This window comes from Catenibacterium sp. AM22-6LB, assembly GCF_003435615.1.
GTDB lineage: Bacteria > Bacillota_I > Bacilli_A > Erysipelotrichales > Coprobacillaceae > Catenibacterium > Catenibacterium mitsuoka_A.
The window spans coordinates 1-40,806 of record NZ_QTUM01000014.1; the positions used below are offsets into that span (position 1 = coordinate 1).

Sequence of the window (40,806 nt, forward strand, 5' to 3'; positions counted from 1 at the left end):
TAAAATGGACCCTGTAAAAAGGACACGATAAAAAAAGGATATTTATTTCGTGACCCTGTTTTACAGGGTTTTTATTTTGCGTAGTATAATGATTATCGAATGGTGGTGTTATTATGGGAGTAAATTATTTTAGTGATGAACAAGTAAAGGAACTCGAAAAGAATCCATATGTAAAGAAAGTATCTATCAAAAGCATAACCTATTCAGAAGAATTCAAAGAACTCTTCTGGATTGATTTACAGAATGGCATGATGCCTGGAAACATATTTAGAAAGTATGGATTTGATCCTCATATGTTAGGGTCTAGTCGAACTCTCAAGTTCACAAATCGTGTAAGGAAAGAAGCAGCAAGAGAAGAAGGATTCAAGGATACCAGAGGCACAAAATCCGGAAGACCTTCTACAAAAAATCTTACCATTGAGGAACAGCTAGAAAGGCTTAAGCAGAAAAATAAAATTCTCCAACAGGAGAACGATTTTTTAAAAAGAGTGAGATTTATCAACAGAAAGCAAATCTCAAAACTGCAGAAGGACAAACAATAAGAGAAAAATATAAACTGATAGATAGAACTCTTGAATCACCTAGAAATAAACTGAGTGTCACAGCGTTATGCGATATTGCAGGTGTTTCAAGAAGTGGGTTCTATTCATGGAAGAAACGAAAAAGTTCCATAAGCGAAAAAGAAGAACAAGACCGTAAGGATTTTGAACTGATTTTAGAAGCATACAAATTCAAAGGATATGACAAAGGCAGACGTGGTATTCATATGCGTCTTCTTCACATGGGCATTGTGATGAATCATAAAAAGATTTCAAGACTGATGAAGAAATACGGGCTATTCTGTCCGATAAGAAAAGCCAATCCTGCAAGAAGAATGGCTAAGGCAATGAAAACATCAAATTATGCAGATAATATTCTAAACAGACATTTCGAGGAGTATGGCCCTGGATATGTGCTTGAAACAGACATTACTTATCTATTCTACGGTCATAAAAGATCTAAAGCATATCTATCGGTGGTAAAGGATGGCTTCACAAAGCAGATTCTTTCATATGTATTATCACCGTCTTTAGAAGTAGACTTTGTCCTGGAGACATTCAATCAGCTTTACAGTAAACATAAGCGTAATATTCATACTGATGCTCTGATACATAGTGATCAGGGTGTGCATTATACAAGTTTTAAGTTTATTGACTTACTCAAGAGCCTGGAAATCAGACAGTCAATGTCAAGAAGAGGAAACTGCTGGGACAACGCTCCCCAGGAATCCTTCTTCGGACATATGAAAGATGAGATAGGCAGATATACAGAGAATGCCTGCTCATACGAAGAACTAAAGGAAATAATAGATTCCTATATGGTTTATTACAACAATGATCGTTATCAGTACAATCTGGCCAAGCTTTCACCAAATGAATACTTAGAATATTATATAACTGGTGAGTACCCACTCAACCATGTCGCAAAGGAGCCTGATGAGTATAAGGAAAAATTCAGACAGGTAAGAAATAATCTTGATAGAAACTCAACGCTCGAGAAATTAGTAGCTATTCTTCCAAGAATAACTCATTTCAAACAGTCCATCAGATAATCTGCATAGATGACTTCTGATTATATCTATATCATTATTGCTTAATGATGCAAAGCCAAAATCATCCATCTTAGTGAATATAACAGTGCCATTAAAATAACCGTCAGCATCATCTGGAAAAGATCTGTAAACAATAGTATGATCAGTATCATATACACTTAAATCCTTTACAAGAAGATAGACTGATGGATCATCATCAAATATATAATCACGGTAGTCAAATACACCAAGTTCATTTCTTATGACTTCCTTCATTCTATCTGTTTCCAATACACATAAAACTCCATCTTTAATAATTACATATTTATATAGTTTACACATAAAAATATCCTCCTGGTTAATTTACACCTAGAGGATATCTTTATTTCTAATCATTTTTAAGCGCCTTTTTATTTAATGTCCTTGACACGGGGTCCACATTAACTGCATGGTGAATAACCTTTTCATATTTCAGACGCACTTAAAAAGAACCTGCCCATTTCCTAAAAAAATTTTATCAGCAGATAAACAATCTGAGCATCTCCTTGACCTGTTTCATCTGGTTTTCTTCTGTTTCCTTGATTCTCTTCTTCAGTTTCTGGTATTTCCTGATATTATGCCCCATTGAAACAAGGTAGATCTCCATCTGAGCATTGTCATATCCTCTTCTGTAGAGTCTGTCATAACCCATATTCTCCTTAAGATCACCAAAAGTTCCTTCTGCTTCATTATCTCTCTTGAACATGAGTTTCTTGCCTTCTTCGCTTGTGACATTTTTTCTTACTTCCTTATGAAACTCATCAAGTTCCTTGCAGTAGTTTATGCTTCTTCCAATTCTGGATTTAGTGCATCTTGATCTGAATGGACAGCCCTCACAGTGATGATTTGTTAGTTTTATATTATTACGTGCATATACGCCCCTTGTATCAGTAGTTACCTTATCCACCTCAAACTCATGACCAGCAGGACTTCGATCCGCCTTTTACTGTTTCTGAAACTATAATTAGTTATTTACCCGTTACAGCCTCCCATAGGCTAGAAGGATTCACAAGCATAAAGTAAAACGTTTATTTATTATCTTATCTGCATTCAAATCATTTATATTTACAATTTTAACCATTCTTCAATATCAATTATTTTTACACCTTCATACTGATATTCATCATGATGTGTGTTAGCCAATAAGATTTTAGGATATGCATCTTGTATTTCTAATAGTGAAGTAACTTCTCTATCGAAAGTTTTCTGATTCGAAATATCATCACTTACTTGAAAATAAATCTTCTCATTTTGTTTTATAGCCACAAAATCAACTTCTTTTTTATAAAGTTTACCAACATAAACTTCATACCCTCTTCTAAGCAATTCAATCGCAACGATATTTTCATATACTCTGCCATAGTCCATGTTTTTTGTTCCTATAATAGCATATCTGAAAGAATGGTCGGACAAATAATACTTATCATTTGTTGCCAAATATTTTTTCCCTTTTATATCATACCTTCTAACTTTATAAAACAAGTATGAATCTTTCAAATATTGCATATACAATTTTATAGTCTTATCTGTTATTTTAATATTAGCATTTGCTAATGATTTAGATATATTATTAGCTGATGTCAAAGAACTAATGTTATCCATCATAAAGTACGCTAAATCATGAATAACTTCTTTGTTTCTCATCGAATATTTATTAGTTATGTCCCTTATAATAAGCGTCTCAAAAACATCTCGTATGTATTTATACTTATCATCTTTTTCACGATAAAGCAAAGTTCCAGGCATTCCACCTTCTCTCACGTATCTATCAAGTGAATACTGCCCAGCATAATATTTTAGACATTCTTTATAAGAAAAAGGAAATATTTCTATTTCATACGTTCTACCGGTAAATAAAGTAGCCAAATCACTACTTAATAGAAATGCATTCGAACCAGTAATATAAATATCATATTTCATACTACTATGTAGACTATTTATGACTTTCTCAAAGCCACTGCACATTTGAACTTCATCTATACATACATAATTATTCTTGTTAGATTTATATTGACCTTCTATATAATTATTTAATGCATGGTATTCTAAATACGGCTCTGCACTTAAAGAATTGAAATCAACAAAAATAATATTCGCGTCTTTATCAGTTTGATTTATATATTCCATAAATTGTAGTAACAGACATGATTTTCCAGATCTTCTAATACCCGTAATCACTTTAATATCAGGAGTTCCAATTACATTAATAATTTTTGTTAAATAGTTTCTTTCTAAAAGTTTCATTTCATTCACCCATATATATTATACCTTCTTATTCCGAAAAAATGAATTATTTTCATTTTTTCGGAATAAGATTTAACCTTGATTTAACATATATATTCGTAAAGTCTATAACACGCAAAAAAGCCAGACCATTAAGTCTGACTTTACTCATCAAAGAATGCGAATTCTTGATATTTTCTTGCAAGAATAGTAAGAACAATTCCTACTGCATTCATAGAAATGATATGTTCATCCTCAAGAGGAAATTCTGTTGTATTATAGTAAAGCTGATAATCTGAATTTTCTACAAGGAAATTCTTTCCTAGCTCAGTTATAGAAAGAATAGGTATATCCTTCATATTCAGTGCATTTACTGTTGTTCTGATACCTGGTGTATTACCTGACAATGAAATAATAATGACAAAATCATCACTAGTTAGGGAGTGTGAGATGACTTCAAAATTAGTTTCACCAGATACAATATAATTTGAACGCCCTGACATAAATAACTCACTAGAGAACTGTTTTGTATAGTTATTCTGAGTAAACCCTGTTGCATATAAAATGACTTGTCGTGCTTTATGGATTTCGGAGATTAATGACGCAAAGTTTACTTGAGAAGCATATTCAAATGTTTTATCAATTTCTTTCCTGAATTTTTCAACCAGATCTGTAGGAACAACTGCTTTCTTTACTATATCCTTCTTTAAAGAATACTTTAATTCTGAATAACCTGTATAGCCTAGCTTTTGGGCTAAGCGTAATACAGAACTCTTTGACGAAAGCAGAACCTTCGCTAGTTCATTAATAGGCATGTCTACAACATCTGCTTTATGGTTTCTGATATATTGAATCATATCTTTTTCGTTATCACTTAATGTTGAATATATAAGTCCTGCTTGTGTGTCAAAGTCCATATCTTATTACCCCTTTGTTAGATAAACTACTGCTTGATATGGGTTTAGAATAATATTTTTATCATCTGTTTTCAATATATTCTCATAATTTCCAATAAGAATTTCTGCATCCTTATAGTCATCAGGCAATGTATATCTTACCTTCTCTTTTGCGAAAGAACATACTACAAGTAACTTCTTACCTTCATATTCTCTTTCATATGAGAAGATATCTGAATCTTCTTCGTCTAATAGTTTATAAGATCCATAAACAATTATAGGATTTTCTTTTCTTAAACGAATTAATTTCTGATAATAATAGAAGACAGAATTTGGATCTTTTAATTCATCTTCTGCATTGATGAACTTGTTATCAGGTGAATAATCAATCCAAGGCTTTGCATCAGAGAAGCCTGAACCTTCTTCTCCATTCCAAGGGAATGGTGTTCTTGCATTATCTCTTGAACTTAAATAAGCATATTTCTTAATTGTTTCTTCATCTTCGCCTTTATCTTTCATCTTCTGACACATAAAGACTGTTTCAATATCTTTATATTGGTCAAGTGATGTAAAAGGTACATCTTTCATACCTAATTCATCCCCCTGGAAGACATAAGGTGTGCCCTTCATCATATGTAGAAGAGTAGCTAACATTTTAGCTGATTCTACACGATATACTCCATCATCACCAAAACGAGTCACGTTTCTAGGCTGGTCATGGTTATCCCAATAAAGTGAATTCCATCCATCACCTAAATCATTGATCCATGTTGATAAGCTCTTCTTTAAATCACTGAGTTTAAACTTTACATCAGAGAACTTTCCATATTCACCATAATCTAAATGCATATGGTCAAACTGGAATACCATGTTTAATTCATGTCTAGAAGGATCAGTATAAAGCTTACCCTGCTGAACATTGGTATTGGCTGTTTCTCCTACCGTCATCACATCATAGTGTGATAAGACTTCTCTATTCATTTCCTGTAAGAATTCATGAATACGAGGTCCATTAGAAGCTCCTTTATAATATGATTTTGCATAATCATATTCTCCTGGTAAGGCATCTGGGAAGTCCTGTCTCTTACTTAATAAAGAAATAACATCCATTCTATAACCATCAATACCTTTATCTAACCAGAATCTCATTTCATTATAAACAGCTTCTCTCACTTTAGGATTCTCCCAGTTTAAATCAGGTTGTCCAGGCGCAAAACAATGTAGATAATACTGTTTTCTTTCAGGAACATAAGTCCATGCAGCACCGCCAAAAGTAGCACCCCAGTTTGTTGGTTCACTGCCATCTTCCTTAGGATCTTTCCAGATATAGAAATCAGAATATTCATTATCCTTAGAAGACTTAGACTTTAAGAACCATTCATGCTGATCACTTGTATGATTAACAACTAAGTCCATAATAATCTTAATATTCATACTATGTGCTGTTTCTAATAGTTCATCAAAATCTTCCATTGTGCCATACATTGGATTGATCTTTCTATAGTTCGCAATATCATAACCATTATCTACTAATGGTGATTCATAGATAGGATTTAACCAGATAACATCAATACCTAATTTAGATAAATAAGGAAGTTTTTCAGTAATACCTTTTAAATCACCAACCCCATCATTGTTGGTATCATTAAAACTTTGTGGATAAACCTGATAAACAACGCTGCTTTTCCACCAATCTTTATTCATCATCTTCATCAACCCCCATATTTTTCATAACATCGTTGACATAAACAATCTGTGACTTTGCATCATCAATCGCATTTCTAATGACATCCTCATTCACTTTTTCACAGCTTGCTAATGATAAACAGACACTTAATACAATAGGTAAATTCATCCCTGTAATCACATATACATTAGGATACTGTAAATATTTGACTGCTTCCTGATTCACACTACCCCCAAGCATATCAGTGAAGATGATGTATTCATTATCTTCATTGATTTCTCCAAGTGCTTCTTTTAACTGTTTTTCAACAGGTACATTATCCATATAAGCACTCACTGACTGGATATCAGTTAAAGTTGGCATAAGATACTGGATTGTATCTTTTAAACCATCAGCAAGTAAATGATGGCTGGCTAGAACGATTTTTCTCATAGACTTTTCCCCCGAAAACTTTGATTAGAGAGCTAGAATTCCAAAGAATGAGCAAACTAATGCAAGAATGATAATTAAGAAGATGACCTGAATAACAGTAAGTTTCTTAGATGCAAGTAATTTATAAACGATAAATGTAAGTGCAACTGGTAATAAAGCAGGCATGATCTTATCTAAGACACCTGTCTGAATAGCAAGTTTTACTTTACCTGACTTAAAGACAAGACCTAATGACATCTTAACAACTGAAGGGATTAATGCCCCAATAACTGTTAGACCCATGATAGATGCTGCTTCTGTGAAGACTGATAACTTATCACCTAATGTAGTAATAAGCTTTAAACCTGAATCATAGCCTAAATGGAATAACTTAATTCTAAAGAAGAAGAAAATCACGTTAAGTAACATCCAGATAAGTGCACCTGTAGGGTTACCTTCAAGTCCCATATAAGCTGCAATAGAACCCATGATTGTTGGATAGAGTACCCAGATCAAAGTATCACCGATACCTGCAAGAGGACCCATCATACCTGTCTTAAAGTTCTGTACTGTATCTAATGCTTCAACACCATCTTTTTCTTCCATGGCAACACTTGCACCAAGTAAGATGTTAGCCATCCAAGTTGTTGTATTGAAATATTTAAAGTGGTTATTTAATGATGCAACATAGTCATCATCATTATTCTTATGAATCTTTCTTAAAACCTTCTCTAATCCAAATACAACTGCTGGACCCTGATGGTTTTCATAGTTATATGTATTACATGCCATAAACATGTAACGTACTGCGGCTTTTGTAAGATCTTTCTTTGTAACAACTTCTGTTGTCTGTGTTTCTTTATTCATCCCATTCATCTCCTTCATCGATTACTGCACCTTCTGTTGATGCGATTGCTGGTGCTTTATTGACCTGTGTTGTAAAGAAATAGTAAGCAATAGCTAAACCAATAATAGATACACCTAACATTGGTACATTTAAGTAAGCTGAGAAGACAAAACCAATCATCAACATTGATAAGTACTTCTTAGCAGGCATAACCTGTAACAATAATGCGATACCTACAACTGGTAACATATTTCCTGCGATAGATAGACCATTTGTGAACCATACTGGAACTGATTTTAAGATAACATTAACGATTGCATCACCAAATAATACACATAAAGCTGTTGGTAAACCTGTAGATAAAGCAAAGATCATAGGACCAATCCAAAGAATTCTGTTCATCTTACCAAACTTCTTTTCATTACATGCTTTCTGTGCTGCATGTGTTACATAAGTATTTAATAACTTTGCGAATACATCTAACTGAATACCAAGCATACCAACTGGTACACCTACTGCTAAGGCAACTGCTTTTGCCTGAGCCACATCATTTGTAGTTCTACATGCAACATAAATACCAACTACTGTTGCAAGACACCAGTTAGGCACTGATGAACCACCAATGTTGGCAACACCTAAGTTCATTAACTGGAATGTACCACCAATAATCATGGCAGTCTTCATATCCCCCATAATCAATCCTGCAAAAAATGCAACCATGATTGGGAACCATGTTGTAATAACAATACCCTGCTGGTCTAAAACCATCCACATTGATAATAATACGATTAATACTCCTTGAATAACCTGCATACTTCTTATCCCCCTTGATTATTTAATATATGTTTCTAGTGGTTCTTCTGCTTCGCTTGGTACGAAGTGGAATGTCACTGGAATACCCATAGACTGTAATTTCTTTAAATCATTCACTTCTTCTTCATTGACTGAAACCATCTTCTTCACTGTTGTCTTACCTTCCCCATCGAAGATAATACCAATATTTACTTTAGGAATCTTAACACCACCTTCAGCTAACTTAACTAATGTAGATGGTTCTCTTACAATCATGAATACATTATGGCTATCATACTTACCTGCGTTGAAGTTCTTAATAGCTGTTTCTGTATCAATGATTGACATCCCAGTCCCCACTGGCTTACTCATTCTCATAGCTGATTTTTGAACTTCATCCTTACTTACTTCATCATCGACTACCATTAATCTTTTTGCCTGTGTTGCACCTGCCCATTGCGTAACAACAATACCATGAATTAATCTCTGGTCGATTCTTGCTAATACTAAACTCATTTCTGTTTCCTCCTTGAAATTGCTTTCATTTGTTTTGACGAGTCCTAGTTTACCCAACAATGCAAACACTTTCAATATTTCAGGCCCCTTCTGGGACGTGGCACAAACTTTTGGAATAGGTGTCAAAGATAAGGGAAATGTTCCATTATGATGTTTTAGAATAGTAATATTATTTTTATACAATTCATTTTTTATGATATATACAAGGTTATTTTAATCAACTGACACTTCATACTTTATTCACTTTAATTATTAAAATGTGCCATTATATGCAAAAAGAAGATGATCCTTGGACCACCTTCTCGCTATTGACACTCTTTACTTTTCATAATTGCGATGATTTCTTCATCTACTCTTTCCATTCCATTTTTCCCAATGCGCGCCATATTTTGAATACATTGTTCAGCTGTTGCTGCACAAATTCCATCACTTTCTCTTAATACTGCATTATTAACTGCAGTTGTTGCACACATAAGTGCAGCCGTAGAACCTATAGACACCTTTAATGCACATCCTACTTTTCCACCATCACAAATCATACCAGTTACAGTTCCTGTCATATTACGTATACAATACCCTATCTGATCATCTGATGCATCTAAGAGATAAGCGATACCTACAGAAGCAGATGTAGAAGAAGCCATGACACATGTGCACATAGGCGATAATTTCCCAATATGTGCATTAATATATCTATTTACTAGATGCGTAAGCGCAAGTGCTTTGACTTTCTTTTCTAGTGATACGTGTAGTTCTTCTGCCACTTCATTCACCGGGATAGAAACTACGAGTCCTTTTGTACCTGCGCCCGAACTGCTCATTGCAGGAAGTGGACAGCCATCTAGTCTATTTTCAGCAGCTGCAGTAACTTTCCTTATTATTCTAGTTAACAAGTCTTCAGAGAATAATGAATGATTGAACGAATCACTCAAATAGGTTGTTCCTTTATATTGTGATAATTGGTCATTCATTTCTATACCATCTAATAGGAATTCAAGTTCATCCACTGTCATTAAATCCACCAAAGAACGTATGTCTGATATTTTCATTTCTTTGAGTTCATCAATCACAGTGGGTGTATTGTTTGTTTCTTGAGTTGTTTTCTCTTCTAATACAATTCCATTCTTTTCTAGATAAACTATATTTGTATGTGCCTCTTTAATCATACATGTCACTGTATCGTTAGATGTATAAAGAGTACATTTTACATGAATAGATGCTGAATCATTAATTGTGATAGAAACATGGGGCACTAATAATTCAGCTTGTGTAATTGTATCTGACTCTATATCTTCAAATAGAGTCAGCTGTTTTTCTGGGTTCTTTAATAATGCCCCGATAGAAGCAGCATACTCTAGACCTACATGTTCACAATGTGGTATACCTGCAGACATCCCATTTTTATATATTCCTTTATTAACATCTAACTCTATTTTAGTTATTGGATTATTTAACTGTTGAGATGCATAAGCTGCACATAATGCGACACAGACTGGTTCTGTACATCCTAATGCAGGGACTACATCCTTCTTCAATAAGTCTATTAGTTCTTCTTTTCTCATATGATTCTCCTTGTTTACAGTATACAAGGTTTATCACAAATTAAAAAGACTGCTGTGGGGTTGCAGTCTTTCACAAAATATTTAAGGTTATTCAATTTTATGTGTGTGTGAGTTTTATTTCTTGTTTTAATTATTTTGAATTTTCTTCTTCTAACTTTTGTTTTTCTAATAATTTAACGAATGGATAGTAAAGCGCCATATCTAAAATGATTAGCCCTATAACCATGATACCGGCTTTTACATCCATACATCCTAATGCTGCACCAAGAGGTGCTGGTGTTGTCCATGGTGTCTCAATAACACCCTTTCCAACGATATTTAATGCCATACATGTATAGGCAATAATAGAGTTAACAACTGGCACAAAAATAAATGGAATCATCATAATTGGATTTAATACCATTGGTAAACCAAAGATGATTGGTTCATTGATATTGAAGAATGCTGGACCAATTGAAAGCTTACCTAAAGTACGTAATTCAACTGATTTAGATCTAACTAATAGAATACATAATCCTAAAGTAGCACCTCCGCCACCTAATGCGATAATATATGACCAGAATGGCTGAGTAAAGAAGTGTACTAATGGTTTACCAGCACTATATGCTGCGATATTAGTAATTAAATACATCTGCATGAATGGTAATCTGATTGGCTGAGTGATACTTGCGCCATGTAAACCAAAGAACCAGAATGTCTGAGCAATGATAGTAATTAAACAGATACCTACTAATGAATCTAGACCAGATACCGCAGGTGCAAGTACTGTCATAATCATACTTGGTAATAACTGACCACTGATATTCTGTACAAATAATGATAATGCATAGAATATGATAACACAGATAAAAAGTGGTAAGATTGCATCGAATGATGAACTGATTGCAGGTGGAACGCCTTCAGGCATCTTAATACGAACATTCTTCTTAAATAAGAAGTTCATGATTTCTACACATCCGATAGAAACGATAATAGCTGTAAAGATACCCTTTGCATCCAGATAAGTTGTTGGTAGATAACTTCCCGCAAGTGCAAGTAGATCAGTGGCTGATTTGCCGTCAGTAATGAGATTAGCTGGGACAGCAGAAGTAGTTGGTGCAGATACGATTAAGAATACTGCAGTAGAAACAACAGCTGCATTTAAGCTTGGCATTTTGTATTTCTTAGCTAAATGATAAGAAATAGAGAAAGCAATAAATAGTCCCATTAAAGCCATTGTCATATTATATGGTAATAATAATGCAGCTTTATTGGCCTGAGCCCAGTTGTACCATCCTGTAAGCATGGTAGTGATGAAACCCCAGTTTGGTAGAGTTTCAGGTTTGAATGGTGGTGTTGATACAATTAAGCAAGCACCTCCCATGATTGATAGTGGAATAGCAACAACCATTCCATCACGAATTGCAGCAAGATGTCTTTGGTTAGCTAACTTGTCTGCAATAGGCACTAGTGTGCGGTTTGCTAGTTCATTGAATTTTTCCATGAAGTTCATGTCGAGTCCTCCCTTCTCGTTGGATACATTATATCTTGGAAAAGCCTAAAAAATCTCGTATTTTCCAATATATAAAACACCTTTCCATATGATAGAAGAACTTTCCAAATCGTGGAAATAACTTGCGAAATAAATTTCTATAAGTATAATACGCATTCAAAATTACATTGATATATACTACATATTTTTAATTTTTATAGGTTGACAGAAAGAGTTTGATGCTTATAATGTGAAGTGTGTGAGTTTTATCTTCTTGTGAAATACAGGAGGAATTTGTTATGAAATTAATCGTTGAAGAAAACACTCAGAAAATGAGCGAAAGTGCATTGCACATCTTACTTGGTGCTATGATGCAGGATAAGAGAGTTAATATTTCTCTTACATCAGGTAGAAGTCCTATTGAACTTTACAAGATGTTAGCTCCAGAAGTAAGAGATCAGGAAAAGTTTAAGGATATCGAATATTATTTATTCGATGAAGCACCATATATGGATGGTAAGCCTTATGGTCCTAACTGGGAAGAAATGCAGGAATTATTCTTCAAGGAAGCACATATTCCAGAAGAAAGAATTCATGATATGACTATGGAAAACTGGGAAACATATGATGAAGAAATCAGCCGTGCAGGTGGTATTGATGTCATGGTTATTGGTCTTGGTTATGATGGTCATTTCTGCAGTAACTGTCCTAGATGTACACCAATGGATAGCTATTCTTATGCAATGGATCGTGCTACAAAGAATAAAGCAAACCCTGATTATCCAAAGAGAGAAAATCTTCCATTCAGTCTTACAATGGGTCCTAAGAGCTTAATGAAGGTTAAACACTTAGTGATGATTGTAAATGGTAAGGAAAAAGCAGGTATCTTAAAACAGGTTCTTGATTCAACTATTACAGATGAATTACCATCTACTGTTTTAAAGCTTCATCCTAATATGACATTGATCTGTGATAAAGATGCAGCTTCTGAATTAAACATGGACGATTACAAAAGACTATAAGTCTTTATAGAAAGTTCTTCGGAACTTTCTTTTTTTATATTCCGGAAAGGTTTTCCAAGAATTGGAAACGAGATTACTGATCAATTATGAATTGATATACTTTAATAAACAGGAGGTCCTATATATGAGTAAGATGGATATTGTAGAGTTAAGATTAAGAAGAACAGTCGCATTAATAATTGACTGGTATATTACTAATATGCTGGCTTCTATTCCTATCACATTCTTTTTAAGAAAAGATAGTCAGTTTAAACCAGAGATGTTTGAGTTAACTTCTTATGGTTTGAATACAGCTCTTATTGTATGTTTAATCGCAATTACTATTGGAGTTCTTTATTATGTATTCATTCCTCTTTATATCTGGAAAGGACAGACTCCAGGTAAGAAGATATGTAAGATCAAAGTCATTGATTATGATCATAAAGATGTAAGCATGAAAAACATGATGTTAAGAGAATTACTCGGTGCAACTCTTCTTGAAGGTGGTATTACTATTATTCCTTCTTATTTAAGAAAGATTGCCTCTCTTTTACAGTTCACTTCTATTGTAAATCCTTTAACTTATGTTGCTTATGCATTGACACTTGTTTCTATTGGATATGCTTATTTTCAAAAAGATACACGTTGTTTTCATGATTTAGTTTCACATACTGTAATTATCAAGCAATAAGTAACTGTCCTATGGTATAATAAGGCATATTATACCCAGGACGGTGAGTACATGTTTAACTTAATTATTATTTTATTATCTACATTAAATGGTGAACCTAAAGGTTCTAATAATTATAAGATTGCGAAATTTATGATAGAGAATATTCGTGATTTAGAAGACTATACTCTAACTGAGCTTGCGAAAGCGTGTTATGTGTCTAATTCTAGTATTTCTAGATTCTGCAGAGATATAGGTTTAAGGGATTTTAATCAGTTGAAAAATCAAGTTGCGAAGTTTTCAGTAGAAAAAATCAAATTTTCTAATAAGTTTAACTATGAAGGACGTAATGAAGATTCTATTTTCACTTCTTATGTAAGAAGTGTAATTGAGAATTTAGAGATGTTGGAAAAGAGCTCTATTGAAGATGATATTAAAGATTTAGTCGATGATATTTATGAGTATCAAAAAGTAGCAGCATTTGGTTATATGCATTCTGAAAATGTTGCATTAAACTTGCAATATGATTTACAAACAAGTGCTAAACCTGTATTTACTGCCATTAAAGTAGCTGATCAGGCTGAATATATTACAAATGCGGATGAAAAGACTTTAATTATCTTGTTCTCTGATTCTGGCACTTATTTTGATCGTATTTTCCCACGTGCAAAACCTTTTAAACACCAAAGCAAGAAACCTAAGATTTGTTTAATTACATCTAATAAAGAATTAGATTATCCTTTTATAGATCAATATATACGCTATGATAGCAGAGGTGATTATGCAACTCACCCTTATTCACTCACAGCGATTGCAGATACAATATGTATAGAATATGCAAAAATGTTGAAAGAACTTGAATAATATAAAAGCACAGAAAAAGGTAAGGATGACCAGATCCTTACCTTTTCGTTTTGATGCAATTGTTCTCAAATTTGCAAATAGAGTATAACACTTGTATATCTGATATTCAAGTATTCTATTTTGCTTTAATAGCCCATCTCATCTTAGTAGACTTGGCACGTGAATTACGATGACATTCTTCCCTAGAAGGTCTAATCACATTTCTACATACATCTTCATAAATACCAAGATTCTTGAGTTCTTTAAAAGACTTCTTCACAATTCTATCTTCTCCAGAATGGAATGTAAGAATTGCAGCCTTTCCTCCTGGTTTTAAAATAAGAGGGAGCTTCTCTACAAAATCATATAATACTTCAAATTCCTGATTCACTTCTATTCTTAATGCCTGGAATACTCTTGCAGCTGTCTTATTCACAATATCTTTTCTATTCTTATCAGTAATAAAATTAAGTGTTTTATCAATGATCTTATAAAGCTGTTGAGTTGTTTCTACTTCCATACCAGAACGTATGAATGAATGGATATTCTTAGCTAATATATCAGCATATGGTTCATCTGAGTTCTCTGTAAGAATATGTTCTAGTTCTTCTTTTGATAAGTCTTTTAAAATTTCATATGCAGGTCTACCTGCTTTAGGATTAAGTCTTAGATCTAATGGGCCATTTTTCTTATATGAGAATCCTCTTTCTGGATTATCAATCTGCATAGAAGATACTCCTAAATCAGCTAAGACAAAATCAAATGGTCCATACTTCTCACTTACTTGATCAATGTTTCTAAAGTTAGTCAAAATAGGAGTAAAGATGTCTTCTCCATAACCTTTATTTCTTAGTCTCTCTGTTGTTTTTTCTATTTCAATAGTATCGATGTCTAATCCATAAAGGTGTCCCTGACCTTCTAATTTTTCCATCATTTTAGAAGAATGTCCTCCATATCCTAGAGTACAATCTAAACCAATCTGTCCTGGCTGAATATCTAAGAATTCTAGTATTTCATCTACCATGATAGAAATATGCATACCTGCTGGTGTACTTCCTTTAGAAATAACCTTTTCTATTGTTTCAGGATATAATTCTGGATTAAGTTCTTTATACTTCTCTGAGAAGTTTTTAGGGTGTGTCCCCTTATATCTTTTTCTTCTTTTATGTACCTGTTCAGTCATTTTTATACCTCATTTCATCATCTACTATATTAACGAAAATAGAGATAATAAACAAGTCAGATCAAACTCTGTATATATAAGATTATTTCCATCATATATAATAAAAATAGTGGATTCGCTATTTGTGGGGTGTTGTTGTTTCATGCTTTTTTTTATAGTTTTCATGAAAGGAGAAACGTTATGGATACAAAAAAGATAGGAAAGTTCATTTCTGAGAATAGAAAAAGAAAAGGTCTCACTCAAGAACAACTAGGAAATATATTAGGTGTCAGTAATAAGACAATATCACGCTGGGAGAATGGAAACTATATGCCTGATTTGTCTTTACTGATTCCGTTAAGTGAAACTTTGGGCATTTCTTTAAATGAACTACTCAATGGGAAATATATAACGGAAGATAAAATCATGGAAACAACAGAAAAGAGCTTAAAGAATACAATTAATTATAGTAAGAATATGCTTGTACAAGAGAAAAGAAAGGTTTCTATTGGCATTATGATTTTTGGCGCATTTCTATGTTTTGCTGCCTTTGCGATATTAGATAAAGAAAGCAGCTGGTGCTGTATTTACTCTATTGTAGGTATTATAGTATTTGTTTATGGGTTATCAAAAGAGTTGAAGAGAAATAGATTATTAATAAGTAGTGGAGTATTTATTGCAATATTATGTGGATTTATGCTGATGGATTATGTAGGTGTTATAACTTCTCATAGACCTCCAATCTATGTTTATATGATTAAGACTTCTAATGTGACAACCTACTACAATCCATTCTATAATGTTTATAGAATAAATAAAAACACACCTAATGAGTATTATATTGTAGATAGCGCAAAGAAATATACAGAAGATACTGTTCCTACAACTGTATTTAACAGACCATTGAGTGGCATACACAATATTAAGAAGTATAAGAATCCATATATTGGTAATAATTCCAATATAGGAAATTTATTAAATAGTCTGCCTTTGCATGAATACGATTATGTTTTTCAAATTGATTCTAAAAATCAAGGACTCACTGTGAACTACAATGCGACAGACTGGTATCATAATGAGGATCTTTATATCAATAAGAGCCTGATCTATAATTCTGTGTCTATCTTCTCTTTAATTGATAATGTACAATCTATTCAGTATAACTTTAGTGGAAGTACCTACACTACTACTAGAAAGATGATTGAAGAGAATTATCCACATTTTAAACAAGTAAAAGAGAATGAGAAAAACTTTAATCAGTACTTAGAGAACAAGATGAATGATGATGAATTTACAAGAAGTATATTCAATAAAATATTTGTGAAGAAGAGTTTATAAGAGGGGTTAAGCCCTCTTTTTAAATATCTTGTATTATACTAAAATAAACAACACCATTTTCAAAAAAAAGTTAGTCTTTATAATTCTTCATATATGCTCTCATACTCATTACAGTGAATTCCATCATATTTTACAATTTTATTCCTTCACATTTTTAGTTTTCATTCCATCATATTTCCATTTTCTATTACTCCACATTTTCTGTTTTCATTCCATCACATTTCAAAAACCATAAAATAAAAAGCACATCTCTTGCATGAGATATGCCTAATATTAATACATAAATTTATTTATTCTTCATATGTGGGAATAAGATAACTTCACGGATAGTTTCCTGACCAGTTAATAACATAACTAATCTGTCGATACCCATACCCATACCACCAGTTGGTGGAAGACCGTATTCAAGGGCTTCTACATAGTCCATATCCATTTCGTTGGCTTCATCGTTACCTAATTCTTTTTCTTTTAACTGATTTGCGAATCTTTCATACTGATCATCTGGATCATTTAATTCTGTGAATGCATTTGCATATTCGTTACCACAGATGAATAACTCGAATCTCTGAGTGAAACGAGGATCCTGTAAGTTCTTCTTTGCAAGTGGAGAAATTTCAATTGGATGACCATATACGAATGTTGGTTCTACAATTGTTTCTTCTACATACTTTTCAAAGAATGCATTGACAATATGACCATATGCAAAATGTGGTTCTACTTCAATACCATGTTCTTCAGCAAGTTTCTTAGCTTCTTCAAAAGTCTTCTGTTCACCAAAGTCAACACCAGTCTTTTCTTTAATTGCTTCAACCATAGAGATTCTCTTGAATCCAGGTGCTAATGAAATAGAATGACCTTTGTATTCTACATCATAAGTACCATTGACAGTCATTGCGGCATTCGCAATGATACCTTCTGTTAAGTCCATCATACCTTCAAGATCAGAGAATGCTTTATATACTTCAATAGTAGTGAATTCTGGGTTATGAGTTCTGTCCATACCTTCATTTCTGAATAAACGACCGATTTCATAAACAGCATCCATACCACCTACGATTAATCTCTTAAGGTTTAATTCTGTTGCGATTCTTAAGTAGAAATCTTTATCTAATGCATTGAAATGAGTGATGAAAGGCTTAGCTGCAGCACCACCAAGAATAGAGTTCATGATTGGTGTTTCTACTTCTGTATAACCTTTGTCATCTAAATAATGCTGGATTGAACGAACAATCTTAGGTCTCATGAAGGCTACTTTACGTGCTTCATCATTCATGATTAAGTCAACATATCTTCTTCTGAAACGTTCTTCAGTATCTGTTAAACCATGGAACTTTTCTGGTAAAGGTCTTAAAGCCTTAGTAAGGTGTGTATACTTTTCTACTCTTACAGTTAATTCACCCGTATGAGTCATGAATACTTCACCATCAATACCGATAATATCACCTAAATCGCTCTTCTTAACTAATTCATAAACATCTTCACCAACAGTATCTTTCTTGATATATAACTGGATTTTTCCATCTCTATCAAGAAGGTTCATGAAGCATACTTTACCTTTTCTTCTCTTTGCAACAATACGACCCGCAATACTTACAGCTGGTTTGCTTTCTTCTAATTCTTCTGCAGTCTTATCGCCATAGTTCTTTCTAATGTCTGAAGTATAAGCAGTCACATCAAATCTCTGTCCAAATGGATCAATTCCAAGATCTTTAAGTTCCTGTAACTTCTGTCTTCTTACTAATTCCTGATCAGTAAACTTTCTTTCTTCCATGTCTGTTCTCCTTCTTTAGAATATAAAAACTCTCATCCGCTAGGGACGAGAGTTAACCGTGGTACCACCCTTATTCATCTACATAAGTAGACCTCATTAAGCCTTAACGCGGCAACACGTTATTTTATCACGTTAGATCCAAAATACAGCTCCCAGTCTTTATTCGTATCAACTTTCCCATTCCTTTACACCAGCCAGGAATTCTCTCTGCGTTCCATTGATACTACTCTTCTGTTCATCGCTTTTACTCAAGTATTATAGACAATAAATAAAGATGTTGTCAAGGTCAATTTATAAGCCTACTTCAAGTAAATTGTCTATAGACGTTTTTCAAATCCACCAAGGATTTCTGAATCCTCACTAATAGTCACAAATGCCTGCGGATCAATATCATGAACAAGTTTCTTAAATGTTTTCATTTCATATTTATTGATTGCACAATAAAGAATATATTGATCATTTTCTGTATAAGCACCCTTACCCATCCAGTAAGTTACACCTCTGCCAGTCTTTTCCATAATCACATTCTTCATATTTTTTTCTTTGGTGAAGATTAATGCTATCACATTGATGTTCTGATAGTGAATACGATCACTAATAAAATACAATACAAATACAAAGATAATAGAATACAGTGTAGTCTGCAAATCAAAGATGAATGCACAACAAGTTAAAATAACAGCATTCACAATAGTTGATAACTTACCTACTGAGAATCCTGGATTAGTCTTAGATAAGCATACACCGGCAATATCAATACCACCTGTACTACCACTACCTTTTAGGGCAAGTCCTACACCAACGCCACACATAATAGCCCCAAAAATACAGTTAGATAACATATCAGGCATAATAGCATGTGTCTGGTTTGGCAGAACAGATAAGGTAATAGTCTGTACAATAACACTCATAGCAGTTTTGATACAGAATTCTCTGTTCAAGATTCTATATCCCATTACAAATAATGGAATATTAATCATGAAGTTGATAATCCCTACAATATTCATTGATTTAGGAATTGGTAGAAGTTTTCTTACAAAAACTTCAATAATCTGTGATGTTCCAATAACGCCTCCAAAGTTCAAGCCATTAGGTGTTACGAACAACCAGATTCCTAAAGATAATAAGATACTTCCGGCAATAACTTCGCCGTACTTTTCTAGATTTTCCCTCATAGCGTCCCTCTTTCTTCTCATATCATAGAACATTTAAACAAATAAAAGAATGCCTTTCAAGCATTCTTTAGTAAATTCCATATTCTATAAACAGATTCGCAATAGACTCAATAATATAGAGAACAGGTACCTGTGTTGCTGAACTATAAAAGTCACCATTTTTAGTACTTGGCATATAATACGTAAGAGCTAAATCAGACATCTTTGCAGCTGTTGAAGAGGCACTATTGGTAATCACAATAATCTTAATATCATATTTTTTTAAGTCTTTGATACAATCAATGATTTCTCTTGTTTCTCCTGAAACTGTGAAGAAAAGAGCACAGTCATTTTGATCATACATCCCCCTAAAACGGCTACTGAAGTCTCCACTATACATTGTACGTTTTCCCTTACGATTAAATAAAGAAGCCGCAAATTTCGCAATCGCATCACTTAGGCCAATGCCAGAACAGATCACCTCGTGACTGTTCACAATTATTTCAGCCGCTTGATGAATAAGATCATCAAACTCTTTATTGTCTACTCGATTAAAATAATCGAGAATATAATTTAAAGCACGTTTATTTTGTATAGGTTTATCTTCCTGATCCAGTTTCATTTCTGCTTTCCATTCTAAGAATCCTTCATAACCAAGTTTTTTAGCTACTCTTGTAATCATAGAAGAAGATACATGAAGATCTGTAGATAAATCTTTAAGTTTCATATTAATCACTTCATGACGATGAGAAATGATGTAGTTGTAAATATCTAATTCTAAATCACTTAATTGATTCATTTGATCTACCGTAACCATAAAATACCTCCAAAAGGTATTTTATCATACTTTATGCAAATCTCTTTTTCATTTTCTTATTCTGTTTCTTATTTTTCTTTTCAATACTCAACAACATATTCTTATAGTCTTCTGACTTAATGTCTACAACAAGTGTATGTGAGACAATATCATGTAATGATTTCTTAGACTTTAAGATAATCACAAGTATCCCAGATAATATAGTAATAACGAGTCCTACTTTATTCCAGGTAGAGGCAATATTGTATCCAGTTAATACATTGACTAACTGATGAAACATATTACTGCATGTATAAATACTTCCTTCTACTAAGAAGATCATAATAACCTGTCTGATGATCAGTTGTTTCACATTCACTTCTTGATAGTCGTCATTCACAATCTTTAATCCTAATAGTTTTTTACCTAAAGTCTGTCCTTTCCAGATTATAGGTAATACGACATAGTACACAAATGCAACTGAGAGTGAAAGAACACCTGCAAGTACTTGATAATATCCCTTAAATATAGATAACTGCTGAGGAATATAGACAGCATCCTTATGAAGAGACATATACAACAAAATAAGAGGAAGTGATGATAAGACACTTCCTAAATACCAATCAATACCATAAGCGATTATACGTTTGATATAACCTGTTTTATTCACAGGTTCATTTCTTAATTTATTCCACATCTTATCATCCTCCTTTATTAATTTAAGTGCTGATATAAAGCACCGATTAAGTTCGCATCATTACGATATTCACAAACTACGATTTCTGGTGGTAATGTGCTTGCATAACATGAATTATAGATTTCATCAAAGTTCTTTTTGATAAGTTCTAATAGTAATGGCTGTGCACTAATACCTCCACCAATCGCTACTTTTTCACAATCAAAGATCTGATTGATGTTGTAGATCTGTACTGCAGTTTCTAAACAGAACTGATTTAATCCTTTTAAAACAGCTTCATTTCCATTATTTGCCATTTCAAAGATTTCTTCACCAGTATAGTTTTCTTCTGTTTCTAATGCTTCCTGGATATGTAATAATAATCCATTGATTCCATTACTTGCATACCAAGATGTATCACCATCATATGGCTTATGGTAATCAGTGATAATATTAGAAAATTCACCTGCACCAAATCTACATCCGCTTAGTACCTTATGATCCTTAATTAAAGCACCACCAATAGCTGTGCCAAGAATCACTACAGCGCCGTCCTGAATATCCTGAAGACTACCAAAACCTAGTTCTGCATTAGCGGCACATTTTGCATCATTACCAATTGTGACTCTTACACCACAACGCTCAGATAGTAATTCTGCCATATTTATATCATGATTATAAGTTAAAGCACCACCAGTGTAACAATAACCCTTATTAGGATCAATTCTTCCTGGCATACTCATCGCAATACCAGATACATCAGAATATGTATTATATAGAGATTCAACGCTATTCACAAATGAATCAAGGCAATCTAAGGGAGTAGGTACCTTACCTCTTTCATATATATTCTTTTCTGCATCCATTACTGCATATTTAATAGCACTACCACCAACATCTAGAACTAAGTATTTTTTCATAATTTTTCTCCGTTACTTTCTATTACTTTCTTATACCAATCAAAGGAATCCTTCTTGCTTCTTGCAAGTGTTCCATGACCTGCATTATCTTTATCTACATAAATGAAACCATAACGTTTCTTCATTTCACCCGTACCAAAGCTAACACAGTCAATACATCCCCAAACAGTATAACCTAATAAGTCTACACCATCAATATCTACTGCCTTCTTCATTTCTTCGATATGCGCTTTAAGGTAATCAATACGGTACTGGTCATGTACTTTTCCATCTACCATCTGGTCCACTGCACCGAAGCCATTTTCTACAATAAATAGAGGAAGGTTATAACGGTCATACATCCAGTTTAAGCTATATCTTAAACCTTTCGCATCAATTGGCCATCCCCATTCAGTCTTAGAAATATATGGGTTATCACATAAATCTGTTTCTTCATTATAGTCAAGGTTGACATCTCCATCACCCTTAACCGCAAATGACATATAATAACTAAATCCAATATAATCTACTGTACCCTGAGGAAGAACAGCTAAGTCTTCTTCAGTAATATCTAGATTGAAGTTCTTTCTTTCAAAGAAAGATTTCATATAACCTGGATAACGTCCTCTTGCATGAACATCCATATACCAGAAACGCTTATGATTTGCACCTACTGCCTTCAACATATCATCTGGATTACATGAGTAAGGATAAATAGGTGTCATCGCAATCATGCAGCCGATCATCATAGAAGGATCAATAGCATGTCCTTCTTTAATAGCCATCGCACTTGCAACAAGTTCATAATGTGCTGCCTGATAAACAGTACGTTCTTTGTCTTCACCTTCTTCAAATATAATACCTGAGTTAGTAAATACAGCTACGTCTGCTTCATAGTTCGCCTGGTTGTTGATTTCATTGAAAGTCATCCAGTATTTAACTTTATTGTGGTATCTTTCGAAACATACTTTTGCGAATCTTACAAAGAATGTAATCATCTTTCTGTTTCTCCATCCACCATATTTTTCAACTAAATGATAAGGCATTTCAAAGTGTGATAATGTGATGACTGGCTGAATACCATTCTTTAATAGTTCATCAAACATATCATCATAGAACTTTAAGCCTTCTTCATTTGGTGTTTCTTCATCTCCCATTGGGAAGATTCTTGCCCAGGAAATAGATGTTCTAAAACATTTAAATCCCATTTCTTTAAATAAAGCGATATCTTCCTTATAGTGGTGATAGAAATCAATCGCTGTATGATTTGGGTAGAACTGATCAGGTTCAATTGTTTTAGTGATCTTTCTACGAGTAGTGGCAGAACCAACTGTCATCATATCTGAGACATTTGGTCCTTTACCACCTTCATTAAATCCACCTTCTACCTGATGTGCAGCAACTGCTCCACCCCATAAGAAGTCTTTACGCATTGTTTTCTCCTGCTTCTTCTGCTTCTTTCTTGATAGCGGCTCTTGTGCTTGCTGCAACGAATGGTAAGTAAATTAAAGTACTTACGACAAAGCAAAGAATACCTATAACTAATGCCATAATGTTGTTAGCACCTGATCCTAAGAATGGTGTTAAGAATCCTGGAGTTGTCCAAGCAACTTGATAAGCAACTGGTGGGATGATCTTAATCACACATACACAGAAATAACCAATAAGGTTACATACGATTGGTGCTAAGATAAATGGAATAACATACATTGGGTTCATAACGATTGGTAAACCGAACATGATTGGTTCGTTGATGTTGAATAGTCCTGGAACTAATGACATCTTACAAATAGAATATTCACCTTTATTCTTTCTACCTACGATAAACATAGCGGCAATTAAACCAAGTGTAGCACCTGATCCTCCACCATTACCAAATGCATCGTTGATTGAACCCCAGTTAACTGGGTAAGGTGCACCCCATGCAGAACCATGAGCTGCAACATAAGCTAAGTTTGCGTTTCCCTGTTCTGTGAAGATCACTGAACGTAATGCACTTAAAGTGTTAGGACCATGGATACCTACAATCCATAACATCTGCTGTACTAATACGAATACGATGATTGTACCCATAGAGCTTCCAAGAGATGTTAATGGAGCCTGGATAGCGTTATAAACAACAACCTGAATACCTTCAGGAGTAATCATTGAGAATAAGTAGTTTAATACACCCATGATGGCAAGTACTAACATCATTGGGATTAATAAATTAAATGACTGTGCTACTGCAGGAGGTACCATTTCTGGCATCTTGATTCTTAACTTTTCATTTCTACCAAAACGAGTTAATAATTCTGTAGTTAATAGACCTACTAATAATGCAACGAATAATCCCTGTGCACCAAAGTAAGTAGTTGTTAAACCAGTTCCTGCATTCTTACCTGCAAATGCCTGAGCAGCAGGATAAAGAATAAAGAAAGATGAAAGAGATGTAATACCACATAATACTTTATCTCCACCCATTTCCTGAGCTAACTGATAAGCCACTAAGAATGCGATGATGATTGATAAGATATTAGTTGTACCATTGATAACAGAACTTAAAACAGCCTGATACTGAGCTAAGTTTGGAATTAAATCACCTAAGTGAAGTAATTTTGCGATGAATCCTGTAGGATCTAATAATACATAGTTAATAAGTAAAACCATTGAACCACCCATTGTGAGTGGGAATGATAAAGTGAACGCATCACGCACGGCTGCCACATGGCGCTGACCATTGATTTTTGCAGCTAATGGTACGAAGTAACGTTCCATAAAGCTTTGAATTGCTTCCATTTTGTTTCTCCTCTTCTTATTTCATTCGGCCGATGTTGAAAACGATTTCGTTTTCCGTAATTGATTCTATCAGAGGATTAAAAATAAAAAAAGGGCTTGAAGCCCTTCTTGAATAGTATGCATTATCTGCAAAATGTTTTACTATTGTAACGTATTGTGACATATGCGCTGAGTTGTATTAGAAAGAATCTCAATGATACTCAAGGCGGGTACCTGCGTAGTACGAGACATCTCTTCCGTTCTTACATCGTTAACATAGTAGCTGATATTGTGATCACTCATTTTTGCGAGTGTATTATCGTCTGATGCAGTAATTGTGATTAAAGTACTGCCTGCTGCTTTATAATCATTGGCTTTTCTAATAAGTTCAGGCGTATTTCCTGAAACTGATAACATGACAACCACAATACCTGTACCATCCATGGATACCCTCTGATATGGATCTGTTAAGGCAGCACTAAAGAAACCATTGATAGAAAAGCGTCTTGCTGCATATTCTGCAATCTTAGCTGAATCTCCCATACCATCAAAAATAATCATATTCGCGTCACCTAGTATATATGCGATTTCTTTGAATAAATCCTGATAATAAGGGGTATTGAACTTCTTTAAACAGTCGATAGTTTCATCTAGGTCATTCACCATATAAAGAGAGACTTCTTTTTCTCCTTTCTTATAAGCATATTTTAATTCCGGAAAGCTGTCATATCCCATCCTTTTCACAAAGCGCATAATAGAAGCTGTAGATGTAGGAATCTCATCTGCAAGTTCTCTTATACTCATATAAGGGAATTGAATGCTGTGCTTCAATATATAGTTATATATACGCATATCTGTTGTACTAAAGCTTTTAATCTTTTCTTCATTAAACATCTAACAATTACCTCTATATACATTCTTTAAATATTTCTTAGCCACTTCTACCATTTGGTCAATAAGTTCTATAGATGTAGGAGATTCATGATAATGATACTCAGGAAAATAACGTGTGATATGTAACACAATATTCGGATCAATAGACGCTAACCACTTTGCTTCTTCTTCCATATCTTTAAGACTATCATTGATACCAGGGACAATCAAAGAAGTGACTTCTAGATGACTTGATGAAGCTATTTGAATACTCTTCTTTACTGTTTCTAAATCACCAGAGAGTGTCTTATAGATATCTTCTCTAAATGCCTTTAAATCAATATTCCATGCATCTACTAATGGCAAGAGCTCCTTTATGTATTTCTCTTCTATCATTCCATTAGAGACAATAACAGTCTTTAAATCATGCTTCTTACATAATACAAAAGTATCATAAATAAACTCATAACTGATCATTGGTTCATTATAAGTAAACGCAATACCGATATTCCCTTCTTTTTTTAAATCTAAGGCCACTTCTACAAGTTTTTCAGGTGTTGTATGCACCTGTATAGAAGAACCTCTATCCTGTGATATTGTATAGTTCTGACAGAAAGGACATTTCATATTACAGCCATAAGAACCTACAGATAATATCTGTGTTTCAGGATAGAAATGATAAAGAGGTTTCTTTTCAATAGGATCTAAAGACAGTGATGTAATAGCACCATAGTCTTTAAGTCCTATATGTCCTTCTTTATTGATTCTTTGATGACAGAATCCTGTCTGTCCTTCTTTTAATACACAATGATGAGGGCATAAATCACATCTAATCATGTCTGATCACCTTGAATCTTTCTATCTTGATCTTCTCTCCTTCATGAATACCTGCTTTATGACAAGCTATCTGAATCTGATCAGTCACTGTATCCACACCTTCTAAATCAGGTAGGAGTAAACCTCTTTTAGAACCATGGGATACTATAATACCATAGATATGAGGATCTAATGTACTAATATCTTCTACAGGTTCTATTTTTCCTAATACATCGACTGAGATAATGAGATTATCTAGTTCTTCTTCTGTAATAGGATCAAAGCGTGGATCTTCACTACATGCACTAATCGCATTATGTACTATTTCTAAGGCAATATTATCCTGAACAGGCATAAAGGTACCAATACAGCCTCTCAAACGTCCTTCTTCATGAATAGATACAAAGACACCTGCACGTCTTTTCATCTCTTTTGTGACTTCTGGAATGATTTCTACTTTTTCTTTCACATAATGTTCTATTGTGGTTCTAGCCAGTCTGACATAGTCATCTTCATGTTCTTTGATTTTCTTGACTTCTTCCTGCATTTTCTTTTTATATTGGTTTCCTATATCACGTGTTAAATCTTCACCACATATTTCAAAGCCACATATTCCATAACCTACTCCAAATGCTCCTTCATAAGAATAATAGTTTGGTTTAATCTTCTTTTGATCTAAAGCACCTGCCATGATCTGAAATGATCTGAGTCCACATTCAGCAGCTGCTTCAGTAAAGATGGTATCAAATGTTAGAAAACGCATAAAGTCGCTATTCTTCCATGCTGTAATAATATCATGATCAAAGAGCGGTCCTTCTTTTTTATAACCATAAGGACCATCCTCTTTTAAACAATGAGACAAATCACCACTCGCAATTAATAAAACATTCTTATCTCCCACTGCTTCTTTAATACATTGTCCAAAGCGATAATGAGTAAGAGGAGATAAACCAGATATTCCAATTCTTACAACTTTATAGTCTTTTAGATACTTATTTAGAAAGTAAAGAGGAATCATAGTGCCGTGATCTAAATCATCATCTTTTCCTAATGTTCCTGCGAATATATGATGATTCTTGGCAGATCGAGTGATCTTCTTTACAAGATCTGAATCATAATCCACTTCTATTCTTACATTTCCTGCACCAAACTGTCTAAAGTCTCCTGATGCATGTTTACCAGGAGATATATGAATATAATCACTATAGGCGATTGCATGAGGACTAATCACAATGACTGTTTCTATAGGAAGAGTAGATACATATTTCATAATGGATTTATAAGATTGTATTGTGTTACTAATAGTTTTCTCTTCTCCTTGACCTATTTCAGGAATAATTAATGGAGGATGAGGAACACACATAGAATAAAGTATAGCCATATAATCATCTCCTTTACTCTATTATAAAACAAAAAGAAGATGATTACTCACCTTCTAGTTCTTTCTCAAAGTCTTTTAGAATTGTTTCTAATTCTTCTAATGTATTCATCTGTGTTAAATGATTCTTAATCTTTGCAGAACCTCTTAACCCTTTGACATACCAAGGCGCTTGTCCACGCATTTGTCTAATCGCATTCTTTTCACCTTCCGTTTTTACTAAACGATGGGCATGATCAATACATAACTGAATACGTGCATGATAGTCTGGTTCTTCTTCTAGAATACCTTCTTCTAGATATTTCACCATTCTACGAATCACAAATGGATTACCTAAAGCACCTCTACCAACCATAACAGCATCACAGCCTGTTTCTTCCATCATTCTTTTCGCATCTTCAGGTGTTCTGACATCACCATTCCCAATAACTGGAATGCTGACTGCTTCTTTTACTTTTTTAATCCATGACCAGTCTGCATGACCTTCATACATCTGTGAACGTGTACGACCATGAATAGCTACTGCACTTGCACCTGCTTTTTCCATTAATTGTGCCATTTCTACACAGTTAATATGCTTCATATCATAACCGATACGCATCTTAACAGTCACTGGTACATTCACTGCTTCTACGACTGCCTTCACAATATCATATGCAAGTTCTGGATACTGCATTAAATAACTACCTGCATGAGCCTTTAATACCTTATTTACAGGACATCCCATATTAATATCAATAATATCACAATCAGAATGTTCCTCTACAAACTTGGCAGCTTTGACCATAGTCTCTACTTCACCACCAAAAATCTGCATACTCATAGGGTGTTCATCTTCACCCACTGCAAGCATATCAATTGTCTTTTGATTTCCATAACATAACGCTTTATCACTGACCATTTCAGATACTACAAGTCCTGCACCAAACTTTTTTACAAGTCTACGGTAAGCGACATTTGTGATACCTGCCATAGGAGCCATGATAATAGGATGTTTTATTTCTACGTTTCCAATTTTCAACATTTTTTAATCACCATCACAAAATATACCATATTCCTGACACAATACAAAGATAAATTATCTTTATACTATGAGTTGTGAAAGGAAGTTCCCGATCCTTTCAATAATATATATATCGTTTTCATTTCCCTTCCCTATTTTACTAATAGGACATAAGGAGCAGGTCTTCCCTTCCTGCTCCTTTTTGTATGTTTTACAGGAATTTGATTGTAGTATTAATTCCTATATTTTAAGATAACTATAAGGGAGGAATGAAGATGAAAAGAAAATACACTTTCTCTATAATCATGTTTATATTATTTGAGATGATTGCGATTACTTTATGGCTCACTAAAGATAATTTATTTTACATGGTGAACTTCAGTTATATAGGAACATGTCTTGCCTTAGGCACCGCATTATTTACTACAGGAAAGAGCTATGCAAGACATTTTGTACAATTGGCAGTAGGCACTTATATGTTGTTTTATTTAGGTATTATTTCTCAAGAAAATATGCAGATTGAAGGCTTCTGGTACTATTTGTTTTTGGGTACTTTTGAAGCAGCCACTATTCACTATGCGATTGCGAAGATCTTTGGACCTCTTATATTTGGTCGAGGATGGTGTGGTTATGCCTGCTGGACGGCTATGATCCTTGACTTCTTACCTTTTAAAAGACCACAGAAACCAAGAGTTAAAAAACTAGGCATACTACGTTATGTCATGTTTGTATGTTCTCTTGCATTGGTATCAGGATTATTCTTAATGAAGGTCGCTCATCTAGAAAAGATCATGTTCTATCTATTTCTTCTAGGTAACGCCTTTTACTATATTGTGGGTATTGCGCTTGCCTATATATTTAAAGATAATCGTGCATTCTGTAAGTATTTGTGTCCTATTACAGTATTTCTTAAGCCTATGAGTTATTATTCACTCCTACGTGTACATTGCGATGAGAATAAATGTGTTCATTGTAATAAATGTTTAAAAGTATGTCCGATGAATGTAGAAGTCAACAATGAATCACGTAGACGTATAAACGGCACTGACTGTATTCTTTGTTATGAATGTACAAAAGAATGTCCAGTCAAAGCACTTCATTAATGCAACACATATTTCTCCATAATATATAGATAATTATTATAGATTCATACACTATACTAGTTATTGAAAGGAGGCAGCTGTTATACAACTCTAAAAAGATCAATTATTCAATTCTATTCCCTTCCATGATATATGTTAACTGATCTTTGTATAATACCAGACAGTGTAAAAAAACGCCATTTTACTGGCGTTTTTTAAGTATTTCCTTTAATTCATCTTCACTGAACTGATAATGTGCATTACAGAACTGACATGTAATCTCACAGCCATGATCTTCATTAATCATATCTTCTAGATCTTTTGTATGAAGAGTAGATAAAGCTTCTTCCATCTTTTCTTTACTACAATCGCATTCAAATGATAAATCCTGTGTATCTAGGATTTCAACATCTTCAAAGATCATCTTTAAGATTTCTTCTGGAGTATGTCCTTCATCTAATAACTGTGATACTGGTGGTGTATTCTTGATCTTATCTTCAATATACGCAATATCTTCTTCAGTTGCTTCTGGTAATAACTGAATAATATAACCACCTGCGCTTCTTACAGTATTGTCTTCTTCTACAAGAACACCTACGGCAACAACTGATGGTACCTGTTCTGATAACATGAAGTAATAAGAGAAATCGTCACCAATTTCACCAGTCTGTAATGGAGAACTAGATGTAATAGGTTCCTTTAATCCCATATCACGAGTGACCTGGATAGTACCCTGATTACCTACACATAAGCCTACTGCAAGCTTACCTGTATCGTTGTATGTATAGTGAACTTCTGGATTAGATACAAATCCCTTGATTTTACCATCAGAATTTGTTGTACAAAGCATTGTACCGATTGGTCCACCACCGTTGATGACTACTGTCATCTTTTCTTTATTCTTATTCATAGCACCCATCATTAAAGTGACTGCCATCATACGTCCAAGTGCAGCACTTGCACAAGGCCATAAGTTATGATTCTGCTGTGCAACATTTGTAAGGTTAGTTGTTGTACAGGCAAAAACACGACAGTTCTTTGAATTAACGAGTCCACGTACTAAATAATCTTTCATTTATCTCATCTCCCTATCGCAAAATAGCTTAATAGAGGCAAAATCATACTAATGACAATAATACCTACTAATAGTCTTACCATAAATCTACGCTGCATTTTATTACCTCCTAAATGAAAATAAGCGCAAAGCGCTTATTTCATTTCATCTAGTAAATCATCTTCTGGATCAGCCTTAGGTGGTTCAGGAGTGTTATTGTTGTCATCATGAGTGTCAACATGTTCTTCTGTTCCATCATATGTTTCTGGCATTTTACCAGTGTTATATAAAGACTGAATCTGTTCATGATTCAATGTTTCATGTTCAAGCAATGCATTCGCAATAATATCCATTTTATCTTTATTATTGTTGATGATTTCAGTTGCCTGAGCATGCGCTGTTTCGATGATTTTACGTACTTGCTGGTCAATTTCAAATGCGATCTGACCAGAATGTGTATTACTTAACTGTGAATAGTCACGACCTAAGAATACGGCGTTATCACCACTGTCATACTTGATTGGACCAAGTTCACTCATACCAAGTTCTGCAACCATCATACGAGCAATACGTGTAGCCTGTTCAATATCGTTATGAGCACCTGATGATACATCACCGAAGAAGATTTCTTCAGCCGTACGACCACCCATATAACCTGTAATAGTTGCAAGTAACTGTTTCTTAGTTGAGAAGTAAGTTTCTTCTCTAGGAGTCATCAAGTTGTATCCACCTGCATCACCACGTGGTACAATTGTGACCTTCTGTACCTGGTTGGCATCTTCTAATGTCAAACCAATAATCGCATGTCCAGTTTCATGATAAGCAACAAGCTTTCTTTCATGTTCAGTATATTTTCTAGACTTCTTAGCTGGACCGCCAATAACTCTATCAATCGCTTCATCGACATCACTTAATGTGATCATCTGATGACCGCTTCTTACTGCAAGTAATGCTGCTTCATTTAATACGTTCGCAAGTTCTGCACCTGAGAATCCAGGAGTACGCTGAGCGATGTTATCAAAATCAACATCTGGCGCAAAATGTTTATTTCTTGCATGAACCTTCAAGATCTGAGATCTTGCACGCTTATCAGGGTTAGATACTCTGATCTGTCTATCAAAACGTCCTGGACGTAATAATGCAGGGTCAAGAACATCTGCACGGTTAGTAGCTGCAAGGATAATAACACCTTCGTTGCCTTCAAAACCATCCATTTCTACAAGTAACTGGTTTAATGTCTGTTCACGTTCATCGTGTCCGCCACCAACACCAGTACCTCTCTGACGACCTACGGCATCAATTTCATCAATAAAGATGATACAAGGCGCATTTTCTTTTGCCTTCTTAAACATATCTCTTACACGGCCAGCACCAACACCAACGAACATTTCTACGAATTCTGAACCAGAAATAGAATAGAATGGAACGTTTGCTTCACCTGCAACAGCACGTGCTAATAATGTTTTACCTGTACCTGGAGGACCTACTAATAGAACACCTCTAGGAATTTTAGCACCCATTTCAGTAAACTTCTTAGGGTTCTTTAAGAATGCAACAAGTTCTGTTAATTCTTCTTTTTCTTCATCTGCACCTGCAACATCTGTAAAACGAGTCTTAGAATTTCTTTCTAGCTTAGCGCGAGAATTTCCAAATTCAAAGGCTTTATTGTTGCCTCCTGCAGCACCATTAAAGTTCTTGAATACCCAGAACATACCACCAAACAATATTACATATGGAAGGATGGAACCTAGTATATTCCAGATCATGTTATCACTTTCTGAATCAGTGACCTTAATCTTGACATTCTTGTCTTCAAGAACCTGTGTTAATGAATCTAATTCTTTGTCTGTCTTAGGAACGATAGTTGTAAAGTTCACTTTATCGCCCTTAGAGTTCTTCTTGTAGCTACCTTCGACCTTGGTTACAAAACTATTAGGTGTAATAGTCACGTTAGTTATCTTTTTATCTTTTACTACTGTCATGAATTGTGAATAAGTTAATTCTTTACTACCGCCATTATTCAATAAGAATGGGAATAATGAACTCAACAATAATAATACGATGACCCAAGGAAGAATAGCTTTAAATAATGTTTTGTTATTCTTCTTCATCATAAACTCCTTACTGGTAACATTCTTCTTTTAAGACACCAATATATGGTAGGTTTCTAAATCTCTGATCAAAATCAAGACCATAACCAACCACGAATAATTCTGGTACAGGGAAACCAACATACTTAGCCTGTACAGGATACTTTCTTGCTTCCTGCTTATCAAGCATAGTAACGATTTCGCAAGATGCTGTACCACGATCTTTCAACATATGTGTAACAGTATCCAATGTTTTACCTGTATCAAGGATGTCTTCTACGATTAATACATCCATACCTTTGACATCAATATCAACGTCTTTCTTAATATGAATAGTTCCAGATTCAGTTCCTTTATAACTGCTGACTGACATATAATCAAAATATACATCGCCCTCAATATATTTAGAAAGTTCTGCTAGGAATGGAATAGATCCCTTTAAAAGACCAATAAGAAGAATCTTCTTACCTTCATAATCTTTTGAGATCTGTGCGCCTAATTCTTTACAGCGTTCAGAAATCTGTTCCTGTGTAAATAATATTTCTTTCATGTCCTTATGCATCGAACCGTACCTCCTAGTATAGTCGTTGTTATTTTATCACAAACAAATCTGGATTGATAGACAAATACTCCTTGTTTTTCGCAATTCCCGGGACCAAAAGAATATTTCCACGGCAATCTAATACAACTGGCCAATAACGTCGTAATGGTGAGGGAATTTTCGCATTAATAAATAGTCTAGAAACCTTTTTAGTGCCCCCTGCTGTTTCCATACGATCGCCTGGTCTCATATTACGAATGGTGAGTGGAAAGTCTTCATCCTTGACAGGGATACCATCATTCATTTCTCCCTGTGTTCGAATCTTGAAATAAGGACAGTCGAAGTTCTGTCTATGATCTATTCTATACGTATAATCTACTTGTTTTATAGATTTACGAATGTATACATTATTATATTCTTTTATGAACTCCTCATTAACACCAATAGGCATTTGAATATTGGGTTTAGAGGATTGAATCTGATGGATGATTTCATCGATGAGATGATGAGAAATCTTGGATACTTCTATATGTTTCTTTAATAAAGCATAGAGTACATCAGGAAGAAGTTCTTTTGGAACCAATGTATAATCAAGTGGTTCAGTGAGGTATTTGTCTACTTCTTGTTTTTTTAATGCCTGCTTCTTATTGTATTCTTCACCCTTTTTCAAGAGTTCTTCTTTTTGTGAGTCTGTATACTGATTCAAGATTGTATTACGGATACGGTCTCTTGTGAACTCTGTCTGGAAATTAGTATAGTCATCATGAAACAAAATATGATGATCATCACAATAATCACGTAGATCTTGTTTAGTCACATGAAGTAATGGTCTAATAATAGTCATACCTAAGCGATGAGAGACTTCCTGGATCCCTAAATAATCAGGATGAGAGTCACGTTCCAAGTGCATATAAATAGTTTCAATCACATCATCCTTTTGATGTCCTAAGCATAATGCATCACATTGTTCCGTTTTATATACTTCTTGATAAAAAGCATAACGCATATCTCTTGCAACACTTTGAAAATTTCCTCTCACATAATCATCCGGTGTAAATTCCTTATAATAAAAAGGAATAGAATGTGCTATACAATAGTCATGTACTACCTTATAGTCTTCTTCTGTATCATCTCGAAGATTATAGTTTACATGAGCGACACAAATTGAATATTCATGCATCATATCAAGAAGTGCCATAGAATCAGGACCACCTGATACACCTAGGAGATATTTCTTTTTTTTGTCTAATAATGATGTATTCAACATAGTTTCTCCTTTATGAAAAAAGTACCGTGATGGTACTTTTTAATTAATATATGATCTAGACATTTTAGAATGATTGAGTTTATGTAAAACATAGATTGTCTGAATAAGACTCAATACTTCAGTAACTAATAATACAATACCTTCAGCCATAGTTAAACCAATAGCCATATCAACAGGATGTACAATAATAAATACGCCTAATGCAACACAAAGTACAGCACATAAGAAGATCCAGAACCAGTTAAATTCAATAATCTGCTGTAACTGGAATGAAAGCTGTAAGTTTAATAAGCCTTTGATCACAATCCATAAGCCAATGATCATTGTGAGTGCACTAATGAATGCATCTGCATTGAATGCAACAAAAACGCCTGCTAGTAATGCGAGAATACCTTCTAATAAATCATTAGAAAAGATACGCATATCATGAGTTAACGCAAAGTAAGTCACAAGATGAATGAGACCATCCACAAATAATGCACCTGAAATCACATAAACTACAATATCCAACATTGTCCTTGGGAAAACAATCAACAATACTGAAGCAACAATCATAATCACTGATGTGATGATAGATGCTTTACTATACTTCTTAATATATTCTTTAATCATAGTTCCACCTCGTATCTGTTATTGTAGCACAAAATATATGTTTTGTAAGTTACCGAGGTCAAAAATATATCCTTCATCCCCATAGAAGAAAGATTCATCAAACTTCTTAAAACCAATCTTCTTTAAGAGATGTCTTGATTTTTCATTCTGTTTATAGATATAGGCAATACATTTGAAGAAACCATGTTCTTCATGCATATAGCTTAAGAGTCCGAGTACAGCTTCAGTGCCAAAGCCATTATTCCAGAAAACATCGTCCAACGTATAACCAATAGAGAATGTATGAGGTGCCATGATCTCTACATGTAAATCACCAATAAGATGCTGGCTTCCTTTGATTGTAATACCAAACTGCATAGACCCTTTTTTATGGTCTATTACAGTATCTTTACACTTCTTGATGAGTTTCACCGCATCTCTTTTTGTATATCTATTCCAGGATTGATACTGAGACACAGTCTTTTTACTGCGATATTCTACAAGACGATCAATATCATTTTCATCAAGTGTTCTAATTGTAAGACGTTCAGTTTCAAATATTTTCATAGTTATGATAAATGAACAACATTCTATCCTTTCCATTGATATCCTTGATGACTTCAAATGTATCATCTGGAAAATAGAGAGGAACAAGATGCTTCATTCTTTCTCCTTGATTATATCCAATTTCAAATGCAAGAATCGCTTTCTCCTTTAATATTGAAGGAGCTTGTTTAAATATATTTTCATAACATGCATAACCATGATCATCCGCAAATAATGCAAGATGTGGTTCATGATCCACTACTCGAGGATCTAATACTTCATCATAATCAATGTAAGGAGGATTAGAAACAAGAATATCTACGTGAATATCTCGATCTATAAGAGGCTGTAATAAGTCTCCTTCTAAGAATGTGGCAGAAGCTTCATGTTTCTTCGCATTATGAGATGCTGTTTTAAGAGCTTCTTTAGAGATATCTACTGCATATAGATCTGCCTTAGATTCACAAGCTAATGTGACTGCAATAGCACCTGAGCCTGTACCTATATCTGCCACAACCATTCCTGGTTTTATATAAGATAAAACCTTTTCTACAAGTTCTTCTGTTTCATAGCGAGGTATGAGAACACTTGGATTGACATCAAACTCTCTACCATAAAAATATTCTTTTCCAATAATATACTGATAAGGTTCACCCTTTAAATATCTATCCAAATAATCCTTATATTGCATAAGAAGAGCCTCTTCAACAGGCTCTTCCCTCTTCAACAATAGTTGATAATAAGCATCTCCTGTGAGATCTTCATAGAGTCTTTCAGGGATATTTGTATGTGGATCATCAATTAAATCATGTGCACGTTTAAGTAATTCACCTAATAGCACTTATTCTTCTTCTCCTAGAAGTTTTAATCTCTGATCTTCATTGATTAATGCATCGATGATTGGTTCTAATTTACCTTCCATGATACGATCTAACTGCTGAATAGTTAAACCAATACGATGGTCAGTCACACGGTTCTGAGGATAGTTGTATGTTCTGATCTTTTCAGCACGGTCACCTGAACCAATCTTATTACGACGTTCGTTTCCTAGTTTTTCTTCTTCTTCTCTTAATTTAGCTTCATAAACTCTTGTACGTAATGACTGCATAGCCTTCGCACGGTTATCATGCTGTGAACGACCATCCTGGCTTGTTGCTACAATTCCTGTTGGAATATGTGTAATACGTACGGCAGAATCAGTCTTATTGATATGCTGTCCTCCAGCACCAGATGAACGGTAAGTATCAATTCTTAAATCCTTTGGATCAATATCGATATCTACTTCTTCTGCTTCTGGCATAACTAATACTGTGGCAGTTGATGTATGAACACGTCCCTGTGTTTCAGTCTTAGGCACACGCTGTACACGATGTGAACCAGATTCAAACTTCATCTTAGAATATACACCATTCCCCTTGATAATAAATGATATAAGTGAATATCCTCCTGCTTCAGAAGGCTGAGCATCTTCAATTTCAATCTTCCATCCCTGTGATTCAGCATACTTAGAATACATTCTAAATAAGTCACCTGCGAAGATATTACCTTCATCTCCTCCGGCTGCACCACGAATTTCCATTACTACGTTCTTTTCATCATTTGGATCCTTAGGAATTAATTCAATCTGGATATCATGTTCCATGATTGGCTGTTTCTTTTCTAATTCTTCTAATTCCATCTTAGCCATTTCTTTGATTTCAGGATCATTTTCATTTAATAATTCTTTGGCTTCTTCGATACCATCTAATAAAGCCTTGTATTCTTTATATAAGTTATAAGCCTTTTCTAAAGAAGCCTGTTCTTTAGAAGCCTGTGTCATCTTCTGAATATCATTCGCGATAGATGGATCCATAAGGATCTGTGTTAATTCTTCATATCTTTTTTCTACTGTCTGTAGTCTTTCTAATAGTGTATTCATCTTCTATCCTTTCTTTTAATAATGTTGCTTTCATCAAATAAATTGGTTAATTCTTCCAAATCGTACCCATTATAATATATTCAATTATTTTTCGCAATTAATTGAAGACGCTTTCTATTTCTTATATACTTGAATATATATGTTGGAGGTTTGTAAATATGATTAAAGCAGTTATTTTTGATATGGATGGTTTGATGATTGATTCTGAAAGAGTCACTTTTGAATGTTATCAGGAAATCTTAAAACCAATGAATTTGACAATGGATGAAACATTTTATAAGACATTATTAGGTAAACCTATTAAAGGAATTTATGAAAGATTCTATGATACTTATGGTCAGGATTTCCCAATTGAAAGTGTCATTAAAGATGTACATGCTTTAATGGCTAAACGTTTTGAAACAGAAGGTGTCCCAGTTAAGAAAGGTTTATTAGTGCTTCTTAATTATTTAAAAGAAAATGGTTATAAGACTATTGTGGCTACTTCTTCTAATCGTGATCGTGTCGATACTATTCTTGCACAAGCTCATATTACACAATATTTTGATGATTCTATCTGTGGTGATGAAGTGACTCATGGTAAACCACATCCAGAAGTCTTCTTAAAGTCTTGTGAGAAGCTTGGTGTAAAGACTGATGAAGCATTTGTATTAGAAGATAGTGAAGCAGGTATTCAGGCCGCTTCTTCAGCTGGTATTAAAGTAATCTGTATTCCTGATATGAAATATCCTACAGAAGAATATGCAAATAAGACATATAAAATATTAGATTCTCTTGATGAAGTCATTAATGAATTAAATTAAAGAGTCGGTATGATAACCGACTCTTTTTAATGGGATTAAGGGAAAATTTTTTATGGCTTTTCTTTTCTACAATTGTATAATACAGTGAGTATGTGAAATCTATGTGAACTTTTAGGAGGTTTTAAATGTATAATCAATATCGTGAAGGATGGATAGAAGTCATCTGTGGATGTATGTTTGCGGGTAAGACAGAAGAATTAATTCGTCGTATTAATGTATTGTCTTATGCGAGAAAGAATATTCTTGTGTTTAAGCCAAAGATTGATGATCGTTATTCTACAACTGAAATTGCCTCACATGCAGGAAGTAAAGTACCTTGTATTGTCATCAGTGAAGCAAAGGAAATACTTAATCATGTGAATTATGATACAGATGTTGTAGCGATTGATGAAGTACAATTTTTTGATGAGGATGTTGTTGATATCTGTGAGTATCTTGCAGATAGTGGATTACGTGTAATGGTTGCTGGTTTAGATAAAGATTTCCGTGGTGAACCATTTGGTGTCTTACCTGATTTATTAACACGTGCTGAGTTCGTGACTAAGCTAACTGCAGTATGTGCAAAATGTGGTGCACCCGCCACAAGAACACAGCGTATTATTAATGGTAAACCTGCTTCTTTTAATGATCCTATTGTCTTAGTAGGTGCTAAGGAAGCCTATGAACCACGTTGTCGTCATTGTCATGAAATAGTAGAAAAACCTATTAAATTTGAAAATCAGAAAAAAATACAATTCAGACCAAGAAGAAAGTAGGCTAACCTATCACTAGGCTAGCCCCTTATCAAACCGTACGTGCACTATTAATGCATACGGCTTACCAATTTACTATTTATTTAATTTATGTTAGGACTATTTTGAGAAAGAGTAGTCCATTTTCTTTAATCTCTCTTTTGTGTAGAATGCTATACCTAGTTCTTTAGATTTCTGAATGCGCTTGTCCATATCAACCTTATTTCTATGCATATGGTATTCTACATACTTCTCAATAGTGTAGGTTCCCCACATTTTGTAGTAGAACCACCATTTTGAGGGAATTAAACCGATGCGCACAAAGAATTCAATGTTCCATTTATAGCACATTCCAAATGCTTTCCTTACTGTTGGATGTTTATGTATCATGCACATCCTCAGACGTTGTCGTACATATTTGTCCATTCTTTCCAGATGCTTGCTCATTGCACGAATTACACAGTGTGTTTGCATGTGACCTTCAAATACTTTGAGAGCTTTGTATACATTCAAATAATAGTTGGTCTTACCAACGATGATGGGATTGACATCCTTTATCCATTCTTCTTTAGGTTTCGTCCACGTCCTTTGTGTCTTGTCCTTGATAGCCTTCTTGAATGTTTTAATTGACTTTTCTGTGGGAACGATTGAGTAGTAATCATTCCCTTTCTTGCTCGTTTTCCAATGATTGAAATGGAAACCTAGAAAATCAAAGTCGTCATTCTTAAAGTCCACTACCTTGGTTTTATTCATCGCAACTTCTAGTCCTAAAGATTCAATGACTGATTTAGCGATGTTACCTGTTCTTGTAACTTCTTCTTCAGTTTCGCAAAACAGTAGAAAATCATCTGCATACCTTACAAAATAAATCTTAGCCTTGTGTAGTTCCCAATCAAGTTCATTCAAATAGATGTTGGCAAGTAAAGGTGAAATGACCCCACCTTGGACCTGACCAGTCTTGGTATTGTAATATTTACCTTCTTCCATATATCCACACTTAAGCCATGACCATATTAAATCTAGTACTGTCCC

The 40,806-nt window shown here is 34.2% G+C and carries 40 protein-coding genes, 1 pseudogene and 1 other annotated feature; of the genes and pseudogenes, 9 read left to right on the top strand and 32 right to left on the bottom strand.

The annotated features are described in order from the left end of the window. The first annotated feature begins 113 nt into the window (after positions 1–113). Together DW269_RS04670 and DW269_RS04675 are read left to right on the top strand one after the other, a co-directional pair. Complete coding sequence (locus DW269_RS04670) at positions 114–542, top strand: HTH domain-containing protein (protein ID WP_117458736.1); 429 nt, start codon at positions 114–116, stop codon at positions 540–542. 17 nt (positions 543–559) lie between these two features. Beyond that, the gene (locus tag DW269_RS04675; RefSeq protein ID WP_233502427.1) at positions 560–1,591 is read left to right on the top strand and encodes an IS3 family transposase; all 1,032 of its coding nucleotides are present in this window, start codon (positions 560–562) and stop codon (positions 1,589–1,591) included. Here DW269_RS04675 and DW269_RS04680 read toward each other — a convergent pair. The 11 genes and pseudogenes from DW269_RS04680 to DW269_RS04730 all read right to left on the bottom strand — a co-directional run bounded on the left by DW269_RS04680 (position 1,541) and on the right by DW269_RS04730 (position 12,035). After that, positions 1,541–1,912 carry a hypothetical protein gene (locus DW269_RS04680; RefSeq protein ID WP_117458738.1) on the bottom strand — a complete coding sequence of 124 codons (372 nt, stop codon included), beginning with the start codon at positions 1,910–1,912 and terminating at the stop codon, positions 1,541–1,543. The two genes, DW269_RS04675 and DW269_RS04680, sit on opposite strands and share 51 nt — an antisense overlap. 175 nt (positions 1,913–2,087) lie before the next feature. Beyond that, a pseudogene (locus DW269_RS04685) lies at positions 2,088–2,525 on the bottom strand (transposase); the annotation flags it as partial. 149 nt (positions 2,526–2,674) lie between these two features. Then, positions 2,675–3,853, bottom strand: coding sequence for an ATP-binding protein (locus DW269_RS04690; RefSeq protein WP_117458740.1), 1,179 nt, complete (start codon positions 3,851–3,853; stop codon positions 2,675–2,677). Positions 3,854–3,996: 143 nt separating this feature from the next. Continuing rightward, positions 3,997–4,749 carry a MurR/RpiR family transcriptional regulator gene (locus DW269_RS04695; protein WP_117458741.1) on the bottom strand — a complete coding sequence of 251 codons (753 nt, stop codon included), beginning with the start codon at positions 4,747–4,749 and terminating at the stop codon, positions 3,997–3,999. Positions 4,750–4,755: 6 nt separating this feature from the next. Next, positions 4,756–6,435 carry an alpha-glucosidase gene (locus tag DW269_RS04700; protein WP_304465963.1) on the bottom strand — a complete coding sequence of 560 codons (1,680 nt, stop codon included), beginning with the start codon at positions 6,433–6,435 and terminating at the stop codon, positions 4,756–4,758. Then, on the bottom strand, positions 6,425–6,847 hold the full coding sequence (locus tag DW269_RS04705; protein ID WP_117458743.1) for a PTS sugar transporter subunit IIA: 423 nt from the start codon (positions 6,845–6,847) through the stop codon (positions 6,425–6,427). Before DW269_RS04705 ends, DW269_RS04700 begins: the two co-directional genes overlap by 11 nt. Positions 6,848–6,871: 24 nt before the next feature. Continuing rightward, positions 6,872–7,693 carry a PTS system mannose/fructose/sorbose family transporter subunit IID gene (locus DW269_RS04710; protein WP_202898380.1) on the bottom strand — a complete coding sequence of 274 codons (822 nt, stop codon included), beginning with the start codon at positions 7,691–7,693 and terminating at the stop codon, positions 6,872–6,874. Next, the gene (locus DW269_RS04715) at positions 7,686–8,486 is read right to left on the bottom strand and encodes a PTS sugar transporter subunit IIC (RefSeq protein ID WP_117458744.1); all 801 of its coding nucleotides are present in this window, start codon (positions 8,484–8,486) and stop codon (positions 7,686–7,688) included. The genes DW269_RS04710 and DW269_RS04715 overlap by 8 nt, the downstream gene beginning before the upstream one ends. Before the next feature lie 18 nt (positions 8,487–8,504). Beyond that, a complete protein-coding gene (locus DW269_RS04720) occupies positions 8,505–8,981 on the bottom strand; it encodes a PTS sugar transporter subunit IIB (RefSeq protein ID WP_040389796.1) in 477 nt (158 codons plus the stop codon). A 305-nt stretch (positions 8,982–9,286) separates the two neighbouring features. Further along, positions 9,287–10,543, bottom strand: coding sequence for a serine dehydratase subunit alpha family protein (locus DW269_RS04725; protein ID WP_117458745.1), 1,257 nt, complete (start codon positions 10,541–10,543; stop codon positions 9,287–9,289). Positions 10,544–10,673: 130 nt separating this feature from the next. Beyond that, positions 10,674–12,035: a PTS sugar transporter subunit IIC gene (locus DW269_RS04730; RefSeq protein WP_117458746.1), complete on the bottom strand. Its 1,362-nt coding sequence runs from the start codon at positions 12,033–12,035 to the stop codon at positions 10,674–10,676. Positions 12,036–12,313: 278 nt separating this feature from the next. Here DW269_RS04730 and DW269_RS04735 point away from each other — a divergent pair, with 278 nt between their 5' ends. From DW269_RS04735 to DW269_RS04745, 3 genes are all read left to right on the top strand, one after another. Next, on the top strand, positions 12,314–13,036 hold the full coding sequence (locus tag DW269_RS04735; RefSeq protein ID WP_117458747.1) for a 6-phosphogluconolactonase: 723 nt from the start codon (positions 12,314–12,316) through the stop codon (positions 13,034–13,036). Positions 13,037–13,160: 124 nt separating this feature from the next. Then, entirely contained in the window at positions 13,161–13,706 is a 546-nt protein-coding gene (locus tag DW269_RS04740; RefSeq protein WP_117458748.1) for an RDD family protein, read from the top strand. 51 nt (positions 13,707–13,757) lie between these two features. Then, a complete protein-coding gene (locus DW269_RS04745; RefSeq protein ID WP_117458749.1) occupies positions 13,758–14,549 on the top strand; it encodes a MurR/RpiR family transcriptional regulator in 792 nt (263 codons plus the stop codon). Between the two features lie 115 nt (positions 14,550–14,664). On the opposite strand, the gene rsmH is transcribed toward DW269_RS04745, so the two are convergent. Beyond that, on the bottom strand, positions 14,665–15,711 hold the full coding sequence (rsmH, locus tag DW269_RS04750) for a 16S rRNA (cytosine(1402)-N(4))-methyltransferase RsmH (protein ID WP_117458750.1): 1,047 nt from the start codon (positions 15,709–15,711) through the stop codon (positions 14,665–14,667). A 180-nt stretch (positions 15,712–15,891) separates the two neighbouring features. Here rsmH and DW269_RS04755 point away from each other — a divergent pair, with 180 nt between their 5' ends. Beyond that, positions 15,892–17,028 carry a DUF4825 domain-containing protein gene (locus tag DW269_RS04755; protein ID WP_117458751.1) on the top strand — a complete coding sequence of 379 codons (1,137 nt, stop codon included), beginning with the start codon at positions 15,892–15,894 and terminating at the stop codon, positions 17,026–17,028. A gap of 286 nt (positions 17,029–17,314) precedes the next feature. Here DW269_RS04755 and lysS read toward each other — a convergent pair whose 3' ends face one another. The 11 genes from lysS to dusB form a co-directional block, all read right to left on the bottom strand. Next, entirely contained in the window at positions 17,315–18,799 is a 1,485-nt protein-coding gene (gene lysS / locus DW269_RS04760; RefSeq protein WP_117458752.1) for a lysine--tRNA ligase, read from the bottom strand. Positions 18,800–18,837: 38 nt separating this feature from the next. After that, positions 18,838–19,047: a binding site (T-box leader), on the bottom strand. A 69-nt stretch (positions 19,048–19,116) separates the two neighbouring features. Then, entirely contained in the window at positions 19,117–19,974 is an 858-nt protein-coding gene (locus DW269_RS04765; RefSeq protein ID WP_117458753.1) for a YitT family protein, read from the bottom strand. A 67-nt stretch (positions 19,975–20,041) separates the two neighbouring features. Next, positions 20,042–20,770: a MurR/RpiR family transcriptional regulator gene (locus DW269_RS04770; protein WP_117458754.1), complete on the bottom strand. Its 729-nt coding sequence runs from the start codon at positions 20,768–20,770 to the stop codon at positions 20,042–20,044. Between the two features lie 31 nt (positions 20,771–20,801). Beyond that, positions 20,802–21,446 carry an RDD family protein gene (locus tag DW269_RS04775; protein WP_117458755.1) on the bottom strand — a complete coding sequence of 215 codons (645 nt, stop codon included), beginning with the start codon at positions 21,444–21,446 and terminating at the stop codon, positions 20,802–20,804. Positions 21,447–21,463: 17 nt separating this feature from the next. Then, positions 21,464–22,345 (bottom strand): ROK family protein, encoded by an 882-nt coding sequence (locus DW269_RS04780; RefSeq protein WP_117458756.1) that lies wholly within the window; start codon positions 22,343–22,345, stop codon positions 21,464–21,466. Beyond that, the gene (locus DW269_RS04785; RefSeq protein WP_117458757.1) at positions 22,342–23,757 is read right to left on the bottom strand and encodes a 6-phospho-beta-glucosidase; all 1,416 of its coding nucleotides are present in this window, start codon (positions 23,755–23,757) and stop codon (positions 22,342–22,344) included. The genes DW269_RS04780 and DW269_RS04785 overlap by 4 nt, the downstream gene beginning before the upstream one ends. Next, on the bottom strand, positions 23,750–25,102 hold the full coding sequence (locus DW269_RS04790) for a PTS sugar transporter subunit IIC (RefSeq protein ID WP_117458758.1): 1,353 nt from the start codon (positions 25,100–25,102) through the stop codon (positions 23,750–23,752). The genes DW269_RS04785 and DW269_RS04790 overlap by 8 nt, the downstream gene beginning before the upstream one ends. A 141-nt stretch (positions 25,103–25,243) precedes the next feature. Beyond that, positions 25,244–25,975 (bottom strand): MurR/RpiR family transcriptional regulator, encoded by a 732-nt coding sequence (locus DW269_RS04795; RefSeq protein WP_117458759.1) that lies wholly within the window; start codon positions 25,973–25,975, stop codon positions 25,244–25,246. Continuing rightward, on the bottom strand, positions 25,976–26,791 hold the full coding sequence (gene amrS, locus DW269_RS04800) for an AmmeMemoRadiSam system radical SAM enzyme (protein WP_117458760.1): 816 nt from the start codon (positions 26,789–26,791) through the stop codon (positions 25,976–25,978). Continuing rightward, positions 26,784–28,151: an AmmeMemoRadiSam system protein A gene (amrA, locus tag DW269_RS04805; protein ID WP_117458761.1), complete on the bottom strand. Its 1,368-nt coding sequence runs from the start codon at positions 28,149–28,151 to the stop codon at positions 26,784–26,786. The genes amrS and amrA overlap by 8 nt, the downstream gene beginning before the upstream one ends. 43 nt (positions 28,152–28,194) lie before the next feature. Beyond that, positions 28,195–29,172, bottom strand: coding sequence for a tRNA dihydrouridine synthase DusB (gene dusB, locus DW269_RS04810; RefSeq protein ID WP_117458762.1), 978 nt, complete (start codon positions 29,170–29,172; stop codon positions 28,195–28,197). A 254-nt stretch (positions 29,173–29,426) separates the two neighbouring features. Between dusB and DW269_RS04815 the strand changes: the two genes are divergently transcribed. After that, complete coding sequence (locus DW269_RS04815) at positions 29,427–30,254, top strand: 4Fe-4S dicluster domain-containing protein (RefSeq protein WP_199409931.1); 828 nt, start codon at positions 29,427–29,429, stop codon at positions 30,252–30,254. A 181-nt stretch (positions 30,255–30,435) separates the two neighbouring features. Here DW269_RS04815 and hslO read toward each other — a convergent pair whose 3' ends face one another. The 8 genes from hslO to prfA all read right to left on the bottom strand — a co-directional run bounded on the left by hslO (position 30,436) and on the right by prfA (position 38,240). Beyond that, positions 30,436–31,308, bottom strand: a complete 873-nt coding sequence (hslO, locus tag DW269_RS04820) for an Hsp33 family molecular chaperone HslO (RefSeq protein ID WP_117458764.1) — start codon at positions 31,306–31,308, stop codon at positions 30,436–30,438. 134 nt (positions 31,309–31,442) lie between these two features. Further along, positions 31,443–33,401, bottom strand: coding sequence for an ATP-dependent zinc metalloprotease FtsH (gene ftsH / locus DW269_RS04825; protein WP_199409933.1), 1,959 nt, complete (start codon positions 33,399–33,401; stop codon positions 31,443–31,445). 7 nt (positions 33,402–33,408) lie between these two features. Further along, a complete protein-coding gene (gene hpt / locus DW269_RS04830; RefSeq protein WP_022425752.1) occupies positions 33,409–33,939 on the bottom strand; it encodes a hypoxanthine phosphoribosyltransferase in 531 nt (176 codons plus the stop codon). A gap of 28 nt (positions 33,940–33,967) precedes the next feature. Then, positions 33,968–35,185 (bottom strand): tRNA lysidine(34) synthetase TilS, encoded by a 1,218-nt coding sequence (gene tilS, locus DW269_RS04835; RefSeq protein ID WP_233502426.1) that lies wholly within the window; start codon positions 35,183–35,185, stop codon positions 33,968–33,970. Between the two features lie 39 nt (positions 35,186–35,224). Then, positions 35,225–35,797 carry an HdeD family acid-resistance protein gene (locus DW269_RS04840; RefSeq protein WP_117458766.1) on the bottom strand — a complete coding sequence of 191 codons (573 nt, stop codon included), beginning with the start codon at positions 35,795–35,797 and terminating at the stop codon, positions 35,225–35,227. Positions 35,798–35,815: 18 nt separating this feature from the next. Next, positions 35,816–36,343, bottom strand: coding sequence for a GNAT family N-acetyltransferase (locus DW269_RS04845; RefSeq protein ID WP_158546306.1), 528 nt, complete (start codon positions 36,341–36,343; stop codon positions 35,816–35,818). Continuing rightward, positions 36,330–37,163 (bottom strand): peptide chain release factor N(5)-glutamine methyltransferase, encoded by an 834-nt coding sequence (gene prmC, locus DW269_RS04850; protein WP_117458768.1) that lies wholly within the window; start codon positions 37,161–37,163, stop codon positions 36,330–36,332. The genes DW269_RS04845 and prmC overlap by 14 nt, the downstream gene beginning before the upstream one ends. Next, complete coding sequence (gene prfA, locus DW269_RS04855) at positions 37,164–38,240, bottom strand: peptide chain release factor 1 (RefSeq protein ID WP_006504848.1); 1,077 nt, start codon at positions 38,238–38,240, stop codon at positions 37,164–37,166. 158 nt (positions 38,241–38,398) lie between these two features. On the opposite strand from prfA, the gene DW269_RS04860 reads away from it, so the two are divergent. Continuing rightward, positions 38,399–39,043, top strand: a complete 645-nt coding sequence (locus DW269_RS04860; RefSeq protein ID WP_117458769.1) for an HAD family phosphatase — start codon at positions 38,399–38,401, stop codon at positions 39,041–39,043. Positions 39,044–39,168: 125 nt separating this feature from the next. Then, the gene (locus tag DW269_RS04865; protein ID WP_117458770.1) at positions 39,169–39,798 is read left to right on the top strand and encodes a thymidine kinase; all 630 of its coding nucleotides are present in this window, start codon (positions 39,169–39,171) and stop codon (positions 39,796–39,798) included. A 96-nt stretch (positions 39,799–39,894) separates the two neighbouring features. Here the strand turns inward: DW269_RS04865 and DW269_RS04870 are convergent. Further along, on the bottom strand, positions 39,895–40,806 hold a 912-nt coding region (locus DW269_RS04870; RefSeq protein ID WP_255413834.1), incomplete at its 5' end, for a reverse transcriptase domain-containing protein.

What these genes read in the sequence shown, in the direction of transcription:
- DW269_RS04670 (WP_117458736.1), top strand. Translation starts at nt 114, where the DNA reads ATGGGAGTAAATTATTTTAGTGATGAACAAGTAAAGGAACTCGAAAAG.
- DW269_RS04680 (WP_117458738.1), bottom strand. Translation starts at nt 1,912, where the DNA reads ATGTGTAAACTATATAAATATGTAATTATTAAAGATGGAGTTTTATGT.
- DW269_RS04690 (WP_117458740.1), bottom strand. Translation starts at nt 3,853, where the DNA reads ATGAAACTTTTAGAAAGAAACTATTTAACAAAAATTATTAATGTAATT.
- DW269_RS04695 (WP_117458741.1), bottom strand. Translation starts at nt 4,749, where the DNA reads ATGGACTTTGACACACAAGCAGGACTTATATATTCAACATTAAGTGAT.
- DW269_RS04700 (WP_304465963.1), bottom strand. Translation starts at nt 6,435, where the DNA reads ATGATGAATAAAGATTGGTGGAAAAGCAGCGTTGTTTATCAGGTTTAT.
- DW269_RS04705 (WP_117458743.1), bottom strand. Translation starts at nt 6,847, where the DNA reads ATGAGAAAAATCGTTCTAGCCAGCCATCATTTACTTGCTGATGGTTTA.
- DW269_RS04710 (WP_202898380.1), bottom strand. Translation starts at nt 7,693, where the DNA reads ATGAATAAAGAAACACAGACAACAGAAGTTGTTACAAAGAAAGATCTT.
- DW269_RS04715 (WP_117458744.1), bottom strand. Translation starts at nt 8,486, where the DNA reads ATGCAGGTTATTCAAGGAGTATTAATCGTATTATTATCAATGTGGATG.
- DW269_RS04720 (WP_040389796.1), bottom strand. Translation starts at nt 8,981, where the DNA reads ATGAGTTTAGTATTAGCAAGAATCGACCAGAGATTAATTCATGGTATT.
- DW269_RS04725 (WP_117458745.1), bottom strand. Translation starts at nt 10,543, where the DNA reads ATGAGAAAAGAAGAACTAATAGACTTATTGAAGAAGGATGTAGTCCCT.
- DW269_RS04730 (WP_117458746.1), bottom strand. Translation starts at nt 12,035, where the DNA reads ATGAACTTCATGGAAAAATTCAATGAACTAGCAAACCGCACACTAGTG.
- DW269_RS04735 (WP_117458747.1), top strand. Translation starts at nt 12,314, where the DNA reads ATGAAATTAATCGTTGAAGAAAACACTCAGAAAATGAGCGAAAGTGCA.
- DW269_RS04740 (WP_117458748.1), top strand. Translation starts at nt 13,161, where the DNA reads ATGAGTAAGATGGATATTGTAGAGTTAAGATTAAGAAGAACAGTCGCA.
- DW269_RS04745 (WP_117458749.1), top strand. Translation starts at nt 13,758, where the DNA reads ATGTTTAACTTAATTATTATTTTATTATCTACATTAAATGGTGAACCT.
- rsmH (WP_117458750.1), bottom strand. Translation starts at nt 15,711, where the DNA reads ATGACTGAACAGGTACATAAAAGAAGAAAAAGATATAAGGGGACACAC.
- DW269_RS04755 (WP_117458751.1), top strand. Translation starts at nt 15,892, where the DNA reads ATGGATACAAAAAAGATAGGAAAGTTCATTTCTGAGAATAGAAAAAGA.
- lysS (WP_117458752.1), bottom strand. Translation starts at nt 18,799, where the DNA reads ATGGAAGAAAGAAAGTTTACTGATCAGGAATTAGTAAGAAGACAGAAG.
- DW269_RS04765 (WP_117458753.1), bottom strand. Translation starts at nt 19,974, where the DNA reads ATGAGGGAAAATCTAGAAAAGTACGGCGAAGTTATTGCCGGAAGTATC.
- DW269_RS04770 (WP_117458754.1), bottom strand. Translation starts at nt 20,770, where the DNA reads ATGGTTACGGTAGATCAAATGAATCAATTAAGTGATTTAGAATTAGAT.
- DW269_RS04775 (WP_117458755.1), bottom strand. Translation starts at nt 21,446, where the DNA reads ATGTGGAATAAATTAAGAAATGAACCTGTGAATAAAACAGGTTATATC.
- DW269_RS04780 (WP_117458756.1), bottom strand. Translation starts at nt 22,345, where the DNA reads ATGAAAAAATACTTAGTTCTAGATGTTGGTGGTAGTGCTATTAAATAT.
- DW269_RS04785 (WP_117458757.1), bottom strand. Translation starts at nt 23,757, where the DNA reads ATGCGTAAAGACTTCTTATGGGGTGGAGCAGTTGCTGCACATCAGGTA.
- DW269_RS04790 (WP_117458758.1), bottom strand. Translation starts at nt 25,102, where the DNA reads ATGGAAGCAATTCAAAGCTTTATGGAACGTTACTTCGTACCATTAGCT.
- DW269_RS04795 (WP_117458759.1), bottom strand. Translation starts at nt 25,975, where the DNA reads ATGTTTAATGAAGAAAAGATTAAAAGCTTTAGTACAACAGATATGCGT.
- amrS (WP_117458760.1), bottom strand. Translation starts at nt 26,791, where the DNA reads ATGATTAGATGTGATTTATGCCCTCATCATTGTGTATTAAAAGAAGGA.
- amrA (WP_117458761.1), bottom strand. Translation starts at nt 28,151, where the DNA reads ATGGCTATACTTTATTCTATGTGTGTTCCTCATCCTCCATTAATTATT.
- dusB (WP_117458762.1), bottom strand. Translation starts at nt 29,172, where the DNA reads ATGTTGAAAATTGGAAACGTAGAAATAAAACATCCTATTATCATGGCT.
- DW269_RS04815 (WP_199409931.1), top strand. Translation starts at nt 29,427, where the DNA reads ATGAAAAGAAAATACACTTTCTCTATAATCATGTTTATATTATTTGAG.
- hslO (WP_117458764.1), bottom strand. Translation starts at nt 31,308, where the DNA reads ATGAAAGATTATTTAGTACGTGGACTCGTTAATTCAAAGAACTGTCGT.
- ftsH (WP_199409933.1), bottom strand. Translation starts at nt 33,401, where the DNA reads ATGATGAAGAAGAATAACAAAACATTATTTAAAGCTATTCTTCCTTGG.
- hpt (WP_022425752.1), bottom strand. Translation starts at nt 33,939, where the DNA reads ATGCATAAGGACATGAAAGAAATATTATTTACACAGGAACAGATTTCT.
- tilS (WP_233502426.1), bottom strand. Translation starts at nt 35,185, where the DNA reads ATGTTGAATACATCATTATTAGACAAAAAAAAGAAATATCTCCTAGGT.
- DW269_RS04840 (WP_117458766.1), bottom strand. Translation starts at nt 35,797, where the DNA reads ATGATTAAAGAATATATTAAGAAGTATAGTAAAGCATCTATCATCACA.
- DW269_RS04845 (WP_158546306.1), bottom strand. Translation starts at nt 36,343, where the DNA reads ATGAAAATATTTGAAACTGAACGTCTTACAATTAGAACACTTGATGAA.
- prfA (WP_006504848.1), bottom strand. Translation starts at nt 38,240, where the DNA reads ATGAATACACTATTAGAAAGACTACAGACAGTAGAAAAAAGATATGAA.
- DW269_RS04860 (WP_117458769.1), top strand. Translation starts at nt 38,399, where the DNA reads ATGATTAAAGCAGTTATTTTTGATATGGATGGTTTGATGATTGATTCT.
- DW269_RS04865 (WP_117458770.1), top strand. Translation starts at nt 39,169, where the DNA reads ATGTATAATCAATATCGTGAAGGATGGATAGAAGTCATCTGTGGATGT.